The sequence below is a fragment of the Butyrivibrio sp. AE2015 genome (assembly GCF_000420825.1).
GTDB lineage: Bacteria > Bacillota > Clostridia > Lachnospirales > Lachnospiraceae > Butyrivibrio.
This window is the reverse complement of sequence record NZ_ATVR01000013.1, coordinates 1-57671: the sequence shown is the minus strand read 5'-3', so window position 1 is coordinate 57671 and position 57671 is coordinate 1. Positions and strand designations below refer to the sequence as shown.

Below are 57671 nucleotides of genomic sequence, written 5' to 3'. Positions count from 1 at the left end.
TTTTGTATTCTTCATGCTGGGTTACTTTGTTTTTTCAAACGATGAAGTAATGGAGAAGCTTAAGAAATATACCTGGGGATTTATGCTCTTTGGATTTCTTTTGTGCATAAGTTTCTCGGTTTTGTACTTTTTGGTGCAAAAGGGTAAAAATTACGCTGATGTCCCTATAAACAGAGGGCCGCTTTTTGCAGCCTGTGCGTACTTTGGTTCATTGGCAGTGTTATCAGGTATGGCGAGATACTTAGATTTTACAAACAGCTTTTTTACCTGGATGAGTAAAAAGAGTTTTGGCCTCTATGTTTTCCATTATTTGGGAATTTCATCCATGGCATTTATATTTGCCAAGAACAGGTTATTGCCCCCATTAGCATGTTATATGCTTAGCCTTGTCGCTGGTTTTGTATTTGGCTATGGACTATATGAGATCATCTCAAGGATCCCCTTTTTCAGGTGGGCAGTACTTGGAATTAAAAAGAAATAGTGTTTACGATATTTTTTTGTTGACAAGTTTAGTCAATCATAATAATGTATTTATAGTCAATAAAAATACGAAAGGAGGTAAACACAATAATGATTATCAGAGTTAGACTTAATAATTTAGTTAATAGGAATAATGTGGTTACCTCGCTGGAGTTTGCTTGATGTAAGTATACTCGAATGTATTATCAGCGCGGTTTCCGCAAATGGAGATCGCGCTTTTTTTATGCACAAAGATAACGGCGCCAGTCTTTGGTGTAAGAAACGGTAGGATCTCCATGGGATTTCCTATCGTTTTTCTTTTTTGACAACTAGTTTTAGCAACAGCGCGCAGCGCAAAAGGATGTGATATTTATGAAAAAGTACATTTTTAGGAACTGGTGGAGATATTTAATCGGCGGTATATGCCTTGTCTTAAGTACCCTGGTTGATATTCTCGTGCCGTTTATAACGCTTTCCATGGTGGATGATGTGATCGTGGGAAGAAATATGGATATATTCAGGAGAGATATTCTCCTGTACGTGGCAGCAGGCCTTGGAAGGGCAGTTTTCCAGTTTGTCAAAGAGTTTTTGTGTGACATGTCGGGATGCCGCGTGGCTTCAGGCCTTAGAAAGGATATGATGAAGCATATCTTTTCACTTCATAAGGGCTATTTTGACAAAAACAATACCGGCGAACTTATGGCAAGAGTTAAGGATGATGCCGGCTCAGTGTGGGACCTTACAGGCTTTGTTGGAATGCTCATGACAGAGGCGACCATTTATTTCTTTGGAGTCATCATCTGCATGGTATCACTTAACTGGAAGCTCAGTATAGTTCCGCTTGTATTCATGCCGCCGCTTGCTTATATAGCTCTTCATCTGGAAAAACAGCTTAACAAGGACTATGACGATATCAGCGAAAAGAACGCCGCTCTTACCAAGGTAGTGGAAGAGAATATATCGGGAGTAAGGACAGTTAAGGCATTTTCTGCTGAAAGCAGTGAGCTTAAGAAGTTTGATGAAAAGAATCTTGAATATGCAGATTCCAACAAAAAGTTTGCTACAGATCTTGCGGACACGGATCCTCTTCTTGGAATGATTCCAAAGATCATGCAGACCTTCGTGGTAGCAATTGGAGGATATGCGGCTATTAAGGGCAGCATCACATATGGTACCCTTGTGGCTTTTGTATCATATTCGATCAGCATCGTATGGCCAATCGAGAATCTTGGATGGATGTTGTCACTTGTTTCTCAGGGACTTGCAGGATACAAAAAGATTGAAAAGGTTATGTCTACAAAGCCTGAAATAACTGATGCTCCAATGGATGCATGGGGTGAAGAAAAAGAGCTATCTATGGAGAGCGTGGTTAGAAGCGGAGAAATCGCTTTTGACAATGTGAGTTTCGAGATGGAAGGAAAGAAGATCCTTAAAGATATTTCTTTTACCATTGAGAAGGGCAAGACTCTTGGAATCATGGGAGCTACCGGAGCAGGAAAGAGCACGATAGTCAATCTCATTGAGAGGTTTTATGACACTTCAAAAGGAGCCGTCAGGATCAATGGAAAAGACATAAAGGATATGTCAATGGCTGATATAAGAGCATTTTCATCAGTCGTTACGCAGGATGTATTTCTTTTCTCAGATACCATCACTGAAAATGTGAGACTTGGAAGCAAGGCTACAATGGATGACATTACTGTAAGGCGCGCCATAAAAAGCGCCCATGCCAAGGAATTTGTGGAAAAGATCACAGATGGTTATGACGCAGTTATCGGCGAGAGGGGAATTGGCCTTTCAGGCGGACAAAAGCAGAGACTTTCTATTGCGAGAGCTCTTGCTAAAAAAGCTGATCTTCTAATTCTGGATGATTCCACATCAGCCCTTGATATGGAGACTGAGGCAGCTATTCAGCAGGAACTTAAAGATAAGAAAGATATGAGTAAGATCATCATCGGTCACAGAATTTCATCAGTTAAAGATGCCGATGAGATCATTGTTTTGGAAAACGGAATGGTAAAAGAAAGGGGCACACATGCTGAACTTTTAGCGAAAAGAGGCCTCTATTACAGCACATATGAAGCTCAATACGGCGACTATAGAAGAGCTATGGCTTCAGGGCAGTAATTCTTTTACCTGCAACATTGGATAAGGCATAAGGAGGTGTTTACATGGCTATAAACAGCACCAGAGAAGATGAGGAATTAAAGGAGAGCATAAAGGTCGATGTTCTAAAAAGACTTTTTGCCAATCTCCTGGAGTACAGAGGAAAAATCGTAGCAGTTACGCTGCTTATTCTTTTGACAGTAGCGATATCAACGGTTTATCCACTTTTGATAGAAAAAGTAATAGATGATGAGATAGTAAACGGGAATGTGAGAGGCCTGTTTATAATGGCCGGCATCATGATAGGACTTGCAGTAATCAGCTATTTTGCAACCAGGGTATGGAGGCGGATCATGGCAGATATTTCAAATGACATGATCCTGAATATCAGAAGAAAGCTCTATATCCACATACAGGAGCTTGGAGTGGACTTTTTTGATCAGCGGCCCTCAGGTAAGATCCTTGCAAGGGTCACAGGTGATGTAAATGCGCTAAAAGAGGTTCTTTCAAGCACTATAACAACTCTTGCTCCGGAAGCAGTAAGCCTTATAGTGATCCTGGTAATAATGATCGTAAAGAGCCCAGTGCTTTCACTATCAGCGGCAGTTGCAGTGCCAATTATTCTCTTTGGGTTATATTTTTGTGAGATTCTCGCTCATAAGAGATGGCAGATGTGGAAAAAGAAGGACTCTAACATGACAGCCTTTATTCATGAAGGAATTGAGGGAGTGTCAGTTATACAGAGCTTTAACGCTGAAGATGAAGCCAACAGGGAGTTTGGAGATATTGTTGATGAGGTGATACATGCCTTCAGAAGGGCAGTTGTTATTGCAGACCTGTATAGCCCTACAATTGAGATTGCAGGAGGACTGGGAACAGCCACTTTGTATTATCTTGCTGTGACAAGGCTTGGAGTTACTGCAGAGTCCATAGGCACTTTGTCAGCGTACGTTCTGTACCTTGGAATGTTTTTTAACCCTATAAGAAATCTTGCAAACTACTACAATAAGCTAATCACAAATATTGCATCAGCAGAGCGTGTTTACGAGATCATGGATATGGAGCCTCTTGTGAAAAATGGCGAGGGGGCAGAGGATATGCCTGAGATCAAGGGCAATGTGGAATTTGACCATGTTACCTTTGCATATCCCGATGAGCCTGATGTGGACATATTAAAAGATGTAAGCTTTAAGGCTAAAAAAGGTGAGACAATAGCACTTGTTGGTCCTACCGGTGCAGGTAAGACAACGATAGTGAGCCTTATCAGCAGATTCTACAATACCAAGAGCGGGCGCGTTCTGGTTGATGGCAAAGACATCAGCAAGGTTACAATACAGTCCCTTAGAAGTCAGCTTGGTATCATGACTCAGGATAATTACCTGTTTTCAGGTACTATCAGGGATAACATCAAGTACGGAAAAACGGATGCTACTGATGAGGAGATGATCGCTGCAGCAAAGGCTGTACATGCCCATGATTTCATTGAAAAGATGGAGAATGGCTATGATACTGTGATCACAGAAAGAGGCGGAGGATTGTCAAATGGACAGAGGCAGCTTATTGCCTTTGCGAGAACTCTTTTGACTGATCCTAAGATACTCATACTTGACGAAGCAACCTCAAATATCGATACCAAAACGGAAATATTGGTTCAGAGAGGAATAGAGGAGTTGCTTAAAAAGAGAACCTCATTTGTTGTGGCTCACAGGCTTTCGACCATAAAGAATGCAGACAGAATATTCTTTATCGATGATGGTGGAATTCTTGAGTGGGGTGATCATGAGAGCCTTATGGCAAAGAAGGGCGCTTACTACAATCTCTACGCTTCGCAGTTCGTTAGTGCGTCCTAATGAGTCATTACAAAAAGCATTTTAGTCAAAATGCCATCTTGAAATTTGGATTCAAAAAGTGTATGTTTATCTTGTCCATACAACTGGCGGATAAGTGGGTAACCACATGGGAGTATGGATAATAATATTAAGTCGACCGCCTGGGCAATCAAGTTAAGGATTGCTCAGGCTTTTCTTTTGTGTTTTATCCGGATCCGGAGCAATTCCCCCTAGAGAGGAGACAATATGATAGATTTACAGAAAGAGATCGGAAGCACTTCATACCCTGGAAGAGGCATTGTTATTGGTACTTCTGAGGATGGAAAGTATGCGGTATGTGCATATTTCATTATGGGAAGAAGTGAAAACTCAAGAAACCGTGTATTTGTAGAAGATGGAGAAGGCATCAGAACACAGGCTTTTGACCCTTCCAAGATGGAGGATCCAAGCCTTATCATTTACGCACCTGTTCGCGTTCTTGGAAATTCTACAATCGTTACTAACGGTGATCAGACTGATACAGTTTATGACCTTATGAAGGAAGGAAAGACTTTTGAAGAGTCACTCAGAACAAGAGAGTTTGAGCCTGATGCTCCTAACTACACACCTAGAATTTCAGGTCTTATGAATGTTGAAGATGGTAAGTATGATTTTGCTATGTCTATCTTAAAGAGCAACAATGGCGATCCAAGCCAGTGCCTTAGATTCACATACACCTATGACAACCCAAAAGCTGGCGAAGGATACTTCATCCACACATACATGCAGGATGGAAATCCTCTTCCAAGCTTTGAAGGAGAGCCAACAAGAGTAAATATCGCAGGAGACATTGATACATTTACAAATAATGTGTGGAATGCACTTAATGCAGATAACAAGGTATCTCTTTTCACAAGATATATTGAAATTGCGACAGGCAAGTATGAGACACGCATTATCAACAAAAATGCCTGATTTTGTTAGGCAAAACAAAGCCAGGCTTGAATGAGCTGTGGCTGATAAATGAAATTGTAATTAATAAAAAGGAGAATCTCATGAACGAAATTCAGCTTAAATATGGATGTAACCCTAACCAGAAGCCTTCACGCGTATATATGGAGAACGGCAGCGACCTTCCTATAGAAGTATTAAACGGAAGACCTGGATATATCAACCTTCTTGATGCCCTCAACGGATGGCAGCTTGTATCGGAACTTAAGAAAGCAACAGGACTTCCTGCTGCAACTTCATTTAAGCATGTTTCACCTGCAGGTGCTGCAGTAGGAACACCTCTTACAGATATTGAAAAGAAGATCTATTGGGTAGAAGACCTTGGAGAGCTTAGCCCTCTTGCCAATGCATATGCAAGAGCCCGCGGAGCTGACAGAATGTCATCATTTGGAGATTTTATCTCACTTTCTGATGTTTGCGATGCTGATACAGCAAGACTTGTAAAAAGAGAAGTTTCAGATGGAATCATTGCTCCCGGCTACACAGATGAAGCCCTTGAGATCCTTAAGGCAAAAAAGAATGGTAACTATGCTGTTATCAAGATCGATGAGAACTATGTACCTGAAGAAATAGAGAAAAAGCAGGTATTTGGAGTAACTTTTGAACAGGGACACAACTTCATAGAGATTAATGAAGAAATGCTCAAAAATATTGTTACAGATAACAAAGAGCTTCCTGAGTCAGCTAAGATTGATCTTATTATCGCTCTTATTACACTTAAATATACACAGTCAAACTCAGTTTGCTATGTAAAGGGTGGTCAGGCAATCGGTATCGGAGCGGGACAGCAGTCAAGAATCCACTGCACACGTCTTGCAGGTTCCAAGGCAGATAACTGGTTCCTTCGTCAGGCACCACAGGTTCTTAATCTTCCTTTCCTTGATACTATCAAGCGTCCAGACAGAGACAATGCTATTGACCTCTACATCGGTGCTGATTACATGGATGTTCTTGCTGATGGAAAGTGGGAGCACATTTTCAAGGAGAAGCCACCTGTATTTACAGAGGCTGAGAAGAGAGCATGGCTTGATAAGAACACTGATGTTGCTCTTGGATCAGATGCTTTCTTCCCATTCGGTGACAACATCGAGAGAGCATATAAGAGCGGCGTAAAATATGTTGCTCAGCCTGGCGGATCTGTTCGTGATGACAATGTTATCGAAGCAGCAAACAGCCATGACATGGTAATGGCCTTTACAGGACTTCGTCTTTTCCACCATTAATGAAGACATAGGGAAGACCAAATCACATAAGGTTCTCATCATAGATAGCACGCTGGCCGCCGACATATTTAGGGCGGTGGCGTGCACAGATGATGGGAGCTTCACCTATTTTTCTGAGTGATATTCTCATGGGAACTACAACGCTATGCATATGCATTCCGATCATGGTTCCGCCGATATCGATTCCGGCGTCAGCTTTTCCACATATTGATTCTACAAGAACAGGATCCTCAAATCTCTGGTAGCTGACTGTTGCCATGGCGCCACCTGCGTGATTTGGCTGAGGAATTGCATTAACCTGTTCAAATCCGTATTTTTCCATGGCGGCTCTTTCCATTACAAGAGCTCTGTTTAAGTGTTCACAGCACTGCACAGCTGCAAATATGCCATTTTCTTTTAAAACAGGCATAATGCCATCGTACACTGCATTTGCTGAGTCCAGATTTGTGGCTGTTCCTATCTGGTCACCAAGGATCTCACTTGAGGAACATCCTATCACAAAGATATCGCCTGCTTTAAGGCGTGCTTTTTCAAGTATCTCGGTTACGGCCTGACGGCTTTGTGCAGTAATATCTTCAAAATTCATGTTTTTACCCCTGTCATGCTTATATTTGATCCTAATAATTTTCACACAATCTTAAGTGAATTGCAATTATAACTAAATGATAAAAAAAATCTGAAATAACGTTATATATACACTTTGTTTACATTAGCTGTGTTACAATTTGTATATATGCCAATAGGGATTATTGGCTCTTTTTGGTATGATGCGGGGTGCTTTATGAGTTCATTTGAACAGGGAAAGTTAGATGAATATGGCCATATGGATAATCTGACAGGGCTCCATAATCTTACGGGTGTATTGGATCACCTTCAAGGAAATGGAGAGTATTCTGCATCAGATATTACTGTGGTTATTTATCTGAATATAATGAATTTCAAGTCCTTTAACCAAAGATTTGGTTTTCTGGGAGGAAATGAGTTCCTCGAAGGCGTAGCTACAGAGATAGAGAGAATCTTTGATCAGTCGCTTATTGCAAGGACAGGAGATCAGTTCATCATTCTTTCCAAAAAGCTTCAGGAAGATGAAATAATAGAAAAGCTTGATCAATTAAGAAATGCTGCGCGCAAATATGAAAGAAACCTGAATATGCGTATTAAGGCAGGCATTTATAAGGTGCGTGGCGATGAAGCATACCCTGTTTTGTTCATAGACAGAGCAAAGATTGCTTGTGATGACATTATAAGAGTTTATGACAAGGATAATAATTTCTATTCTGACGAGCTAAATAAAAAGAATGAACTAAGGCAGTATGTAATTGATAATTTTGAGAGTGCATTCAAAAAGAGATATTTTACTGTATATTACCAAAAAGAAGTCAGGGCACTTACGGGAAAGGTTTGCGGATATGAAGCGCTTGCAAGGTGGATGGATCCTGTGCATGGCATGATATCACCTGCTATTTTTGTGGAAGTGCTTGAAAGCGTGCATTTGGTACATAAGCTTGATATATACATCATTGATATGGTGTGCGCAGACCTAAGGGATGATATAAACAGTGGTTTTTGTGTGGAGCCGGTTTCAGTTAACCTTTCAAGACTTGATTTTGAACTGTGCGACATAATGGCAGAAATTGATAAGTGCAGAGAAAAGTATGGGATTCCCCAAAAGCTTCTTAACATAGAAGTTACGGAAAGTGCAATAGCCAGCGGTTCAACTTTTCTTGGAGGCGAAATAAAGAAATTCAGAGATGCCGGATATCAGGTTTGGATGGATGATTTTGGGGCAGGATATTCATCATTCGGCAACCTTAAATCCTATGATTTTGATATGCTCAAAATAGACATGAGCTTTATAAGGGAATTTGAGACAAATAAAAAATCAAGAGTTATTCTTGCGACGATTGTAAACATGGCAAAAGAGCTTGGGATTCACACCCTTGCCGAAGGTGTGGAGACTCAGGAACAGTATGAGTTCTTAAGGCGAATAGGTTGTGAAAAGATTCAGGGATATTTTTTTGGAAAACCTAAACCTGCGACAGATATTGACAGGCCAAAGGAGAGCACTTTGGAGATCTGTGAAGATGTTGATTATCATGAGTACTATGACGATATAGGCGGAATAAATTTCCTTGGGAGTACACCACTTCGTCCCAAAACTATGCAGGTTATTAATAACCTTCCTATTGGATTATATGAAATTATTGATGAAAAGCCGATTATTATTTATGCCAACGATGCTTATAGGAATTTTTTGAGCAGCCTTGGCATATCAAGTGTGAATGAGGCAAATAAAAGGAATCAGAATGTTGATCTCACCGAGACAAAAAGACTTTTGGAAATATCAAAAAAGGCCGAGATGTCAAGTGATAAGAGAGCTGAAATGGACTTGGTTGTTAACGGGAGCGTGATTAATACTAAAATCAGGTTCATTTCGAGGCATGGATGTAAGGCTGCTTTTGCAATAGTTTCAAGAAATATCACAATGCACGGCGAAGCCAAGAAATCTGACAATATTCAGGTTGCGATGGCACATGTATTTAGTCAGTACTTTAGAGTGGATCTTTATGATGAAGATGGAACAGTTGAGAATATATTCCTGAATTCAGATCAGCTTGCAGTTGCAGATATAGAGTCAAATGCTGTAAAAGCAGTTCAGATGTATTCAAATATGTATCTGTATGAACAGGATAGAGAGAGATTTAGAAAGTTTTATGACATAACAACTGTTCTTGAAAGAGTAAAGAAGGTTGACAGAGATTATCTTGTGGATTATTACCATTCTGCAATTCCCGGTGATAATGGAAGAATGCAGATGTACATGATACTTCCTTTCTACTATAATGATAGGTGGAAGTATATATCCTGCTGCAGATATGCTGATGATGTCAGCGATGACAGGATATATAACTAAATACACCAATCGAAAGTGGATAGGTATGCTTAGATTTTGTTTTGGGGCATCCGGTTCGGGGAAAAGTACCGGATTATATAACGAGGTAATAAAAAGAAGTATCGAGGAACCGGGGAAATCTTTTTATATAATAGTTCCTGATCAGTTTACGATGCAGACCCAGAAGGATGTAGTAAAAATGCATCCTTCTCACGCTATAATGAATATAGATGTACTGAGCTTTGGAAGGCTTTCGCACAGGATATTTGAAGAACTTTCCATAAGCTCTTTTTCTGTGCTTGATGATCTGGGAAAAAGCCTTGTTCTAAGGCGTGTCGCAGATATTCTTGGCGCCAAACTCCCAATTATAGGAAAAAACATGCATAAGCCCGGCTATATTGATGAGGTAAAATCAACTATCTCTGAGTTTATGCAATATGGCATTTCAGATGAGGCCCTTTCCATGCTTGAGGAAAAGAGCTCTTCTAAGGGTGCACTTAATTCCAAGATCAAGGATTTGAGGCTTCTTTACAGTGAATTTTTAAAATACATTGAGGGTAAGTATATCACTACTGAGGAGACTTTGGACGTTTTGTGCAGAGAGATTCCGAACTCTAAACTGATGAAGGACAGCGTCATAGTCTTTGATGGTTTTACCGGATTTACCCCTATACAGTACAGAGTTATCAAAGCTCTTATGGATGTGGCAAGCGAAGTAGTGGTATCTCTTACTATCAGCCCACTTAGTGATCCCTATGAAGGTACTTTTGAAGAGCAGGATCTTTTTATGCTTACAAAAAAGACTGTTCTTGACCTTGAAAAGCTCGAGTATCCCGGAAATATGAGCTTTGACGCATGGAGAAATGTAAGAAATCAGGAAATGTCTAAAAATGAGCAGGGCGATATTTTCATACAGGAAAGTCCTGTGAAGAGGCTTGAGAATAATAAACCACTGGCCTTTCTGGAACAGAATCTCTTTAGATATAACAAACTCAAATATGAAGAAGAGCAGGATGTCATATCGATCTATCAGGCAAGTTCACCTTTTGAGGAAGTCAGGCAGACACTGATAAAGATATCGGACCTTATAAGAGAAAAAAGCTATGCTTACAGGGATATTGCCCTTGTGTGCGGAGGACTTGATAATTACAGTGATATCCTTGAGGATGAAGCGAAAAAGTTCAATATTCCGATTTACATCGACAAGAATAGCAGCTTGCTTTTGAATCCTTTTATTGAGTATATAACCAGTGCCATAAACATAGTTATTTCAGGGTATAAGTATGAGGATGTATTCCACTACATGCGAAGTGGAATGACCTCTTTTTCTGCTGAAGATACAGATCTTTTGGAAAATTATGTAAGAGCTCTTGGAATCAAGGGAAGAAAGCAGTGGGAGGACAGATTCCTTAGGCATATGCCCAAGAAATTCAAGTCTTCATTCAAGGAAAAAGATTCAGAAAAAGAGCTCCTTTTACTTGAAAAACTTGAGGGAATGCGCGAGCAGATAAGCCTTTGCCTTAAACCTTTGTTTGAGAATAAGAAAGGTAAAGTATCCGATATAACCAGGGCTCTTGTACAGGTAATAGAAACTGAAAATTGTAAGGAAAAGCTTGATGGCTATAAGGAAAAGTTCAGATCTCTTGGAAATGAGAAAAAAGCAAGGGAATATGAGCAGATCTATGACAAGATATTAAATCTTCTAAAGCAGATCGATGAGCTTCTTGGCGATGATGAAATTGATATCTCTGAGTATAGGGATATCTTAAGCGCGGGCTTTTCTGAGATCGAAGTTGGTACCATCCCTCAGGATGTTGACAGGATAATTGTCGGAGACATAGAAAGAACAAGGCTTAGAGAGGTAAAGGTTCTCTTTTTGCTTGGAGTTAATGACGGTTATATTCCCTCAGGAACAGGTACAGGAGGAATTCTCTCTGATATTGACAGGCAATACCTGCTTGAACTTGATACAGGGGTAGAACTTGCGCCAACTCCAAGGCAGCAGATGTATATTCAGAGACTATATCTGTATATGAACCTTACAAAACCGACAGACAGGCTGTTTTTGTCCTACGCAGAGCTGGGAGCGGATGGTAAATCACTTAGACCTGCTTATCTGGTTCCAAAGCTCATTCAGATGTTTCCGGGGATAACTGTGGAAAAGCCTGAGGAGGGAACTTTTGAAGGTCAGCTTGTGACAGCAGAAGACAGCATGGATAAGATCTCTGAGATGCTGAGAAGATATGCACTTGGAATCTTAGAAGGCAGGGAAAAGTCAGACTTTATAACGCTCTATAGGACTCTCTCAAAGATAGACATGGAAAACAGCAGGATTCTTAACAGGATCACAGAGGCTGCCTTTAAACATTATGAGGATAAACCATTATCCAGGATGATCGCCTTGTCTTTATATGGAGCCAATCTGGAGAATTCCGTAAGCCGTCTTGAACAGTTTGCAAGATGTTGCTATTCACATTTCCTTAAGTATGGTCTGAGGCTTGAAGAGAGAAAAGAGTATGAATTTAATGCGGCAGATCTTGGAACTGTTTTCCACGAAGTTTTGGAAAAATACACCCATGAGGTCATGAGCGGGCAAAAGAAATGGACAGACATCACAAAAGAAGAGTCCGATGAATTGTTAAATCGTATTTTAACCGAATGTATCACCGGTTATGGCGAAACAATACTTATGAGCAGTGCCCGTAATCAGTACATGACAGAGCGCATAAAGAGGATCCTTACAAGAACTGTGGACACTCTAAAGTATCAGATCTCTAAAGGGCACTTTGAGCCTGCATATGTGGAGATGGATTTTAGAGATGCGGGTAATATCGATGAGATAAATATAACTCTGTCTGAAGATGAAAAAAATAATATCCTCACCAGCATGAAATTACATGGACGCATTGACCGAATCGATCTATGCGAAGATTCTGACCATGTCTATGTGAAGGTTATAGATTTTAAATCAAGCGGACATAAATTTAATGTGGCAGCGCTTTATTATGGACTGCAATTGCAACTTGTAATGTATATGAACGTTGCAACCGCAGCAGTTAAGAAAAAACACGGTGGAAAAGATACAGTTCCGGCAGCAGTGCTGTATTATCACGTTGATGATCCTCTGGCAGATGGAAAAGCAGATTTGCAACCGGATGATATCAATGAGGCTATAAAGGATAAGCTGAGAACGACTGGCTTGGTCAACGAAAATATGGATGTCATAAACCTTTTAGATGAAGGGCTAAATGGCAAGTCCGATGTTATTCCTGTGGAGCTGAAAAAGGATGGAACAGTGTCAGCCAGATCAACAACTGTTACCCTGGATGATTACGAAGCTATCTCAAAATTTGTGGATTCCAAGATAAAAGACTTTGGAAACAGGATCCTTCAGGGAGAAATAAAGGTTAACCCTTATGAAATGGGTGATATAACCCCTTGTACATACTGTTCCTACAGGTCTATCTGCGGTTATGACGAGAAAATATCGGGTTATTCCATGAGAAAACTGGACATCAAGAGTGACGAAGCAATGGAACTCATACGAAATCAGAATAATTAATTGTGGATTTAATATTTGAAATTAGAAGGTTGGATAAATGGGAGTCACATTTACAGAAGAACAGCAGGCGGTAATAGACGCAAGAAAATCTAATATATTGGTTTCAGCGGCAGCAGGTTCAGGAAAAACAGCTGTGCTGGTAGAGAGGATCATACAGATGATCAGCAGCGATGTTGATATCGATCATCTCCTTGTTGTGACCTTTACAAAGGCCGCTGCTTCTCAGATGAAAGAAAAAATAACACTGGCTATCCAAAAGAAACTTGAAGAAGAGCCGGATAACAAGCATCTCCAAAAGCAGGAGACGCTTATTCATAATGCCCAGATAACAACCATTGACTCTTTTTGCCAGTATGTTATCAGAAACAATTTCAATCATATTGGACTTGATCCATCTTTCAGGGTAGGGGATGAGGGAGAATTAAAACTCCTCATGGAAGATGTAATGCAGGATCTTCTGGAGGAGGAATATGCCCTTGCTAAAGACGGACAGAATGAAGATTTTGTTTACTGCATAAACTATTTCGGTACAGGAAGCAGTGACAAAAAAGTTGAGGAATATATATATAAGCTCTACAAGTTTTCTGAAAGTATGCCCTGGCCAATGGACTGGCTTGATGAGAGAGCAGGAGATTATTTGGTTGAAGGTGAAAACTTTGATGAGCTTTCGTGGGTTAAAGACTGTGTCGCATATATCAAAAGTTCATTGCAGGAATCTGTGGATAAGTTGTCAGCGGCCATAAAGATTTGTGAGGAACCTGATGGCCCGTATATGTATGGTGATCTTTTGGAACAGGAAAAAGACAGTATTTATGCGGTTTTGGGATATAATACCTACAATGAGCTATTTGACAGGGTTCGCGGGATTTCTTTTGGCAGACTCCCAGGAAAAAAGGACGATTCCGTATCCCCCGATAAAAAAGATTATGTTCAGAAGGTAAGAAATGGTGTTAAGGATGAAATAAAGAAGCTGACAGAGGACTATCTGGCTCTGACTGCAGATGTAATAGTCGAGCAGATGAAGCTCTGCGACAGAGCAGTCAGAGAGCTTTGCAGGCTTACGAAAGAGTTTAAAAAGCGCTTTGATGACAAAAAAAGAGAAAAGCAGATGATCGACTTTTCTGATATGGAGCATTTTGCGCTGCAGATATTGGTAGACCATCCTGGTGATACACCTTCTGCTGTGGCGCTTGAATACAGAGATTACTACAAAGAAGTGCTGATCGATGAGTACCAGGATTCCAATAATGTTCAGGAGATGATGCTTAAGGCAATTTCCGGCGAAGATGTTACAAAGTCTGAGAGGTTCATGGTAGGTGATGTTAAGCAGAGTATCTACAAATTCAGACTTGCCAGACCAGAGATCTTTATGGAAAAACTTGGGACATATTCCAAGGATGTCTCATCAAAGGACCGCAGAATAGACCTTCACAAGAACTTTAGAAGTAGAAAAGAAGTTCTTGAGATAACAAACTTTATCTTCAAAAAGATAATGGGCAAAGACCTTGGCGGAGTAGAATATGACAAGGATGCGGAGCTTGTGACCGGAGCAGAGTATGAAAGTCCTGCATTTGACATGTCACCGGAACTCATTATGATAGATGGGGCACCTACAGGAGATGTCTCCAATCCTGATGTGGATATAGACTCATATGATACAAAAGAGAAAGAGGCTCTTGCAATCTCCATCCGCATAAAAGAGCTTATGAAAGCTGATCCAAAGCTTAAGTTTAAGGATATTGTAATCCTTTTAAGAAGTAATGCCGGTTGGGATGATGCCTTTAAGAGCGTTCTTGAGGCTCAGGGCATCCCTGCTTATATTGAATCGAAAAGTGGTTATTTTGAGACCGGTGAGATCAGCACAATGCTTAATATACTGACTATAATTGATAATCCCCTTCAGGACATTCCACTTGTGGGTGTGATGCATTCACCTATTGGAGGTTTTACTGATGAGGAACTGTCTGAATATAGAATAGCAATTGGTTCTGATGACTCTTTTTATCATGGACTTGTTGAACTTGTTAATAATGACAAGGGGAAATATCAAAAATTAGCCGAATTTACGGACTTTTTGCAGGAACTTAGGGAGATGTCCGTTTACACGCCTGTTCATGAGCTTCTTCAGTATATTATCAGAAAGACAGGCTATGATAAGTATATAGCAGCCCTTCCTTCCGGAAGTCAGAGGAAAGCAAACCTTGATCAGCTTCTTTCCAGGGCGCTTAGCTTTGAAAAATCAAGCTTTAAGGGACTGTTCCACTTTATCAGATATATTGAACATCTGAAGATTTCAATGGTGGATTACGGCGAAGCAGGAATCATTGATGAAAATGCGGATGTAGTCAGGATCATGACTATCCATAAGAGTAAGGGACTGGAATTCCCTGTAGTCTTCGTGGCAGGACTTTCCAAAAAGTTTAACAAGATGGATACAAAGGGTGACCTGATTGCTGACATTGATCTTGGAATAGGTGTAAAGTGTATAGATACTGAGCTTAGAGTGCGATATGACACATTAAAGCGCCTGATCATCGCAGATAAAATGGAAAAAGACAGCCTTGGCGAAGAGCTTAGAGTACTGTATGTTGCGCTTACACGTGCGAAAGAAAAGCTTATTATGACGGCTTCCTGCAAGAGTCTGAATGATAAGCTGGAGGGCGTTATAAGGAACATTCCGGTAATAGCAGGAAATAATCTTTTACCATATTCCATGAAGACCTCTGCGGACAGTTATCTTGATATTATCCTGCCATCTGTCATAAGGCATCCAAGTGTAGAAAAACTTCTTGATAAGCTGGGGATTGCAAAAGAGAATTACCTGCCCTTTGTGGATAAAGATGCCGGAAACATAGCTTTTGAGTTTAAGAGTATGAATGATACTGAACTATCAGATGCCCTTGGAAATGAAAATGTAAAAGGTGCAATGAGGCTTGAGAACTTAAAGGGGGATATTGATACCTGTTTTGATGAGCAGTTATCAGAACGACTAAGAGCAAAGTTTGAGGCAAAATATGCCCACGAGGATTTGAGAGGTCTTTTTACTAAGACTACTGTTACAGAATTAAAGAGCAAAAAGCTGCATGAGGAAGGTGAAGTATTTACCAGAGAGATAAGTTATGAAGAGCCTGAAGTGAAAAATGACAGCCCTTCTTCTAAAGATGTGCTCTCAGGTGCAGAGAGGGGAACCGCTTACCATAGAGTAATGGAGCTTTTGGATGAACCAATCTATGGGGAAGAGAGTCTTTTTGCCAAAACTAAAGATGATATTGCGTCGGCAGTAAAAGAGTGGCTGATGCAAAAAGAAAAGCTCCACGTGATCCCGCCTGAGTATACGAAGTCAATCAAAGCCACTGATATTGCTACTTTCCTGGAGACGAGCCTTGGAAAAAGAATGGGAGCGGCTTTTAGAAACGGCGCGCTCATGCGTGAGAAGCCCTTTATGATGGGGATTCCTTCAAAAGAGCTTGATGCAAAATTCCCGGATGAAGAAATGGTGCTTATTCAGGGTATCATCGACGCGTTCTTTATCGAAAATGGAGAGATTGTGCTCCTTGATTATAAGACAGACCATGTAAAGAGTGATTCTGAGCTTGTTTCAAGATATAAAGTACAGCTCGATTATTATAAAAGGGCCATAGAGGCATCTACAGGTATGAAGGTAAAAGAAGTGTATATTTATTCTTTTTGCCTTGGAAAAGAAATAAGGATGAAGTGAGGAAGAGAATGTACGAAAACATAAAAGAAGAAAAGAAAGTAAGAGCAATTCTTGTAGGCCTTGATCAGGGTGGAAATGACCTTGATCTTGAGAGGTCAATGGATGAGTTAAAAGAGCTTACAAGAGCTATAGATATTGAAGTTGCTTGCACTGTTACGCAGTCTCTTCCGAATCCGGACAGAAGTACTTATATTGGCAGCGGAAAAGTTGAAGAAATACGTAATTCCCTGGATGTTTTTGAAGCGGATATCATTATATTCAATGACACATTATCTCCAATGCAGATAAGAAACCTTGAAAAGGCTCTTGATACAGAGGTTATAGACAGAACAGGACTTATTCTGCAGATTTTTGCCAAGCGCGCCAAGACCAAAGAAGCCAGACAGCAGGTAGAATACGCCCAGCTCCAGTATATGCTTCCAAGACTTGCGCATATGAGAACGTCTCTTTCAAGGCAGGGCGGTGGCAGCGGAAGACTCTCCAATAAGGGATCTGGTGAAAAACAGCTAGAGCTGGACAGAAGGCGTATTGAGCACCGAATGGCTGAACTTAGAAGAGATTTAACTGCTATTGAAAAAGAGCGTGACACTCAGAGAGGAAGGCGCCTACGATCGGGACTTCCCAGAATATCTCTGGTTGGATATACCAATGCAGGTAAGTCCACAATAATGAATAACCTTCTAAGGCTCTATGGCGGCGAAGGATTTGATGAGAAGCAGGTTCTGGAAAAAGATATGCTTTTTGCCACACTTGATACATCTGTAAGAAAGATTTCTGCGCCGGGACACAGACCATTTCTTCTTTCGGACACCGTCGGATTTATCAGTGAACTTCCACATGCACTGGTAAAAGCATTCAGGTCAACTCTCGAGGAGGCTAAGTACGCAGATCTGCTCCTTCAGGTAATAGATTTTTCGGATCCTGAATATCGTTATCATATGGATGTGACAAAAGAAACACTGGCTGAGATAGGTGCCGGAGATATACCTGTTATCTATGTTTTTAACAAATCTGATGTGGTGCAGGATGAACAGGAGCAAAGCGGGCAGCTTGTCATGCCGGTGCCAAGATCCATGGATGACAGAATATATATTTCAGCAAGGGAAGATGAAAGCCTGAACACTCTTATTGAACTTATAGAAAAGAAACTTAGTGAGAATGAAAATGACTGTGAACTGCTTATTCCTTATTCTGAAGGAGGGATACTTAGTCTTTTAACAGGAAAAGGTGTTGTAAAGAATTCTGAATACCTTGAAGAGGGCATAAAAATCGTCGCTACCTTAGGCAGCGACGACTATAACAGATATAATGCCTATATTATAGAGTAGCTTCTTTTCTGACGCTGTAGTCTGTGGCTTCATGCTTGAGCCTGTTAAGACCGGTTCTTACTACAGGAATCATGAGAACTGCAAGTGTAAGTAATGCCTCAAGTCCTAAATATGCTGCGTTGTAAAGAAGAGAATAAACTATAGGTGACATTCCTTCCGGAGCATAGTCTGCAAAGAATACGACGCCGGACAGGAAAGAGAAGAAATATCTGCCAAGGACACCTACAATATATCCCTTATACATATCGTATTTTTCGTTATGGAAAAATCCTGCCAGACCAAGTGCTGCAAAAGCAAGGACATAATCGCATATGAGCTGAGGAACACTTACGATATATGGGTTGCTTATCATCTGGAGAAGTCCATATGCAAAGGCTGCTGCGAGACTTACTCGTGGTCCGTACATATATCCGATGTATGTGATGAAGAACATACTGAATACTGTGACAGAGCCTCCCATTGGTGCTCTGAAAAGCTTTATATTAGATAATACGAAAGCAAGTGCAATGCAAAGAGCTGATGTGGTGAGCTGTCTGATACTGATCCTGCCCTTTCCATCTCTGTTTACAAGGTAGCTCACTACAAGAAGTGCTGCAACCATAAGAGCTATAAATAAAATGTAACCGCCGGTTGTGATGCTATAAACGCCTTCACCACTGACATCCTGTAAAAATAAATCCATAAAAAAATCCTCCCTTTGATAAATACCAGATCAAGAGGAGGTTTATTTTTTCATTTAAAGATGATATATCTCTACACGAAAAAAGATACTAAATGCTTCCCTACGCCGGTATTATCCGGTTCAGGTAATAAGGGTCCGACGAAAAAATCGTTCAATCTCAGCATAGCTCCCCTAGCGGTATTATTTTGTTTTGCAATTCATATTAAACGCTTCTGCCCGGGATTTGTCAATAACCACAGCCAATCATGGAAAAAACGTATTTATATGATATTTTTTTCTTGCATAAAAATAAAAAAAGTAATTTAATCTATTTATATACGCTATCAAAATTGGAGGAGAATTATGGAAAATTTAAAGATTCCGAGTGGCTATGTGTCAGCGCTTGATCTGCACGATACACAGGTTGCCATCAAGACAGTTAAAGATTTCTTTCAGGGGATGCTTTCCACAAGGCTCAATCTTCAGAGAGTTACAGCCCCTTTATTTGTTACACCTGAGTCAGGTCTTAATGACAATCTTAATGGTGTAGAGAGACCAGTTTCTTTTGATATCCTTCATCAGGACGGTCGCAATGCAGAGATAGTTCATTCTCTTGCTAAGTGGAAAAGATATGCCCTTAAAAAATACGGTTTTAACGTAGGCGAGGGCTTATATACAGATATGAACGCCGTAAGACGTGATGAGGTACCTGATAATATTCACTCCATTTTTGTAGATCAGTGGGATTGGGAAAAAGTTATTACTAAAGAGGACAGAAATGAAGAATTCCTCAAGGAAACAGTAAGAAACGTATACAAGGTTCTTCGCAAGACTGAGAAGTTCATGTCCATTCAGTATGATTATATTGAAGAAATCCTTCCTGAGGAGATCTTCTTTATCACAACTCAGGAACTTGAGGAAATGTTCCCTGAGTATACTCCAAAGGAACGTGAATACTATATTGCCAAGGCTAAGGGCGCTGTATGTATCATGAAGATTGGTGATCTTTTACCTTCAGGTGACAGACACGACGGTAGAGCTCCTGACTATGATGACTGGGAACTCAATGCTGATATCATCGTATATTATCCGGTTCTTGATATTGCACTTGAGCTTTCAAGTATGGGTATCCGTGTAGATGAGAACTCCCTTAAGTCACAGCTTAAGAAAGCAGGCTGCGAGGAGAGAGCACAGCTTCCATTCCAGAAGGCGATTCTGGATAAAGAGCTTCCTTATACTATCGGCGGGGGAATCGGACAGTCCAGAATCTGCATGTTCTTCTTAAGAAAGGCACACATCGGAGAAGTTCAATGTTCAATCTGGCCAGAAGATATGGTAAAAGAAGCAGTTTCTAACGGAATTCAGATTCTTTAAACGAATTATTCGCAATTTCTTCACAAAATAGTCACACTTTAACGATATAGTTTTTTAAGTCGCATAAAGAAAGGGGTGACTATTTATGTTAAGACAGATGATTAGAAAAAATATAAGCTTGCAGCCTTCACAGGTTAAGAATTTTGTGGACACAGCTTCTAAGTGCAACTTTGACGTGGATATATATTACAACAGGTATGTGGTTGACGCTAAATCAATTTTAGGCGTTCTTGGCCTTGATTTTAATCAGAAGCTTACTGTAGAGTTCAGCGGACATAACGCAGAATTCGAGCAGTACCTTGACACTCTTGCAGTTGCAGGCTGATAAAACAATTTGTTCATTGTAGATTAAAAAAGCTCCATGGTATAAAATATCATGGAGCTTTTTCTTTTTCTAAGAAAAGCCTGATATAAATAAGCATAGATTCCGGAGAAAATATGAGGATTGAGATATCTGTACGCGGACTTGTTGAATTCATACTTCGAAGCGGCGACATAGACAACAGAATACATCAGGCTCCTGCAGATGCAATGCAGGAAGGTGGCCGAATACACAGGATGATACAAAAGAGCATGGGACCTGATTATCATGCGGAGGTTCCCCTTGAGTATGTATATAGTGCAAACGGCTATGAACTTGTAATATCCGGAAGAGCTGACGGAATTTTAGATAAGTTTTTTGGCAAACCCGGAGCATATGATGCCCAGGAGTCTTTTATCGAGAAAAGCGTTGCCATGCCCCTGATAGATGAGATAAAGGGTACCTACAGGGATCTAAATCACCTAAAAGAACCGGTGTTGGTACATCTGGCTCAGGCTAAGTGCTACGCTGCCATATATTCAAGGCAGATAAAATGTCCTGAGATAAAAGTCAGAATGAGCTATTGCAACATAGACTCTGAGGAAATGAAGTATTTTGACTATAAGTTTTCTTATAAAGAAATAACCGGATGGTTTGACGATATCATAAGCAGCTACTTAAAGTGGTCTGATTTTGAATACAATTGGAGTATAGAAAGAACTGCTTCTCTTAAGAAGGTTGCTTTCCCCTTTCCTTACAGAGATGGGCAAAAAGATCTGGCAGCAGGCGTTTACAGAACTATCATACATGGGAAAAAGCTCTTTTTGGAAGCTCCAACCGGCACAGGAAAGACCATAACCACTGTATTTCCTGCCATCAAGGCCATGGGAGAGGGCAAGACCAGCAAGATCTTTTACCTGACAGCAAAGTCTATAACAAGGACGGTTCCGGAGGAGGCCTTTAATACCCTGAGAAAAACTCAGAATATGAGCCTTAAGACGGTTACAATAACTGCCAGGGATAAGATATGTTTTTTGGAAGATACCGAGAGAAACTGCAATCCGGTTGTATGCCCCTACGCAAAAGGGCATTATGACAGGATAAATGACGCCATATTTGACTGCCTGACTCACGAGGACTCTTTTGACAGGGAAGTGATCATAGAATATGCCAGAAAGCATGAGGTCTGTCCCTTTGAGATGTCTCTTGATATGAGCCTTTGGGCCGATGCTGTAATTTGCGATTACAACTATGTCTTTGATCCCTTTGTATATCTTAGGAGATTTTTCGCAGATGGACTAAAGGGCGATTATATCTTCCTTGTTGACGAGACCCATAATCTTCTTGACAGAGGAAGGGACATGTATAGCGCTGTTCTTAGAAAAGAGAATTTTCTTGAGCTTAAGAACACCATAAAAGAGTACCACCCGAGCATTGCGGGGCATTTGGATAAATGCAACAAGGTAATGCTGGAGATGAAAAGAGAATGTGACGGATGTACTAAGCTTACCTCAATAGAAAAGCTGATCAATCCGCTTAACAGGCTGGCAGGGATAATATCCGAGTATTTGGAAAATCATTCTGAAGGTCCATGCAGAGATGATATACTGGAGTTTTACTTTGATATATCGAGATTTTTGACAATTTATGACAGAGTGGATGATCACTATGTGATGTACAGCGAGTTTTCTGAAGATGGAAGCTTTTTAGTAAGGCTCTACTGCGCAGATCCGTCAAGAAATCTCTCGGAGTGCATGGCCAGAGGCAGATCATCAATACTATTTTCTGCAACTCTTTTACCGATTCAGTATTATAAAAAGCTCCTTGGAGGAACAGATGAGGATTTTGAGATGTATGCCAAATCTGTTTTTGATCCGGACAGACTAGGGCTATTTATTGGAAGTGATGTTACCAGCAGGTACTCACAAAGGAGTGAGGCGCAGTACATGAATATTGCGGGATATATCCACAATATAGTCAGCGCCAGAAGTGGAAATTACCTTATTTTCTTCCCGTCACATCAGTTTTTGGATGAGGTTCTTGCATGCTTCGAGGATAACTTTTTGGATGAGGAGACAACAGAGCTTTTAGTTCAGCAGAGCTTTATGAGTGAGGATGCAAGGGAAATGTTCCTGGACAGATTCTCAGCGGGAAATGATCTGGACCTTTCAAAAGTTATCCACATGGATATAGATGTGGTGGAGGATAAAAATATCCTTGGATTCTGCGTTATGGGAGGAATCTTTAGTGAGGGCATTGATCTTAAGTATGACAGTCTTATTGGTGTAATAGTAGTTGGAACAGGTATACCTCTTGTGTGCAACGAAAGAGAGATATTAAGGGGATACTTTGATGAAAAAGGACTTGATGGCTTTGACTATGCATATAGATTTCCAGGCATGAATAAGGTCCTTCAGGCTTCAGGACGAGTGATCAGAACTGAAGAAGATATGGGCGTTGCAGCACTTTTAGATGACAGGTTTATGCAAGGAAGTTACAGAGCTCTTTTCCCAAGAGAGTGGAAAGATTATAAGATTGTAACGACCGGTACGGTCAAAAACGCTGTATCTCAGTTCTGGACTGGGATTTGTGGTGATTGAGCCCCTGTTTTTGGTGGGAAATCATAGAAAGAAATAAGCGAGGTTTACATAATAATAAAATCTATAAAATTATGTAACCCAAACACATGTTTAAATTGTGTCAATTGGATATTCAATTTGACGTTTTTGTAGAAAACTGATACGGAGTTTACCGATAATTGACGTGTGCGTCATGTGGATAACTCTGTGGAAACTGGGGATTAGTCGAAATTTAGTTTTAAAGATACCGCTAAAATAGGCACTTTAAATGGTGTGTAAAAATACAACACTATGGTGTGTAAAAACGAACATATGACTAACATGGTCAATAACTATATGTAAACCATATATTATAGTTGACACGTATGTCATGTTGCTAGCACCCTTACGATGTTGTATACTGACTCTAGTTTTTTTATGGCTCTTATGCTAATTTGAGGTACCACGATGAATATTAAAAACTTTGATTCCGAAATACAGGCTTTATATGATGAAGTTCTTACTACCAGAACAACTATGTCCAATAGTTATATCAATGCCTGTAACAGATTTATCAGAAGAGCCAAAGAGGCGGATGACCAGAATCTTTTGGGCTGCGCCTACTACTATTTTGCAGATGCGTATTATCTTTTGACGACGGATTACAGGAAATTCAATCTGAATCTGTTGAAGGCAATTGAGATACTTCAGTCCTGTGGAGAAAACGAGTTATTGGCAAGGTGCTTTAATCTATTGGGCATCGATGCACTAAATCATGGCAATCACGAACTTGCTCTGGATTTCTTTTTATCAGGAAAAAGAAATTGTGAAGGGCTCGACAGCAGTGTTCCCGGATTCATAGATTTTAATATAGGTCAGATCTATTATGTGGCTGGGGATCCCAAACAGGCTTTGACTTATATCCGTTCAGCCTACAAACAGATCAGAAAGAATAAAAAAGACAGTTTATACTATAGAAATATACTGTTTTGTTATTGCTTTGAGGCAGACTGTTATATGGAACTGGACAAGCCGGATTCAGTAAGAAAGTGCCTTCTGGGGATTGATAAGCTGGAAGCAGAGGGTAAAGCCGGCAGAGAATTTGCAAACGGTATTACCGCTGCAGACATAAGGACCAGGGGATATCATTACATAGGGGATATGGTTAAGTTCCAGAGATATGCTTCAAGGCTTCTTACTCTTATCCAGAACGACAAGCATCCCCTTGATAATATGGAAGACATATTTATAATGTGTCGTTTCTTTATTAAGATTGGTTGGATTGACGAAGCCGTCCGTATAGTTGATAATACTGAAAGGTCTCTTGCGGATTTTAATATAGCACATCTGAAAAAAGATTTTGCCAAGCTGAAATGTGAGTTATATGTATGCCTTGGCGATAAAAAGAAAAAGAACGAAGCGCTGAATGAATTCTTCCAGGCTTCTAATGATGAAGAAAAAGAAAGACTTGCCAATTATAAGTTTTTCACAGACATCAGAAACAGACTTTATGCTATTGAAAAAGAAAATGTCATTTTGCAGAAACAGGCATCTACTGATCCTCTGACAGGGCTGGGCAACAGATATGGCCTTAATAAGTTTGCAGATGCAGCATTTGAGAAGGCATTTGACCTTAAGAGATCACTGGCGGTAGAGATTCTTGACATAGATAATTTCAAGCAGTATAACGATACCTATGGTCATCAGGCAGGTGATGAGTGTCTCACTCAGGTTGCCTCTATAATAAATGAAATGGCCAGAGAAAATGAACTCATTCACGCCTTTAGATATGGCGGCGATGAATTTGTTATTATATATGAAAGCATGACTGATAAAGAAGTCATGGAATATGCTACAATGCTTAGACAGGCTGTGATAAATCTTGATCTTTCCAGCCAATACTCCGATAAGGGAATCGTGACGATTTCCCAGGGAATCAGAAATTCTGTTCCTCAGGAGACTACTAAACTCTGGGACTATATGTATGCTGCGGACAATGCTCTCTATCAGGTAAAAGAGCATACCAAAGGCGAGATCATAATGCTTCATAAGGCAGTAATCTCACAGAAGTCACTGGATGATGCAACACACCTTTAAGTAAATTAGAGAACTTTTTATAAGGAGATAATTATGAAAAAAGAACTTGCTAAGACCTATGATCCAAAGGGAATCGAAGCTCGTCTTTATTCAAAGTGGGAAGAGAAAAAGTATTTCCACGCAGAAGTAGATGAGACCAAAAAACCTTTTACTATTGTAATCCCACCGCCAAATATTACCGGTAAGCTTCACATGGGACATGCTCTTGATAACACAATGCAGGACATCCTCATCAGATACAAGAGAATGCAGGGATATAATGCACTTTGGCAGCCTGGAACAGACCATGCTTCAATTGCTACAGAGGTTAAGATCATCGATACTCTCAAAAAAGAAGGAATCGATAAGAGAGACCTTGGAAGAGAAAAATTCCTTGAGAGAGCATGGGAGTGGAAAAAAGAATACGGCGGAACAATCATTCAGCAGCTTAAAAAGCTCGGTTCATCCTGCGATTGGGACAGAGAGCGCTTTACAATGGATGAAGGCTGTAATGAAGCTGTTACTGAGGTCTTTTGCAAGATGCACGAGAAAGGCTATATCTATAAGGGGAGCCGTATCGTTAACTGGTGTCCTGTTTGTAAGACTTCTATTTCTGATGCAGAAGTTGAATACGAGGAGCAGGCAGGCCACTTATGGCACATTAAATATCCTGTGATCGATGAGAATGGCAAGGTTTCAGATACAGAGTTTATCGAGTTTGCTACAACTCGTCCTGAGACTATGCTCGGTGATACAGCGGTTGCTGTAAACCCTGATGATGACAGATACAAGAGCTTCAAGGGCAAGAAAGTTCTTTTACCTATAGTAAACAGAGAGCTTCCTATCGTTGAGGACTCTTATGTTGATATGGAATTTGGTACAGGTGTTGTTAAGATCACTCCAGGTCATGACCCTAACGACTTCGAAGTTGGAAAGCGTCATGGTCTTGAGGAGATAAACATCCTCAATGATGATGCAACTATCAATTCAAACGGTGGCAAGTTTGCAGGCATGGACAGATATGCTGCAAGAGAAGCTATTGTAAAAGAACTTGATGAGATGGGACTTCTTGTTAAGATCGAGGACTATTCTCACAACGTTGGAACTCACGATCGTTGCCATACAACTGTTGAGCCTATGATCAAGGCACAGTGGTTTGTAAAGATGGATGAGCTCATCAAACCTGCAGTTAAGGCTGTAAAGGATGGAGATATCAAGCTCATTCCTTCAAGAATGGATAAGACATATTTCAACTGGACAGATAATATCCGTGACTGGTGTATTTCAAGACAGCTTTGGTGGGGACACAGAATTCCTGCTTACTACTGTGATGATTGCGGTGAAGTAGTTGTTGCCAAGCAGGCACCTACTGTATGTCCTAAGTGTGGAAAGACTCACTTTACTCAGGATCCAGATACACTTGATACATGGTTCTCTTCAGCTCTTTGGCCATTTGAGACACTTGGCTGGCCTCATGAGACTAAGGAACTTAAGTACTTCTTCCCTACAGATGTGCTTGTAACAGGTTATGACATTATCTTCTTCTGGGTAATCAGAATGATCTTCTCAAGCTACGAGCAGATGGGAACATATCCTTTCAAGACAGTTCTTTTCCACGGACTTGTAAGGGATTCTCAGGGAAGAAAGATGAGTAAGTCACTTGGAAATGGTATCGATCCTTTGGATATTATTGAGAATTACGGTGCTGATGCGCTGAGACTTACACTTATCACAGGTAATGCACCTGGTAATGACATGCGTTTCTACAATGAGAGAGTAGAAAACAGCCGAAACTTTGCAAACAAGGTTTGGAATGCTTCCAGATTTATCATGATGAACATGGGCGAAGATGCAAAGAGCGCTATCCATCAGCCTGCTCCTGCAGGACTTGAGCCTGTAGATCACTGGATCCTTTCCAAGTTTAATAAGACTGTAAAAGAAGTAACAGATAACATGGATCATTTTGAACTTGGAATCGCAGTTCAGAAGGTTTATGACTTCATCTGGGATGAGTTCTGTGACTGGTACATTGAGATGGTTAAGCCTCGTCTTTACAACTCAGACAACAAAAAGTCACATGAAGCAGCTCTTTGGACACTTCAGACAGTACTTATCGGAGCCCTTAAGCTCCTTCACCCATATATGCCATTTATCACAGAAGAAATCTTCTGCACTATGCAGGATGAAGAGGAATCAATCATGATCTCTGACTGGCCTGTATATAAGGATGAGTGGAATTTTGCTGATGACGAGAAGGCTATTGAGACAATCAAGGAAGCTGTTCGTGGAATCCGTAACGTAAGAACTCAGATGAACGTTGCTCCATCACGTAAGGCCAAGGTGTTTGTTGTAAGTGAGAATAGTGAAGTTCTTGATATCTTTACAACAGGTAAGCTTTTCTTTGAGTCACTTGCATATGCTTCAGAGTCAGTATGCCAGAAAGACAAGACAGGCATTGCTGATGATGCTGTATCAGTAGTACTTGCTGATGCAACTGTATATATTCCTTTCTCAGATCTTGTAGATATTTCAGCTGAGATTGAAAGACTTACAAAGGAACAGAAAAAGCTTGAGGGAGAACTTAAGAGATCTCAGAATATGCTCAGCAATGAGAAGTTCCTTTCAAAGGCTCCTGCAGAGAAGATTGCTGAAGAAAAAGAAAAACAGCAGAAATATCAGCAGACTTACGACCAGATCACAGAGCGTCTTAAGCAGCTTAGCAAGTAATTTAGGACAACTGTTTGTGCAGCTTGGATAAGTTATGACAAAAGAGATAAATGATAGCATAAATCGAATATTGGAATCTGCATCAAGTGGAATAGGAGTTTCGGTTAGGGAATGCGAAGACTTCCTTAACCGGATTCCGGGTTTCACAGATAAACATACGATCGAAGACACAAGGGATTTTCTGGGATTTCTGGGGAATCCTGATGAGAACATGAAGATCATCCATGTTGCCGGGACTAACGGAAAAGGCTCGGTGTGCAGTTACCTTACATCTATACTGATGAGAGCTGGATACAAGGTGGGGACGTTTGTTTCGCCTCACCTTGTTAAAGTTAATGAGAGATTTTTGGTTGATGGCAGGATGATATCAGATTCTTTGTTTGTGGAAGTATTTGTGGAAACACTTCAAAGAGTCATGGAATATGGCAAGGATGGCTATTTCCCGACCTATTTTGAATATTTGTTCTTTATGTCAATGCTCCTTTATGACGTATATCCTGTGGATTACCTCATACTTGAAACGGGACTTGGTGGAAGACTTGATGCTACTAATTCAATTGGAAGACCTGAGATCAACATTATCACCGAGATAGGTTTTGACCATATGCAGTACCTTGGTAATACTATTGAAGAGATAGCAGGGGAAAAGGCCGGCATCATAAGACAAGGAGTTCCTACAGTCTTTTTTGACAAACAGCAAGAGAGCACGGAAGTAATAAAGAAAAAGGCGCTGGAATTGGATTCCAGGGCAGTTATAATACAGGAAAAAGACATTGAGAATGTAAGAGGAATATGCGATGAAAACGGAAACAAATTCATTGCTTTTTCGTATAATTCCCTTTATGATAAATATGTTGACCTGAAACTGTCGACCCAAGCCAGGTATCAGGCGGAGAATGCAGCGATAGCTGTAACTGCCGCAGAAATACTCAAGGATAATGGTGCTGCTATATCCAGTCAGGATATACAGGAGGGGCTTATTACAGCCAAATGGGAAGGCAGAATGGAAGAGATCCGTCCGGGAATTTATGTGGATGGAGCTCATAATATTGACGGAATAGAGGCATTTCTTGATTCTGTAAAAGGAATAGATGCAGACGGCAGGAAAATACTGCTTTTTGGCGTGGTTTCTGATAAACAGTATCTTAGCATTGTGGATAAGATACTTCTCAGTGGCCAGTTTGATGCTATATACGTTGCGACTCTTGAGACTTCCAGATCAGTTTCTGTTTCAGAACTTAAGGGAGCTTTTGAACATGGCAAGGAAGAGTTTGGAATTTTCGGACTGCCTATAAAGTACTATTCAAATGTCAGGGATGCAGTGACGGATATAATAACTATCAGAAAATCAGGAGACATAGTTTTTGCCGCCGGATCTTTGTATCTTACAGGCGAGATAAAAACTATGATGTGAAATAACTCATATCTATAATACGAGGATAATTATGCTGAATTTTGAAGAAGAACTTAAAAAATTCAAACCAAGCCTAGAAATAGAGGATACAGAAGACATTATCTACAATCAGGATCTTGATGATATGTCCGATGTACTTGTTAAGCTTTTAAAAGAGGCAAGAAGCGAAACTGATAATCAGAGAAGGACAAGATAACAGATGAGGTGCGCTAATTGCAACACTGAATTGAACAATACCGACATTTGTCCGGGATGCGGAAGAAATGTCAGAACATACAAGAAAATGGTCAGCCTTTCCAATAGACTTTATAACGAGGGACTTGAAAAAGCCAGTGTCAGAGACCTCTCAGGTGCTGTTGCTTCCCTTCGCCAGAGTCTTAAGCTGGACAAGAATAACATTGATGCCAGAAACCTTCTTGGACTTATTTATTATGAGACCGGGGAGGTTGTTGCTGCGCTTTCAGAATGGGTAATCAGTAAGAACCTTGAAACAGGTGAGAATACCGCTGATTATTTTATGGATACAGTCAGAAACAGTCCGGCCAAGCTGGATGAGATCAATCAGACAATAAAGAAATTCAATATTGCTCTTAATTATTGCAAACAGGACAGCCTTGACCTTGCTGTAATACAGCTTAAAAAGGTGCTTTCACTTAACAGCAATTTTGTTAAAGCACATCTTTTGTTATGTCTTTTGTATCTAAAGAGCGGTAACTGGGATAGAGCCAAGGCAGAGGCTGGCAAGGCGCTTAAGCTTGATACTGGCAATATTATGGCCAAGAGATATCTCAAGGAAGCTGATGATATGCTCCTTCCAGGTGAGAGCGGCAAGCTTGTTTCTGATATAGCTGCAGATGCTGATGACGTTATAAGATACAACAGCGGCAATGAGATGATCATTCAGCCGGTTAAAAAGACTGCAATTACAAGAACAGGATCCATATGGGGAATTGTTCTTGGAATCATTTTGGGAATCGCTGCTTCATGCTTTTTGATCCTTCCACAGAGGATTGCGGGAATCAATTCCAATAATCAGGAAAAGATAACTCAGATCAGTGAAGAGTCTGATGCAAAGTCAGCGCAGATAAATGATTATGAACAGCAGATCAAGACTCTTAAGAGCCAGGTAGAGGAACTTGAGGGTCAGGTTTCAGGCTATGAGGGTGCAACTTCCACATCAGCAGCCATGAATTCTCTTATGCAGGCTGCGTCAATTTACCTCAAGGATTCAAGCGACGTGGATGGAATAGCGAAAGCCCTTGCTGACGTTGATCTTACTGTGATAGGTGATGATGTTTCAACTGAATTCACAGCGCTTTATGATAATCTTATGGTGCTTGTAGGCCCACAGCTTGCAACATCATATTACAATACCGGATACAGTGCCTATAAGGAAAGTGATTATGAAACAGCTATCAGCAATCTTTCCAAGGCATATCAGTATGACAATACCAATGTGAATACATTGTATTATCTTGGTAATTCTTATTACAACAGTGGTGATATTGCAAAGGCCAAAGAGGTCTATGATGAGGTCATCACAAGGTTCCCTGAGACAAAGAGCGCTCAGGAGGCTAAGACCAAGCTTGCAGAAATTAATAATTCTGATGGTTGATTAAGCAGATTGAGGCGATAGAAATATCGCCTTATTTTGAAGGAACATAGTGGGGAAATGATAAATTTTTCGGATTTAGGTTTTATATTCAGGTTTTTGCCTGTATTTCTAGTAGCATTTTATCTGACTCCCGTTTCATATAGAAGCGTTACGCTGCTTATCGGGAGTCTGACGTTTTATGCCACGGGAGATTTAAAGGGGCTTGCAGTACTATGTATAGCCGTGATTGTTAACTACTTATTTGGGAGAGCTCATAAGGGGGAGAAGAATAAGTTTCTTCTTGCGTTTATTGTATGTCTTGATGCTTTAATGCTCGTAGAGTTTAAGCTTCTTTCACAATTTGTGGATAATTCTTTTATGCCAATTGGAATCAGCTTTTTTACCTTTAAGATGATTTCCTATCAGGCAGATCTCTACATGGGAAAAATTGATGAAGAGCCGCGCTTTGTCGATGCTGCGGCTTATTTTTGCATGTTTCCACAGGTGGTTTCGGGACCTATCATGCGCTTTTCTGATTATCAGAAAAAGTCATATTTTCAGGAAAAAGAGGATATTTTCTCAGCAATAGAAGATGGCCTGAGGTTCTTTGTCGTGGGGCTTGGAATGAAAGTTCTTTTGGCAGATCATCTGTCTATGCTGTGGAATGATATAGGAACTATAGGCTATGAGAGTATCTCAACTCCTCTAGCGTGGATTGGTGCAGTTACTTATACTCTTGAACTTTACTATGATTTCTGGGGATATTCACTTATGGCTGCAGGAATCGGCGTAATGTTGGGATTTCCGTTTATTGTAAACTTTGATCAGCCCTACAGTTCAGTAAGTGTGTCTGAGTTTTACAGAAGATGGCATGCTTCTCTCGGGTCCTGGTTTAGGGATTACATCTATATTCCTCTTGGCGGAAGCAGAGTAGGAGATATGAGGATTGTTTTAAACCTTTTTGTGGTTTGGCTTATCACAGGTTTTTGGCATGGAGTGACACTAAACTTTATTATTTGGGGACTCATCCTCTTTGTGATAATTGTGTTTGAGCGATTTGTAATGCTTGCAAAGATGCCTGAAATTGCCAGGAAGGTACTTGGCAGATTCAATGTGCTGGTACTTATTCCACTGACCTGGGTAATATTTGCAATTTCTGATCTTAAGGGGCTTACAGATTATTTTAAAAGACTGTTTCCTTTTTTTGGACAGGGAATATCTGTAAATGGAAACGATTATATAAAGAATCTTGGTATTTATGGCGGATTCCTGGCAGTGTCAATTGTTCTTTTGCTTCCGGGATTATATAAATATTTTGAGGTAAAGAGGAAACATCCGGTATTTACTGTGTTATTATTTGTGCTTTTCTGGGTTTGCGTTTATAGCTTATCCAATGCTGCCGGTAATCCATTTATGTATTTTAGATTTTAAGGAATAAAAATGAAACTATTAAAGACGTGCCCTCTCTTAATGGGGGTAGTGATCACAGCAATCATAATATCGATATTGTCTTTTGCACTGAAGGACACTGTATACAGTGAGTACGTAAGTCCTGAAGATATTGATACGCCTATCCTTGCCAGCTTTTTTAAAGCTGCTGCGGATGGAGTTTTTCCGTGGACAAAAACAAATGTGGATTCCTCTGATTCTTTGGCAGAATATGTGGAAAACCTTGGAGATGATCAGATGGCAGAAGGTAACCAAAGTCCTGATGATGACCTGCTGGTAAACGAAGACATATCAGGAAATGGCGCTGATGCAGATGATTTTGATGTATCAGAAAATGATGTTTCCGGCAATGATATTTCAGGCAATTCTGAGGAAGTGTATGAATTTACTCAGGTTGATGATGACTATTTTACGGATGCTCTTTTTATCGGAGACTCCAGAACAGTTGGACTTTCTGAGTACTGCGAAGAATTGGACACAAGGGCTACATTCTATTCAAAGATTTCTTTGACTATTTACAATGCCATGAACACTGAGTTCATCAAGACTGAGAACGGCAAAATTACTGTTGATCAGGCTCTTTCTGAGAATCAGTTTTCCAAGATATATATCATGCTTGGACTTAATGAGATTGGAACAGGAACACCTGAGACGTTTGCCGAGGCCTACAAGGCTGTGATAGACAGAATTCGTGAACTTCAGCCAGATGCGATCATATATATTCAGGGCATCATGCACGTGACAGAGAAAAAGAGCAGTTCAGATAAATACTTTAATAACGACAATATAAATACCAGAAATATGGCGCTTTCAGAGCTTGCAGATAACAAAACTATCTTTTACATAGATATGAATGAAGCTGTTGATGATGAAAACGGAAACCTTTTAGCAGAGCTTTCTTTTGATGATGTTCACCTCAAAGCTTCTTCATATGAGAGATGGCATCAGTATTTGCTTGCAAATGCTATTGTTAAGGAATAAGGGTAGGTGTTAAAATGGCTAGAGAAATGACTTTTAAAATGGAAAGACCCGGACTCCTTAAAGAGGGAGATCATGTGACGGTTACAGAAGGTGTTCTTCCGAGTAACTATTACTATACGATAGATCCATCCCTTGCAATGTCAGGCAATTTCCCCTTTAGAGAGCGAATGCTTGAGAGGGAAGGCGTAGTGACAAAGGTTGAGGAGAACGACAGGGGTTTCTATGTGACTGCCGTCTTTGAGCAGAGCACTTAATGAGGTAGTTTCGAATTTAGTGCGAGCCATGGGTGAACACTTGGCGAGGAATTTTCGAGCCTAGTGAGAATCCCAAGAGCAGAGCACTTAAGCGTTTAAAGAGGAGGATATGAAATGGATTACATCAGTACAGAAAAAGCACCAGCAGCTATAGGACCATATTCACAGGCAATCAAGGCAGGGGATTTTCTTTATGCTTCAGGACAGATTCCGATCAACCCTGCAAGTGGGGAAATAGACACAACTACAATCGCTGATCAGGCAGACAGAGTTTGCCGCAACATTGGCGAGATCTTAAAGGCAGCAGGAACTGACTTTGAGCACGTAGTTAAGACAACATGCTTTTTAGCTGAAATGAGCGATTTTGCAGCATTCAATGCTGTTTACGAGAAGTATTTTACAGGAAAGCCTGCAAGAAGTTGCGTGGCAGTTAAACAGTTACCTAGAAATGTGCTTTGTGAAGTAGAGGTAATTGCTTATCTTGGGGAGTAATAAGAGCTTATGAAGCGCGGAATTGTTGCGGGAGCGTTATCCCTGACTATTTTGCTTTCAGGTTGCGGGAGCCTGGCCGGAAGACACAGCATTGATTCCGGTTTTGCTTATATTGAGAGCCACGAATATACCAGTGCTCTTGAGAGCTTTGAGGAAGCAGAAAAAAATGGCGAGGATGCGTGCCTTATCCATAGAGGTAAGGGAATAGCATATCTATATAGCGGCGAGTATGAGCAGGCAGCTGAGGAGCTGCTTTCTTCGCTTGCATCGGATGAGGGAATAGTTGATGATATGGACTTTGACACCAACTACTACCTTGCTGAGAGCTATATGAAGCTTGGAGAATATAGCAAGGCAAAAGAGGTCTATGATGCGATAATCGGTCTTCGAAGCGGAGACATCAATGCGTATTATCTGCGAGGCACTTGTGAACTATCCTCAGGTAATCATGACTCGGGATATGCTGATTTTACCAAGGCTATATCTCTTAATCCCAAGGATTATTCTATGATCATCATGATATATAAGTCCCTTGCTGAGAATGGTTATGAAGAGGAAGGAATTTCCATCATTACCAGGGCTTTGGAAAATGGCAGTGAGTACATGACCAACTATGAGAAGGGACAGATTTCTTTTTATCTTGGGAACAATGCTGATGCGCAGAGTTACCTCGAAGCAGCCAGAAGTGAAAGAGACCAGGAAAAAGAGCCGGTAGTTCTTTTGCTGGGACAGACTGGAGAAGTTCAGGGTGATTATAACTATGCCATAAGCGTTTATAAGACCTATCTTTCTGAAAACCCTAGCAGTGCAAAGGTCTACAACCAGCTTGGAATGTGTCAGATAAAGCAGGGCGACTATGAGGGCGCAGTTTCTTCTTTTCAGTCAGGAATAGAGATAAACGATAAGTCCCTGAATCAGGCGCTTATGCTCAATGAGATAACGGCCTATGAATATATGGGAGAGTTTGGGCTGGCATCTTCTTTGATGACAACATATCTCCAGGAATATCCACAGGATGAGGCAGCAGTTAGAGAAAACGTATTTTTATCAACAAGATAAATGTTTTTATCAAAAAATATTAGAGTAAGATTAAAAAATCCGCAGTTTGTGCGGATTTTTTGACTATAAAGTTAAATGAAGAGGATTTGGAGGAGTAGGTATGAAAATAACTGTATTTAATGATTGGGATCATGTGCCTAAGGCAGAGTATGAAGGTGAGAAAAATGTAGTACTTGCCTGGGACGGTGAGTATAGAAAGGGAGATGTTATTGAGTTTTCAGGACTTGTTCCCGGAAAGTTTTATGTCGTAAAGGTAGATGCAGCAGTTGATACTTCTTTGGTGCTTGTAGACCAGGAAACTGTTGATTTTGTAGTTCCTTTTTATGAGAAGAAGACAAGCTATAATCCCCTTGCTTTCTTTGGCAACAGACATGTTGTTACAATAAGAGAAGCTGAGGATTATGAAGTTAAAGGCTATAGGAATATTGCTCTTAATCCTTTTGATCAGCATGAAGTGTCAGGAGTTTATCCACATGCAAGTGCCAATGTTGAAACAAGAGGAGAAGCTGTTTTTGCCGCAAGGAATGCGATAGACGGCTGCATAGCAACCCTCTCACACGGTGAGTGGCCATATGAATCCTGGGGAATCAATAGGCAGGATGATGCTGAGTTTACTTTGGATTTTGGAAGAGAGGTTGACTTTGACAAGATAGTTCTTTATACAAGAGCTGATTTCCCACATGATAACTGGTGGGTAGAAGCTACTTTCACTTTTTCTGATGGAAGCAGCGAAGTTGTCAAAATGGATAAAAAGGTCGCAGAACCACATGTTTTCAACATTGAGAAGAAAAACATCAGGTGGATAAAACTTGGAAAACTGATAAAAGCTGATGATCCAAGCCCATTCCCTGCACTTACACAGATAGAAGTGTATGGAACTGAGGCAGGAGTGAATTGATTAAAAGTATCTGAACAGAATAAAGATAAATTCACCCTAAATGAGGAAAGCAGATGAGTAATCGAACTTTAATACAGAATTTTTTTAGGAAAAGTGAAGGATGCAGCATATATACAAAGTATCCTGATATTTCAGACAGAAACAAATGGGAAGGACTTTCTGACTCCCTGAAAAAGAGACTTGTGCAGGCTGGCGAAGAGGTTATGAAAGAACCATGGACACAGCTTCTTATCTCAGATTTCATGGAATTTAAGAAATCAGGAAACAGAGTAAGGTTTGAGGATAAGTATTTTCCAAGGAGAAGGAAATTAAATAAGCTTGTTCTTGCCGAGTGCGTTGAAAATAAAGGGAGATTTCTAGGGGATATCCTTGATGGACTATACCTCATCCTGGAGGAAACTACATGGTGCCTGCCACCACACACCAGCTATGTGCGTGATGGAGTGCAGGAGAATATGCCTGATGTGACAAGGCCGATCATAGATCTCTTCGATGCAGAGTCAGGTGCAGAAGTTGCTTTTGCAGAGTATGCTTTAAGACCTGTATTAAATGAGATAAGTCCTTTTATCAGTACTTATGTCAATGAAAGACTTAAGGAGAGAATATTTACCCCATATTTAGAACAGCATTTTTGGTGGATGGGAAATGGCAAGGAATCAATGTGTAACTGGACACCATGGTGTACACAAAATGTTCTGATATGTGCGCTTACCAGGCCGGAGGGCTTTTTTACAGAAGAGGAAAGACGGGCATTTGTTGAAAAAGCTGCCAAATCCTGTGACTACTTCCTTGACGAGTATGGCGAAGACGGAGGATGTGATGAGGGAGCTCAGTATTATTCCCATGCGGCCCTTTGTCTTTTTGGATGTCTCGAGCTTATGAGCGCTGTTCTTGGAAATGGGAAGGAAGGCAATAGTTCTTTTGCTGACGTATTCAAGGAAAAGCTTATTAGAAATGTTGCCAATTACATAGTTAAGATGTATGTAGGTAACGGGTACTATGTGAATTTTGCTGATTGCAGCGCTCTTGCCGGAGGAAGAACTGCAAGAGAGTATCTGTTTGGAAAGGCAACAGGTGATAAGGTCCTTTCTACTTTTGCAGCTCTTGATTTTCAAAAAGAATCTGAAGAGGAAAAGCTTGTCAGCAGTGAGATAAATCTCTTTTACCATTTTATCCAGGCTTTCGCCTTTGACGAGATGATGAGTGTTACGGGTGAAGCTGGAATACCTGAAGATGCCTTTTTTGAGAGTGTTGGGCTGATGGTGGCTCGAGACGGCGTTTATACACTTGCTGCCAAAGCTGGAGACAACGCAGATAGTCATAATCATAATGATGTTGGCTCTTTTACCATATATAAAAATGGAAAGCCTATGCTCATTGACCTTGGAGTTGGAACTTATACACAGAAGACTTTTTCTGATAGAAGATATGAATTATGGACAATGCAGTCTCAGTTCCACAATTTGCCTACTTTTATTGATGAAGGATACCTGACTGGAGATGAGAGCGGCGCGTTTGAGGGAAAAACTGAAGCATGCGGAAAACAGTATTTGGAAGAACTTGGAAAAGATGCTGCTGCAGATGTGTATAATTCAGCATTTATAATGCAGCACGCAGGTGAACAGTTCGGCGCAAGGGATGTAAACTGTATTCTGTGCATGAATTCAGAAGATAATTTTGCTGATGAAGTATGCTCCGGAAAGCATATATCCTCTTTAGCTATGGATATCGCAGGTGCTTACGGTGATGAGCGCATCAGAAGCTATAAAAGAATTGTAAGTCTGTATAAAGGTGAGGGTGTTTGTGTTGAGGATACCTATGATGGCGATCTTAATGCAGTTATAAGTCTTATGACTTATGAAAAGCCGGAGATTGAGGTGCTTTCTGAAGATGGAAATTGTGAGGATAGCCCAAGTGATGGCCCCGCATCATGCAAGAAGAAATTTTTGGTGCGCATAGGCAATCTGGGATGCGCAGAGATAAGTGGCGTAGTATCAGCCACTGTTAAAGCATATCCAATAACTGATGAGAGGCTTTCTATCGCCTGGAAGCACGATGTATACAGAGTGCTTTTAGAGATGGGGCCTTCAAATAGGCTTGAAATGAAGTTTAGATGATGAAACAGGGTGCAGTTGCAGATTTTAAAGCAACTGCACCCTGTTTTTGTAATTGGAATTTCTTAAGATTAACATATTCAGACAACTGCACCCCAGTTTTCTGTTTTTGTTTTCCTGTGATACCGATATTGATTTAACTGCACCCTATTACATATTGGAGACATTGGCTATACAACATGTTTTAAATCAAGTGCACCCTTTTTAGAGGGTGCACTTGAACAAGAAATCTAATCACAGGAAAGAGTTAGTTGAAAAAAAGGGTGCAGTTAAATAAAAATAAGCTGTATAGGAAATGGTTTTAGAAAAAATAGGGTGTAGATAAACTATTTCTACAATAATAGGAAATAAGCTTGACTTTAGAAGTTGAAATGTGTTATTTTCATCAAGTTGTTTATTTATTTAAATCTTGATGCCTAATCTGGCATGAACAACGTTATTCGCAAATCGCGAGACTATTCATATTAACAAACAGAGTGCATGTGATGATAACTGCACGAAAAGTGACAGCAATACTAGGTATATAAGTAGGGACTAAGAAAAGAGAAGGAGAGAAACCGCACATAATAAAGAAGAAAACAAATAAAGAAAACAAATAAAGAAAACAAATAAAGAAAGCAAATAAAGAAAGCAAAATTCTAAGAGAGTAGGAGTGAATGTGGATATTGAAGATGCTATGATGGCAGAAAAAAGAGTGCTGCTTAAAAAATTAAACATTTATCAAGATAAATTTGAAAGGGGAAATTTTCCTGAAGGAAGAATACAGATAAATAAAAATGGCAGGGGTTATAAGTATTATCAGGTAATTCAAAAAGACCGGAAAATCACAAGGAAATACTTAAAGAAGGATAAAATAGAAATCGCAAAAAGTCTTGCCATAAAGAACTTGCTGCAAAAGCAGATAAGTTCGACAAAGATGGAAATAGCAGCCATTGATGCATACATAAAAAGACATCCTAGAGAGACACCAGCGAGGACTATTAAAAATCAACCTGCATATAGGAAATTGATAGATATACCATCTTATTTTGGCGCAGAATGCGATGATAATTGGGATAAGGCAGAGTATGAAAAATCAAATAAAAATCCAGAAAAATTGAAAATTGCCACTTTAAAAGGTGACCTGGTAAGGTCCAAAGCAGAGGCAATGATTGCTGATGCGCTATTTCGAAATGGAATTCAGTATAGATATGAATGCAGATTAAAAGTTGGTAATGAATATTTTTATCCGGATTTTATTGTGAAGAATAAGAGAACCGGAAAAATATATATTTGGGAGCATTATGGAATGATGGATGATCAAAAATATATAAGCAAATATATATATAAGTCAAAAGCATATGTAGAGAACGGCTACGTGATGTCTTTAAACATGCTTGCTACATTTGAAACAGAAAAGATACCTTTAGATTCAGTAGGCATTGACAGGGTTATAGAAAATTACTTGCTATAACCAAAAGTCATGCATTTAGTGACAAAATCCTGTTTAGCTAAAAAATCGCAAGATTTAATATAAAATATACATTATTTTTTGCTCCAAAAGACGGTACTATATAATTTGGTGAATTGGGTAAGAAAAAACTAAAGCAATTCAACTATGCAATCATGTTTTGGAGGAAGATTATGGGATTTATCAGTAGCGAAGACTTACAGTGGGTCAATGACACATTGAAAAAAATAGAAGAAAAGATGGTTCCTGTTACAGAGAGAAACAGGAATAAGATACCATATACTACAGATGAAAGCGGCAGATTTGATGACAGATCAGATAAAAAAGAAATCTGCTGGTGGACTAATGGCTTCTGGGGCGGAGAAATGTGGCAGCTCTATAAGCTTACAGGTAATGATATGTTTAAAGAAGAGGCGCTTCAGGTAGAAGAAAAGCTTGATGCAGCGTTTCTTAATTATAACGGAATGGACCACGATGCCGGCTTTAGATGGCTTCCAACAGCTGTCATCAATTACAAGTTAAATAAAGGCGAGGAAGCAAAGAATAGAGGATTACTGGCAGCAGCAAGCCTTGCAGGAAGATTTAACTTAAACGGTAATTTCATCAGGGCATGGAATGACTGGGGTGATGGCAGAGATACTACAGGCTGGGCTATTATCGACTGTATGATGAATCTTCCGCTTTTGTACTGGGCTTCTGATGTGCTTGCAGATCCCAGATTTAAAAAGATTGCCATGGCACATGCAGATACAGCAATGAAGAACTTTATCAGAGAAGACGGCTCAGTAAGACATATCGTTGGCTTTGATCCATTTACCGGAAAGTTCGACAGAGAGTATGGCGGACAGGGATATGGCGAAGGCTCAAGCTGGACAAGAGGACAGAGCTGGGCAGTTTATGGATTTGCCCTTAGTTATATTCATACAGGTGAAAAGAAATATCTGGAAACTGCCATAAAAGTTGCAGATTATGTACTCTCTGAGATGCCTGAGACATTCCTTGTTCCAATTGACTACAGACAGCCAAAGACGGATAATCTTGAGGATTCTACAGCAGCTGCAATAACAGCAGGTGGATTAATTGAGATTGCAAAGAGCCTTATGGGAGTATATTCCGTTAAAGAGTCTGATGCTCAGAACGATAATGAATTAAATATTGAAGATGACAAAGAACGTGCCCAAAAGTACCTTGCAGCAGCCGTAAAACTCTTAAAAGCGCTTGATAGCCATAGCTGCGACTACACTTTAGACAGAGATAACCTCCTTACCAGAGGCTCAGTTGATTATCATGGAAATGGTCACCATATGGCCATTATCTATGGTGATTATTATTACATTGAGGCACTTATGAAGCTTAACGAGAGCGCCCTTAATGTATTCTGAACGAATACTATGACAGCTTAACTTGAAAATGTCATAAGCAGTTTATTTCTAAAAAGAATAATATATATTGTCAGAGTATAAGGAGCAGCACCATGAAGTTTACACCTACAAAAACAGACTATGAACTTAGTCCTTACACAGGTCTTACAAGAGATAGCTGGATAGAGGCAGCAGAATATCTTTTATCAGGAATATTTGGAAATATCAAAAGCATAGAGGATCCGGTAGTAATGCCAAGGTATGAGACTGAAGTTACTTACCCCTCAAAGGATGCACCCATGTGGCGCTACAAGGCTGAGATATTTGAGGGACTTTGCAGATCCTTCTTTATTTCAGCACCTTTAATCCACATCAATCCTGATCTTGTATTAAATGGCATAAACGTAAGAGATTATTATAAGAAGCAGGTTTTATACGCAGTTACAAAGGGTGAAAAGAACTACGTATTAAACTATTCGGATATGAAAGAGCTGGATAAGAGTGGCAACCCATGTGCATGTTTTCAGCAGACTGTAGAGACAGCAGCCCTTGTTATTTGTCTCTGGCTTTCAAAAGATGAAATATGGGAGACCTACACAAAGGAAGAAAAAGACAGAATTGCTGCCTTTTTAAGCGACTTTGCCCATTCTAATACAGTGCCTCAGAACTGGCGTCTTTTTAACATGCTTGATCTGGCGTTTCTTAATATGTACGGTTATGAGATTGATGAGGACATCATGCGTGATCACGCCCAGAACATTTTAAATTACTATGTTGGTCAGGGCTGGTACAGAGACGGACAGTCCTTTGACTATTATTCATGTTGGGCTTTCAATATGTATACTGCAATCTGGAATCAGTGGTATGGATATGAAAAAGAGCCATATATCGCCAAAAAGTTTGAAGAAAACTCCAATGAACTCATGAAGACATATCCACTCTTTTTTGACAGAGATGGATTTACAAATATGTGGGGAAGAAGCGGCATCTACAGAAATGCAGCTACAAGTTCATTTGACGGTAATCTCCTTATGAACAATCCCGCTATAGATCCAGGACTTGCAAGACGGATCTGCTCAGGATCACTTCTGCAGTTCCTTTCAAGAGATGACTTTTTGTGGGAAGGCGTACCAACACTTGGTTTCTATGGTCCCTTTGTTCCACTTGTGCAGCCCTATTCCTGCGCTGAGTCTCCTATGTGGCTTGCTAAGGCTCTTTTGTGCCTGCATCTGCCTGCTGACCATCCATTCTGGACAAGCAAAGAAAACATTGGCCCATGGGAAGATTTAAAAGAAAATGAGACACTTGTCACAACCCTGGACGGACCAGGACTTTGCATGGCTAACCATGAGGCAAATGGTATTACAGAGCTTAGAACTGGTAAGATGGTAAAAGATAAAACGGACCTTCATGGAATCTGGAACTATGGAAAGCTTGTTTATAACACAAAATTCCCTTGGGACAGTGTCAATAAGGATGGAGTTCAGTCCCAGCAGTATGTTGTGACTTACCTTGACGAAGAACATCCTGTGGGTATTACTCCCAATGCATGCTTCTGGCATGGGGAGAAGGATGGCGTGCTCTATAGAAGGCATTTCTTTGAATATGAGACACAGACAGAAACTCATTGGAGAACAGCCATAAATATCGCTGATTTTGCAGTTGCTTATGGAATCATGCGTGCAGACAAGATCCGCATGTTCAGAAGGCCGATTCGTATAACACTTGGCGCTTTTGGATTCCCTGATAATGGAACTGAGGTTATCAAAAAAGAGAAAGACGGATTTAAGGCTGTTATTCTAAAGGGCCATGATCATACAGGAAAAGAAAAGCAGTTAGCCTTTACGATTATGGATGGTTGGGATAATATAGACCTGATACACAGTAAGAATACCAACCCTGACAGTGAGAATTCCATTATCCTTTATGCAGATACCAAGAGGGAAAAGCAGTATGGATATGAGCCATATTTCCTTATTTCTCAGGTGATCACAAAAGAGAGTCTTGAAGACTTTGCAGATGATGATATTTTCCCTGTAAAGGCCATAGAGTACACAGATCCTCAGAAATGCGGAGGCTATGGGCCGGTTACGATCCTTCTTAAAAACGGAGACAGCAAGGTCATTGATTTTGAAGGAATAGAAGGTAATCTTCAGCTGTAATCCAAGTAACATCACCTGGAGGACAAAGTGAGTAATAACGGCAGCTATAACATAAGGCTTGCAACCGCTGATGATGCAGAGGCACTTCTTGATATTTACAGGTATTATGTTGAAAAAACAGCTATAACCTATGAGTACGAAGTGCCGACTGTAAGCGAGTTTAAGAGCCGTATAGAAAAAGTTCTTGAGGATTTTCCGTATCTTGTTGTTGAGGAAGTCTCAAGCGGAAATGACACTGAGAATACAGGTAATACCAGGATTGTTGGCTATGCTTATGCCAGCAAATTCCATGAAAGGGCAGCTTATCAGTGGTGTGTTGAAATGTCCATTTATCTCGACAAAGACTGCAAGAGGAACGGACTTGGAAGAGCCCTTTATGAGGAACTTGAAAAACGTCTTAAAGACATGGGAATCCTTAATCTTTACTCATGCATCGGATATCCTGAAAAAGAGGATGAGTATCTGACCTATGATAGTGTCAGATTCCACGAAAAAATGGGTTATAAACTTATTGGCCATTTCCATAAATGTGGATTCAAGTTTGGTAAATGGTACGATATGGTCTGGATGGAAAAAATCATCGGCGAACATGGGGATGCTCCATGCATCATAAACTATCAACATTCTTAAAAAATACATATGGTGAAAAGATATATCGCCTGTCTCTGACTTCGGGTTGCAGTTGCCCAAACAGGGACGGCTCTATTATCATGCCAAATGGCGAGAGGTCTTTTCATGGATGCACATTTTGCTCTGAGGGCGGTTCTGGAGATTTCGCGGTTCCTGTGACCGGCATTGGGGTAAGGCAGTTGAATGAGCAGTTTGAACGAGCCAAAGATAAGGTGCGCCAAAAAACCGATGCAAACAAGTTTATCGCCTATTTTCAATCCTTTACCAATACCTATGGAGACGTAGACAGATTAAAAGAGCTCTATAGCGCTGTCATAAAAAGAGAAGACGTGGTGGCACTATCCATCGGAACAAGGCCTGACTGCATAGGAAGAGACGTCCTTGATATGCTAAAAGAACTGAATCAGATAAAGCCTGTATGGGTAGAACTGGGACTTCAGACAATCCATGAAAAAACCGCCATAAGCATCAACAGAGGCTATGAGCTAAAGGTTTTTGAAGATGCCTATAAGAGGCTTAAAGGAGCCGGGATAGTTGTAATAGTTCATGTAATCTTAGGACTTTTTGGCGAAACAAAAGAAGATATGCTTGAGACGGTCAGATACCTTTCCGGGCTTACACCTGTGCTCGATGGCATAAAGCTTCAAAATCTGCAACTTCTTAAGGGAACACAGCTTTACAGACAGTACCTTGAGATGAGTGAAGCTGAGAGGCCTTCCTTTATGGATATGGAGGAATACACAGACCTTGTGGCAGAGTGCATAGCTCTTTTACCTGAGGAAACTGTGATACATCGAATGACTGGTGATGGCCCCAGAAAGCTCCTTGTGGAGCCTCTTTGGAGCCTTGATAAAAAGCGTGTCTTAAACACCCTCACCAGGAAATGTAAGGGAATCCTTGAGTGATCAGCTTTCAGGTTCCACATATATAAATAAATATTTGAAGTAAGTATGTTCTTTTTCCTTGTCATAAAGGTTAATGAGACTTATTACGTACAGATCAGAGCAGGCTTTTAGCCTGTTCTTTTTTATGTAAGAAAGCATCTTCTGGTAGGTCTTTTCAATGTCTTTTGACAGATTATCCTGGTGACAGCACAGAGCGATGCGGCCCTCAGCTGGGAATGTATCGATGTTATCTGCAGGCAGGAAAGATAAGCTTATTATGTTGTTATAAACGTAGTGCTTCTTGACGAGGTCTTCATAAGAGATGGTAACTCCTGTCGGAAAGATAGACAGAGAATCCTTGTCCACAGCTTTTTTCAGGTGAACTGAGATGTCCTCGGCGATATCAGCGGTGTGATGAGCAAAGTCTTTATTCTGAATGGGAGTTTTGCTGATACTGATTTCCGGCATTGTCTGCAAAAACAAAGAGCCCTTTTTGTGCCCTCCGAATTCCCCAAGTATCCACATTCCAAGGTGTAGCGCACTTATCTTTTTATTTATTCTGTAAAGCTCCCTCTGCATTTCAAGAATCTTGGAGTTAGTCAGTCTCTCGATTGCTTCCCTGGAGGAGTTGTGGATAAGGTCTCTGATCTCGGGAATGCTGCAGCCCGCTTGTCGCATGGTGCTTATAAAAAAGAAAGAGCTTATCTGAGATGCGGAATAGTAGTGATAGCCGTTGCTCTCATCTACTCTGGGCATGAGAATGTCCTGTTCATAGTAGTGTCTTAAAGTATCCCTTGTCGTACCACATAGTTTTGCAAACTGGCTGACAGTGAGTGAATATTCCTGTTGGTCGTTTTTGTAATTGTAAAAAGTTGTCATAAGAACCCTCGAAAAAACTTAAAAAAATCTATTGACTTGGGGGCAACACCCAAGATTATTGTAACAAAGAATTGATAATAAATAAACATGGAACATTCAAAAGGAGACAAAAATGAAAGACGTTAAAGGAACAATCATTCGTATAATCGCAGAGTATCTTGATAAGGATGAGAATGAAATCTCATCATCTGAAAGCTTTACAGAAATCGGACTTGATTCTCTGGACATCATGGAGCTTGTTATGCAGATGCAGGAAGAGCTTGATTGCAAGATTGAGCTTTCACAGGAGATCACAACTATTGATAAGCTGGTTGAGCTCATTGAGAAGCAGTAATGATCTGGAGAGGAACGATAAATGAGTGCAAATCCGATTTGTGAAATGCTTGGGATCAAATATCCGGTTTTTCAGGGAGGAATGGCCTGGATCGCTGATGCAGACCTTGCAGCTGCAGTATCAAACGCAGGAGGACTTGGAATAATCGCGGCTATGAATTCCAATGGTGAGCAGCTTAGGGAGCAGATAAGGAAGGCAAAAGAGCTGACGGATAAGCCCTTTGGCGTGAACCTGATGCTCATGAGCCCATATATTGACGAGGCTGTGGAAGTTGTCTGCCAGGAAAAAATTGCAGTTGTGACAACCGGTGCAGGAAACCCGGCAAAGTATATGGAACAGCTTAAAAACGCAGGGGTAAAGGTAATCTGCGTGGTTGCAAGCGTCGCTCTTGCAGTAATGGCCCAGAGAATGGGCGCTAGCGCAGTTGTGGCTGAGGGCTGTGAATCAGGTGGACATGTGGGAGATACCACAACAATGGCACTTGTGCCACAGGTTGTTGATGCGGTGAATATCCCTGTTATCGCAGCCGGAGGAATTGCGGATGGAAGAGGCATGGCAGCAGCTTTTATGCTGGGGGCCAAGGCCATTCAGATGGGAACAAGATTCCTTACAGCAAAAGAGTGTAACGTTCATGCAAATTATAAGGAAAAGGTTCTGAAAGCAAAAGACAGAGACACCATAGTCACCGGAAAAAGCCTGGGACACCCAGTAAGAGCACTGAAAAACAGGATGACAAGGGATTTTCAGGCAAAAGAAAATGATCCACTATCTACACCGGATGAACTGGAAAAAATGGGAGCAGGGGCACTTAGACGCGCTGCCATAGATGGAGACGTTAAGACGGGATCCTGTATGTGCGGACAGATTGCGGGGCTCGTTAACTCTGAAGGGACATGTGAAGAGATCATTACAGGTATCTGTAGAGATGCTAAGGCTCTCTTGGAAAAGAAATGTGAGGAACTTTGATGGGAAAGATAGCTTTTTTATTTGCTGGTCAGGGAAGTCAGTATCCCGGAATGACAAAGGATTTATTCGAGAATGTACCTGAAGTCCATAACTTCTTTGGAATTGCCGAGGCAATCCGCCCGGGGACACTTACTCAGATGTTTACAGGGGATGCTGAAACGTTAAAAAGAACAGAAAATGCCCAGCCATGCCTTTTTTTAGCTGACATGGCGGGGGCTATAGCTCTTTTGCAGAATGGAGTAAGTCCGGATGCTGTTGCAGGCTTTTCTCTTGGGGAAGTGGCAGCTCTTGCAGCTTCTGATGTACTAAGTTTCCAGGAAGCCTTTAAGCTTGTGTGCCAGAGAGGGAAATACATGCAGAAGTCCGCTGAAGCTGTGGAAGGTGGCATGGTAGCTGTGCTTAGGATGGACAAAGCTCTTTTGCAAAAAATGTGCAAAGAGTATGAGGTTTATCCTGTAAATTACAATTGTCCGGGGCAGGTAGTGGTATCGGGCGAAAAAGAGAAAATAGATGCCTTCAGGAAAGGGCTCAGTGAGCAAAAAGTAAGGTTTATAGAGCTTCCAGTCGGCGGACCTTTTCACACACCTTATATGGAAAGTGCGGCTAAAAAGCTTAAAAATGAGCTCAAGGAAGGAAAGGTTTATAAACTTAAAAAGCCTCATATTCCTCTTTATGCCAATAAGACAGCAAAGCCCTACCCGGAGGAAGAAAAAGAGATGATAGACACCATATCAGATCAGGTCTGCAGCAGTGTTAAGTGGGAAGAAACTCTCACAAACATGGCAGAGAGCGGAGTTGACACATTTATAGAGTGCGGCCCAGGCAAGACACTTTCAGGATTTGTGAAAAGAACTGTTGAGGGAGCCAGGGTTTATTCAGTAAATGATATGGATTCACTAGAGGAAGTATTAAGGGAGCTTGAAAAAGATGCTTAAAGGAAAGAAAGCTGTAGTAACAGGGGGGAGCAGAGGAATTGGCAGGGCAATCGCTTTGAGATTCGCACAAAATGGGGCAGATCTTGCAATCATTGCAACAAGAGAGAGCGAAGCGGCCTTTGAAACGATAAAAGAGCTTACTTCTTATGGAATTACAGCAAGGCTCTATGTTTGTGACATAAAGGATGCAGACCAGGTTGATAGCGTTGCAAAGGAGATAATAGCTGACTTTGGAGTTATCGATATTCTTGTAAATAACGCAGGAATAACAAGGGATAACCTTCTTGCAAACTTTAAGACAATGGACATTGACAGTGTTATAGATGTGAATCTAAAGGGATGTATATATGTCACTAAAGCCTTTATCAGAAACTTTGTGATGCATAAAAAAGGAAGCATTATAAATATTAGTTCAGTTGTGGGACTTATGGGGAATAAAGGCCAGACCAACTATGCTGCTTCTAAGGCGGGAATTGTTGGCTTTACCAAGGCCGTTGCCAGAGAGTACGGCAGAAAAAATATAAGGTGCAATGCAATCGCACCAGGTTTTATAACCACTGAGATGACTGCGATGCTAAGCGATGCGCAGACAGAGGAAATGAAGAAGATGATCCCACTTGGGAAGCTTGGAAATTCCGAGGATGTGGCTGACCTTGCGCTTTTTTTGGGAAGCGAAGGGTCAAAGTACATAACCGGAGAAGTCATCAAAGTGGATGGAGGAATGTATGTGTAGAGTAGTTGTAACGGGAATGGGAGTAATTAGTCCTGTAGGAAATGATCTGGACACTTTTTGGGATAACCTCAAAAACGGTGTATGCGGAATAGGAAAGATAAAAAGATTTGATGCATCAGGCCTAAAGGTAAGCCTTGATGCGGAGGTCAAGGATTTTAACCCAAAAGAATATTATGACAGCATGCAGGAGATCAGAAAGTCAGATCTTTTCATGCAGTATGCAATGGCGGCAGCAAAACAGGCTGTAACCCAGAGCAGAATACTTGAGGACGGGATTGATAGTGAGCGTTTTGGAGTGTATATAGGATCGGGAATTGGGGGGATCAATTCTACGATCAGAGAGCAGGATAAGTTAAGAGAAAAAGGCCCTGACATGGTATCACCTTTCTTTGTGCCAATGATGATCAGCAACATGGCAGCAGGAGCTATATCAATAAAATTCGGCGCAAAGGGACCTACACTTCCTGTTGTTACTGCCTGTGCTACTTCAACTAACACCATAGGAGAGGCCTACAGGGCAATCAAGCACGGATATGCAGATGCCATAATCACAGGAGGTAGCGAGGCTTCCATAAATGAGCTTGCAATGGCAGGCTTTATCAACTGTCAGGCCCTGAATCTTGCAGAAAATCCTGATGAGGGAAGTCTTCCTTTTGACAAGCGAAGAGGCGGTTTTGTTATGGGAGAAGGGGCAGGAATCCTTATCCTTGAGGAGTACAAGCACGCCAAAGCAAGAGGAGCCAATATTCTTGCTGAGGTTATCGGCTATGGAAATACTGCGGATGCCTACCACATCACAGCGCCGGACCCGGAGGGGAACGGAGCCATTAGGGCCATCAAGAGCGTTGTTGACGAGGGGAAAATTGATGAAAGTAGCGAGATCTACATCAATGCCCACGGCACAGGTACTCATTTAAACGATGCCATGGAAACCAAGGCCATCAAGGCTGTTTTTGGCAAAAGAGCTTACGACATCCATGTAAGTTCCACCAAATCCATGACCGGGCATATGATGGGAGCCACAGGTGCGGTTGAAGCCATTGCTTCTGTTCTTGCGCTTAAGGATGGCATAATTCCGCCGACCATAAACTACAAGGAAAAAGATGAGGAATGTGACCTTGACTATACAGCAAATAAGGCCGTTTGCGCTGAGATTGAATACGCGATCAGCACGTCCCTTGGATTTGGCGGACATAATGCATGTATAGCATTTAAACGTTACGAGGCGTGAGTATGACTAATTCTTTAAAAGATTATGAGGATATGTTTGCAAGGCTGTCTTTATCAGAGCTTGAGGTTCATGAGAAAGATTTTTTTCTAAAGTTGAAAAGAGATTTAAAGTCATCTGAAATTGTGGAAAAAGAGCCTGTGGCAAATAAAAATGAAGTAAAGAATGAACCTGAAGCAGGTGAAGCAAAAGCTGTCAGCGGCTTTGAGGTTAAGGCCCCTCTCCTCGGCGTTTTTAACGGAAGTGTTGGAGATAAAGGGGCACTTAAAAAGGGAGACAGGGTTTCAAAGGGCGATGTTCTGTGCACTTTGGAGGCTATGAAAATGCTCAATGAGGTTAAGTCTCCGGTTGACGGAATTGTGGCTAAGGTTTTGGCAAATGAAGGTGACCTTGTTGAGTATGATCAGGTCCTGTTTGTCATAGAGTAAGGTGGTTTTATGAACAGAGAAGAAATAAAAAAGATACTTCCCCACAGGGAGCCGATGCTGCTTGTGGATGAGGCGTATCTTAATGAAGATGGCACGGCAACAGGATTTTATAAGGTAAGGGGAGATGAGTTTTTTTTACAGGGGCATTTCCCGGGGAATCCAATAGTGCCGGGAGTTATTCAGTGCGAGATGATGGCCCAGTCCGCCTGCATCATGTTCGAAGAAAAGATGAAGGGGAAAGATGCAACTCCTGTGTACACAGGCCTTGATAAGGTGCGGTTCAGGGGAATGATAAAGCCGGGAGATACCATAAGGATCGATACAAAGCTTATAAGAGATGCACATCCTATGTATCTGCTCCATGGAGAGCTCACAGTGGATGGAAAAAAGTGTATGAGCGGTGATTTTTCTTTTGCCATATTGGAGGAAAAGGGAGGTAACTGACATGTTTTCTAAGATTCTTATTGCCAACAGGGGCGAGGTGGCAGTTCGGGTCATCAGAGCCTGCAAAGAAATGGGAATAGAGACGGTTGCTGTTTATTCCAAGGCAGACCGGGATGCACTGCATGTGGAAATGGCAGATGAAGCCTACTGCATTGGCGGAGCGCTGGTGAAAGACAGCTATCTTAACATGGACGTTATCCTGACTGTGGCAGAAAAAACCGGTGCAGAGGCCATTCACCCGGGTTATGGAATGTTATCAGAAAACCCTGAATTTGCAAAAAAGTGCAGGGAAAGCGAAATTGTTTTAATTAGCCCTGGGGAAGAAGTTATGCGTAATATGGGGCAAAAGGAGATCGCAAGGAAAATTGCAAAGAGTGCAGATGTTCCTGTGACTCCGGGGAGCGATATCCTCACTGACAGTAGTGACGTCCTTTACTGGGCAAAAGAAATAGGATATCCGGTTATCCTTAAGGCAAGAGCCGGTGGCGGTGGCAAGGGCATAAGAGTTGTCAGGGAGGAAAAAGACATTCTTTCTGCTTTTGAGCAGGTGAAAAAAGAAGCCCAGAGCTCTTTTGCCGATGACGGCGTGTTCATGGAAAAGTATCTTGAAAATGTAAAACATGTTGAGGTTCAGATAATTGCAGATAAAAATGGGAAAGTTCTGATCCTTGGGGACAGGGACTGCTCAGTTCAGAGGAAGAATCAGAAACTTATTGAGGAGTGCCCGGCTCCGGTTCTTTCAGAGGAGCTGCGTATTAAGATGTACGAGGCTGCAAGAAGGCTTGCTGTGAAGGTGGGCTATGTAACTGTGGGGACAGTGGAATTTCTGGTAAAAGACGATAAGTTCTACTTCATGGAGATGAACACAAGGCTCCAGGTAGAACACTCTGTGACAGAGATGGTGTGCGGTATTGACATTGTTGAGTGGCAGATAAGAACGGCAGCAGGAGTTGAGCTTCCCTTTAAGCAGGAGGAGATAGGAAGTAACAGGCATGCGATCGAGTGCAGGATATGCGCAGAAAGCTCAAAGGATTTTAAGCCTTCCACCGGAAAGGTAGAGCTTTTGCATATTCCGGGAGGAGTGGACGTAAGGTTTGATTCAGCTCTTTATCAGAGCTGCACTGTAAGCCCCTTTTACGATTCCATGCTGGGAAAGCTTATTGTCTGCTCAGATACCAGGGATGGGGCTATCAGAAAGATGAAGAGTGCTCTGTCAGAATTTGTGCTTCTTGGAGTTGATAATAACAGGGATATGCACATGAAATTCATGGAAAACGGCAGGTTTGTGGTTGGGAACTATGATACAGGAATCTGTCAGAAAGTGTTATAAGATATGGAGCTTAAAAGCTTATTTTTGAAAGTTAATAATGAGCTTGAAAATACAGATAACAGGCCAAGGAGCAGGAAAATTACCTGCAAGAAATGTCAAAAGCAGGTGTCTGTTTCAAAGATCAGGAAAAATTTTTTTATCTGCCCTGAGTGTGGACACTATTTTCCTGTGAGAGCCCGCAGAAGGATCCTTATGCTCACAGATAAAAGAAGCTTTGTTGAGATGGACAGGGATATGGAATCAAAGAATATCCTGTCATTCCCGGAGTATGAGGATAAGCTCATTGCGGCAAAGGAAAAGAGCCGTGAAAAAGAGGCTGTGATCTGTGGAGAGGCGGCTATTGGCGGCAGCAGGGTCTGCATCTTTGCCATGGATGGCAATTTTATGATGGGGTCCATGGGAGCAGTTGTGGGTGAAAAGATCACAAGGCTCTTTGAATATGCTACGAGGCGAGGGCTTCCGGTTATTGGAGTCACTGTTTCCGGAGGAGCAAGAATGCAGGAGGGTATGGTTTCTCTTATGCAGATGTCTAAGGTTTCTGCCGCAGTAAAAAGACATGACAAAGCCGGGAATCTTTATATAGTTCTTTTGACTAATCCCACGACAGGGGGCGTAGATGCCTCTTTTGCCATGCTTGGAGACATAACACTTGCGGAACCGGGAGCCAGAGTTGGATTTGCAGGGCCGAGGGTTATAGAAAAAACTCTTAACCAAAAGCTGCCGGAAGGCTTTCAAAAGGCAGAAAGGGTCCTTGAGTGCGGCTTTATTGACGAAATAGTGCCAAGACAGGAGCAGAAGGAATATCTTGAGAGAATCTTAAAGCTTCACGGATTTTAAGGCATAGAGGGAACAAATAAATGGAAGATTACGAGATTGTTAAGGGTGCCAGATCTGAGGGACGCCTGACTGCAAGCGACTACATAAAAGCGTTGGTAAAAGACTTTGTGGAATTTCACGGAGACAGGCTTTTTGGAGACGACAGGGCGATAATAGCAGGGATTGGCAGGATTGATGGAATTCCGGTCACAGTAGTAGGAATTGAAAAGGGTAAAGATACCAAAGAGCGTATTGAACATAACTTCGGCAGCGCGATGCCTGAAGGGTACAGGAAAGCTCTAAGGCTGATGAAGCAGGCAGAGAAGTTTAAAAGGCCCGTTGTCTGTTTTGTCGATACTGCCGGTGCCTATTGCGGCATTGATGCGGAGGAAAGGGGCCAGGGAAGGGCAATCGCCCAAAGTCTTTTTGAAATGTCTGATCTTAAAACCCCCATATTATCAATTGTCATAGGAGAAGGCGGAAGCGGCGGAGCACTTGCTCTTAGCCATGCTGACAGAATCTGGATAATGGAGGATGCCTATTTTAGTGTGGTTTCTCCTGAAAGCTGCGCCAACATATTGTGGAAAACTACGGAAAAAGCAGATGTAGCGGCCAAAGCCCTTGGACTTACAGCTGGGAGGCTCTATGAACTGGGACTTGTGGACAAGGTGTGCAGCAGTGAAAGGGTAGGTGATCTTTTAAAAGAAATTGCAAAGGAGCTGAGGAATTTAAAGGAAATACCTGCAGAAGACCTTGTTGATAAGCGCTATGAAAAGTTTAGGAAAGTGGGTTACTAGGGGAAATACCATGATCTATGAGGATTACTATAAAGAAATAAAAGATGACAGTGGAAAAATCACTGATATTGAGCTTACATATGGCGATGATTTTAATTTTGCTTATGATGTTATGGACAGGTTTGCCAAAGAAGTGCCAGACCAGCTGGCTCTTTTACACAAGACTGCTGATGGCAGGAAAACGCGGTTTTCGTTTAGAGATATGCAGGTGCTCTCAAATAAGGCTGCAAATGGGCTGAGAAGTCTCGGCATCGGGAGAGGTGACAGCGTTTTGCTGCTTCTTAAAAGACGATACGAGTTCTGGATAAGTATTCTGGCTCTTCACAAGCTTGGGGCGGTTGCTGTGCCTACATCACACATGGTTTCTGCAAAAGACATAAGGGAAAGAGTAAGTTTGTCTAAAGCAAAGGCTGTAATATGTGTAAATGCTGATGATATCTGCAGCAAGGTGGAAAGTGCAATATCAGGTCTTTTGACATGTCAGATCGTTGTAGGGGATGTTTATAAGGATAAAAAGAGCTTTGATCAGATGCTTGAAAGTGGAGAAAGCTCTTTTGACAGGGTGACAACGAAAGTTACTGATCCTATGCTTTACTATTTTACTTCCGGAACAAATGGGGCGCCAAAGGCTGTTATTCATGACTTTTCTTATCCGCTGGCCCATATTTTTACTGCTAAAAACTGGCATGGTGTCAGAGAAAATGGACTTCATCTTACTGTGGCGGACTCTGGCTGGGCCAAAACTGCCTGGGGGAAACTCTACGGGCAGTGGTTCATGGGAGCGGCCATTATGGTCTATGACTATGAGCAGTTCTATGCAGGGGATATGCTAAGGCTTCTGGTAGAAGAGAAGGTTAACACGTTTTGTGCACCGCCTACCATTTATAAATACCTGGTCCTGGAGGATTTAAAAAAGTATAATCTTGAGAATCTGCATTATGTCACAACTGCAGGTGAATCCATGCCCAAGGAGGTATCAAAGAAGTTTACGGATATGACGGGACTTACAGTTAGAGAGGGATTTGGGCAGACAGAGACTGTGCTTCAGACCTGTACTACCGTTGATGGGCAGCAGGTTCCAGGCAGCATAGGGCTTGCATCACCTCTTTATCGTATTGAGCTTGTGGATGAAAACAACAATCCTGTCCCTGACGGCACAGAGGGTGAGATCGTAATAGTTCCGAAGGATGGAAAACGGCCTGCTGGTGTGTTTGTAGGGTACCTATGCGCAGAGGATGAATACAAAGAGGTATGGGACGGCGGAATCTATCACACCAAAGATATGGCTATTAGGGACAAGGAAGGGCACTTTTTCTTTGTGGGAAGAAATGATGATGTAATAAAATCAAGCGGCTACAGGATAGGCCCTTCAGAAGTAGAGGATATACTGATGCATCATCCGGCAGTATTTGAGTGCGCAGTCACAGGGTATCCTTCCAAAACAAGAGGGGCACTTGTAAAGGCCAGCATTGTTCTTAATAAAGGCTATGAACCGGACAACGGGCTTGCCGTGGAGCTTCAGGACTTCGTAAAGAAGAATACCGCAATCTACAAATACCCACGACTTATAAAGTTTGAAGAGAGCCTTCCACATAATGCCAACGGAAAGATATTAAGGTCAGTGATACGAAAAAGAGATTATAATAAATAGATTATTAGCACTCTGATTAGATGAGTGCTAATTTTTTATTGACTTTTGTATTGGGCGGACTTAAACTAGTTTTTGGTGGGATTTTTACCTGCTAAAAATATATAAAAGGAGTGAGAATTATGGCTTCAAAAAAAGGTAATCTTTCAATCAACAGCGAAAACATGTTTCCGATAATCAAGAAATGGCTTTATTCGGATCATGATATTTTTTACAGAGAAGTAATTTCAAATGCGTGTGATGCGATCACTAAGATCCGCAAGATGGATATGATGGGAGAGTACACACTTCCTGATGGATTTAAGCCTCGTGTAGATGTTGTACTTAACGATAAGGAAAAGACTATCAAGATCACTGATAATGGTATTGGTATGACTGCTGAAGAGGTTGAGGAATACATCAACCAGGTAGCTTTTTCAGGTGCTACTGACTTCCTTAACAAGTACAAGGATAAGGCTAACGCAGACCAGATCATCGGTCACTTCGGACTTGGTTTCTATTCAACATTCATGGTATCTGATTCTGTAGATATCGATACACTTTCTTATAAGTCTGATGCAGCTTCCGTTCACTGGACATGTGATGGCGGTTCAGATTTTGAGATGTCAGATGGTGACAAAAAAGAAGTGGGAACAACAATCACTCTTCACCTTTCTGAGGACTGTCTTGAGTTCTGCAATGAGTACAAGGCCAGAGAAGTAATCGAGAAATACTGCTCATTCATGCCTTATGAGATTTATCTTTCAAAGGAAAATGAAGAGGGAACTGAGACAATCAAGGCTTCAGAGAAGCTTGACTCAGATACAGTTATCGAAGAAGTTCATCCTGAGAAAAAAGAGGGCGAAGATAAAGAGCCTGAACTTGAGTATAAGATAAAGAGAAGACCACAGCTTCTTAATGATACACATCCTCTTTGGGCTAAGACACCTAAGGATTGTACAGATGAGGAGTACAAGGAATTCTATAGAAAGGTATTCCGCGATTATAAGGAGCCTTTATTCTGGATCCACCTTAACATGGATTATCCATTTAACTTAAAGGGTATCCTATACTTCCCTAAGATCAATATGGAGTTTGAGTCAATAGAGGGAACAATAAAGCTCTACAACAACCAGGTATTCATTGCTGATAACATCAAGGAAGTTATTCCTGAGTACTTAATGCTCCTTAAGGGTGTTATTGACTGTCCTGACCTTCCTCTTAACGTTTCAAGAAGTGCTCTTCAGAATGATGGATTTGTTAAGAAGATTTCTGAGTACATTTCAAAGAAGGTTGCAGAGAAGCTTGCAGGTCTTTGCAAGACTGATAAAGAGAATTATGACAAGTACTGGGATGACATCAGCCCATTCATCAAATATGGATGCCTTCGTGATGACAAGTTCTGCGAGAAGATGACAGATTACATCCTCTTTAAGAACCTTGATGGCAAGTATCTCACAACACCTGAAGCACTTCAGATCAACAAAGAGGCTGAAGAGGCAGCAGCCAAGGAAGATGCTGTCGATGAGAACGGCAATAAGGTTGAGGCAGAGGTAGTTGATGAGGCAAAAGACTCTGCTACTGAGGAAAAGAAGGAAGAAGAGTCAAAAGAACCTCGTACAATCTACTATGTAACTGATGAACAGCAGCAGAGTCAGTACATCAAGATGTTCAAGGCTCAGAAGATGGAAGCTTTCATCATGAACCACAACATTGATGTTCCTTTCATGCAGCAGCTTGAGGCTAAGAATGAAGGTATCAAGTTTGCAAGAATCGATGCAGACCTTACAGATACATTTAAGTCCAAGACTTCCAAGAAGGCAGCAGCTGAACTTGAAGAGAAAGAAAAAGAGCTTTCAGAGAAGATCAAAAAGGCTCTTAAGAATGATAAGCTCACAATCAAGCTTGAAAAGCTTAAAGATAAGAAGATGTCTTCTATGCTTACAGTATCAGAAGAATCAAGACGTATGGCAGAGATGATGAAGATGTATGCCATGAATGGAATGAGCATGGGTGACTTTGGTAACGAAGGCCAGACACTTATCCTCAACGCAAATCATCCTCTTGTTCAGTATGTAATGGAACACGAAGATGGTGAGAACACAAACATGATCTGTGAGCAGCTTTATGACCTTGCACGTATCCAGAATGCACCTCTTGAAGGCGAAGCAATGACCAAGTTCATCGCCCGCAGCAATGAGATCATGATGGTTCTTGCAAAATAATATACTTTCTTGCGAGTGGCATTAAATCCGAAAGTGCCCATACCTTTGGATGGATCTCGGAGTATTCGCAAAGACACAGTAAATATAAAATAATGCGCCCTGTTTTCTTTCATGCTTATTCAGAACAGAAAACAGGGCTTTTATTTTATCTTAACTGTCTCTATTGCTCATACTAAATCGCTCTATCCAAAGGTATGGGCACTTTCGGATTTATGGTTTACTATACATATAAAGACTAGTATTTTTGCAAGAACAGCAGACGAACTGGAAGACACAGGGCCGGTTCTAATGACTTATTAAAAGCAAGTCACTCAACCATCCATTTAACTTCTTAGAAAAGTATAGGTTGTAGCTGCGTACGCCACCATTGACTGAACCTGAG

44 protein-coding genes and 2 riboswitches (1 of these 46 running past the window's edge) are annotated in these 57671 nt (G+C 41.0%); of the genes, 41 read left to right on the top strand and 3 right to left on the bottom strand.

Going from position 1 to position 57671, the window contains the following annotated elements:
• The 5 genes from G585_RS0108380 to G585_RS0108360 all read left to right on the top strand — a co-directional run.
• On the top strand, positions 1-481 hold the 3' portion of the coding sequence (locus tag G585_RS0108380; protein WP_026663878.1) for an acyltransferase family protein. 608 nt of this gene lie to the left of the window's left edge; 481 of the gene's 1089 nt are visible here — the last part of the coding sequence; the start codon falls outside the window, past its left edge; its stop codon occupies positions 479-481.
• Positions 482-831: 350 nt separating this feature from the next.
• Positions 832-2586: an ABC transporter ATP-binding protein gene (locus G585_RS0108375; protein ID WP_022774313.1), complete on the top strand. Its 1755-nt coding sequence runs from the start codon at positions 832-834 to the stop codon at positions 2584-2586.
• Positions 2587-2630: 44 nt separating this feature from the next.
• Entirely contained in the window at positions 2631-4415 is a 1785-nt protein-coding gene (locus G585_RS0108370) for an ABC transporter ATP-binding protein (RefSeq protein ID WP_022774312.1), read from the top strand.
• 69 nt (positions 4416-4484) lie between these two features.
• A riboswitch (ZMP/ZTP riboswitch) is annotated at positions 4485-4568 on the top strand.
• A gap of 72 nt (positions 4569-4640) precedes the next feature.
• Positions 4641-5348 (top strand): IMP cyclohydrolase, encoded by a 708-nt coding sequence (locus G585_RS0108365; protein ID WP_022774311.1) that lies wholly within the window; start codon positions 4641-4643, stop codon positions 5346-5348.
• 80 nt (positions 5349-5428) lie between these two features.
• Complete coding sequence (locus tag G585_RS0108360) at positions 5429-6607, top strand: phosphoribosylaminoimidazolecarboxamide formyltransferase (RefSeq protein ID WP_026663877.1); 1179 nt, start codon at positions 5429-5431, stop codon at positions 6605-6607.
• 22 nt (positions 6608-6629) lie between these two features.
• On the opposite strand, the gene G585_RS0108355 is transcribed toward G585_RS0108360, so the two are convergent.
• Positions 6630-7193, bottom strand: coding sequence for a TIGR01440 family protein (locus G585_RS0108355; RefSeq protein ID WP_022774308.1), 564 nt, complete (start codon positions 7191-7193; stop codon positions 6630-6632).
• A 195-nt stretch (positions 7194-7388) separates the two neighbouring features.
• On the opposite strand from G585_RS0108355, the gene G585_RS0108350 reads away from it, so the two are divergent.
• From G585_RS0108350 to hflX, 4 genes are read left to right on the top strand one after another with little or no spacing between them, the layout of a single operon-like run.
• The gene (locus tag G585_RS0108350; protein WP_022774306.1) at positions 7389-9521 is read left to right on the top strand and encodes a GGDEF domain-containing phosphodiesterase; all 2133 of its coding nucleotides are present in this window, start codon (positions 7389-7391) and stop codon (positions 9519-9521) included.
• 25 nt (positions 9522-9546) lie between these two features.
• Positions 9547-13062, top strand: a complete 3516-nt coding sequence (locus G585_RS0108345) for a PD-(D/E)XK nuclease family protein (RefSeq protein WP_034481768.1) — start codon at positions 9547-9549, stop codon at positions 13060-13062.
• A 37-nt stretch (positions 13063-13099) separates the two neighbouring features.
• Positions 13100-16780, top strand: coding sequence for a helicase-exonuclease AddAB subunit AddA (gene addA, locus G585_RS0108340; RefSeq protein ID WP_022774304.1), 3681 nt, complete (start codon positions 13100-13102; stop codon positions 16778-16780).
• A gap of 8 nt (positions 16781-16788) precedes the next feature.
• Positions 16789-18108: a GTPase HflX gene (hflX, locus tag G585_RS0108335; protein ID WP_081644796.1), complete on the top strand. Its 1320-nt coding sequence runs from the start codon at positions 16789-16791 to the stop codon at positions 18106-18108.
• Here the strand turns inward: hflX and thiT are convergent.
• The gene (thiT, locus tag G585_RS0108330) at positions 18098-18790 is read right to left on the bottom strand and encodes an energy-coupled thiamine transporter ThiT (protein WP_022774301.1); all 693 of its coding nucleotides are present in this window, start codon (positions 18788-18790) and stop codon (positions 18098-18100) included. The genes hflX and thiT overlap by 11 nt on opposite strands.
• Before the next feature lie 80 nt (positions 18791-18870).
• A riboswitch (TPP riboswitch) is annotated at positions 18871-18973 on the bottom strand.
• Between the two features lie 159 nt (positions 18974-19132).
• Between thiT and asnA the strand changes: the two genes are divergently transcribed.
• From asnA to G585_RS0108230, 20 genes are all read left to right on the top strand, one after another.
• Positions 19133-20143, top strand: a complete 1011-nt coding sequence (gene asnA / locus G585_RS0108325; protein WP_022774300.1) for an aspartate--ammonia ligase — start codon at positions 19133-19135, stop codon at positions 20141-20143.
• An 85-nt stretch (positions 20144-20228) separates the two neighbouring features.
• A complete protein-coding gene (locus G585_RS0108320; RefSeq protein WP_022774298.1) occupies positions 20229-20468 on the top strand; it encodes an HPr family phosphocarrier protein in 240 nt (79 codons plus the stop codon).
• Positions 20469-20581: 113 nt separating this feature from the next.
• On the top strand, positions 20582-23044 hold the full coding sequence (locus G585_RS0108315; RefSeq protein ID WP_022774297.1) for an ATP-dependent DNA helicase: 2463 nt from the start codon (positions 20582-20584) through the stop codon (positions 23042-23044).
• Positions 23045-23470: 426 nt separating this feature from the next.
• The gene (locus G585_RS0108310; RefSeq protein ID WP_022774296.1) at positions 23471-25099 is read left to right on the top strand and encodes a GGDEF domain-containing protein; all 1629 of its coding nucleotides are present in this window, start codon (positions 23471-23473) and stop codon (positions 25097-25099) included.
• Positions 25100-25132: 33 nt separating this feature from the next.
• The gene (locus G585_RS0108305) at positions 25133-27805 is read left to right on the top strand and encodes a valine--tRNA ligase (protein ID WP_022774295.1); all 2673 of its coding nucleotides are present in this window, start codon (positions 25133-25135) and stop codon (positions 27803-27805) included.
• 34 nt (positions 27806-27839) lie between these two features.
• Positions 27840-29219, top strand: a complete 1380-nt coding sequence (locus tag G585_RS0108300; RefSeq protein ID WP_081644795.1) for a bifunctional folylpolyglutamate synthase/dihydrofolate synthase — start codon at positions 27840-27842, stop codon at positions 29217-29219.
• Positions 29220-29250: 31 nt separating this feature from the next.
• The gene (locus G585_RS19685) at positions 29251-29415 is read left to right on the top strand and encodes a hypothetical protein (RefSeq protein WP_022774293.1); all 165 of its coding nucleotides are present in this window, start codon (positions 29251-29253) and stop codon (positions 29413-29415) included.
• Positions 29416-29418: 3 nt separating this feature from the next.
• On the top strand, positions 29419-30834 hold the full coding sequence (locus tag G585_RS0108290) for a tetratricopeptide repeat protein (protein ID WP_022774292.1): 1416 nt from the start codon (positions 29419-29421) through the stop codon (positions 30832-30834).
• Positions 30835-30891: 57 nt separating this feature from the next.
• Positions 30892-32244 carry an MBOAT family O-acyltransferase gene (locus tag G585_RS0108285; protein ID WP_022774291.1) on the top strand — a complete coding sequence of 451 codons (1353 nt, stop codon included), beginning with the start codon at positions 30892-30894 and terminating at the stop codon, positions 32242-32244.
• A 9-nt stretch (positions 32245-32253) separates the two neighbouring features.
• Positions 32254-33243, top strand: a complete 990-nt coding sequence (locus G585_RS17610) for a GDSL-type esterase/lipase family protein (protein ID WP_022774289.1) — start codon at positions 32254-32256, stop codon at positions 33241-33243.
• A gap of 14 nt (positions 33244-33257) precedes the next feature.
• A complete protein-coding gene (locus tag G585_RS0108275) occupies positions 33258-33497 on the top strand; it encodes a hypothetical protein (protein ID WP_022774288.1) in 240 nt (79 codons plus the stop codon).
• Between the two features lie 114 nt (positions 33498-33611).
• On the top strand, positions 33612-33989 hold the full coding sequence (locus G585_RS0108270; protein ID WP_022774287.1) for a RidA family protein: 378 nt from the start codon (positions 33612-33614) through the stop codon (positions 33987-33989).
• Between the two features lie 9 nt (positions 33990-33998).
• Positions 33999-35048, top strand: a complete 1050-nt coding sequence (locus G585_RS0108265; RefSeq protein ID WP_022774286.1) for a tetratricopeptide repeat protein — start codon at positions 33999-34001, stop codon at positions 35046-35048.
• A 100-nt stretch (positions 35049-35148) separates the two neighbouring features.
• Positions 35149-35946 (top strand): DUF7402 domain-containing protein, encoded by a 798-nt coding sequence (locus tag G585_RS0108260; protein WP_022774285.1) that lies wholly within the window; start codon positions 35149-35151, stop codon positions 35944-35946.
• A 53-nt stretch (positions 35947-35999) separates the two neighbouring features.
• Positions 36000-38063: a heparinase II/III domain-containing protein gene (locus tag G585_RS0108255; protein ID WP_022774283.1), complete on the top strand. Its 2064-nt coding sequence runs from the start codon at positions 36000-36002 to the stop codon at positions 38061-38063.
• 655 nt (positions 38064-38718) lie between these two features.
• Positions 38719-39513 carry a hypothetical protein gene (locus G585_RS18910; RefSeq protein ID WP_155827777.1) on the top strand — a complete coding sequence of 265 codons (795 nt, stop codon included), beginning with the start codon at positions 38719-38721 and terminating at the stop codon, positions 39511-39513.
• A 170-nt stretch (positions 39514-39683) separates the two neighbouring features.
• Positions 39684-40892 (top strand): glycoside hydrolase family 88 protein, encoded by a 1209-nt coding sequence (locus G585_RS0108245; RefSeq protein WP_022774281.1) that lies wholly within the window; start codon positions 39684-39686, stop codon positions 40890-40892.
• Positions 40893-40984: 92 nt separating this feature from the next.
• Entirely contained in the window at positions 40985-43033 is a 2049-nt protein-coding gene (locus G585_RS0108240) for a DUF2264 domain-containing protein (protein ID WP_022774280.1), read from the top strand.
• 27 nt (positions 43034-43060) lie between these two features.
• On the top strand, positions 43061-43663 hold the full coding sequence (locus G585_RS0108235) for a GNAT family N-acetyltransferase (protein WP_022774278.1): 603 nt from the start codon (positions 43061-43063) through the stop codon (positions 43661-43663).
• Positions 43636-44568, top strand: a complete 933-nt coding sequence (locus tag G585_RS0108230; RefSeq protein ID WP_022774277.1) for a TIGR01212 family radical SAM protein — start codon at positions 43636-43638, stop codon at positions 44566-44568. Before G585_RS0108235 ends, G585_RS0108230 begins: the two co-directional genes overlap by 28 nt.
• Here G585_RS0108230 and G585_RS0108225 read toward each other — a convergent pair whose 3' ends face one another.
• Positions 44569-45426 carry a MerR family transcriptional regulator gene (locus G585_RS0108225; RefSeq protein WP_022774275.1) on the bottom strand — a complete coding sequence of 286 codons (858 nt, stop codon included), beginning with the start codon at positions 45424-45426 and terminating at the stop codon, positions 44569-44571. It lies immediately after the preceding gene.
• 112 nt (positions 45427-45538) lie between these two features.
• Here G585_RS0108225 and G585_RS0108220 point away from each other — a divergent pair, with 112 nt between their 5' ends.
• From G585_RS0108220 to htpG, 12 genes are all read left to right on the top strand, one after another.
• Positions 45539-45760 carry an acyl carrier protein gene (locus tag G585_RS0108220; RefSeq protein WP_022774274.1) on the top strand — a complete coding sequence of 74 codons (222 nt, stop codon included), beginning with the start codon at positions 45539-45541 and terminating at the stop codon, positions 45758-45760.
• A gap of 21 nt (positions 45761-45781) precedes the next feature.
• On the top strand, positions 45782-46726 hold the full coding sequence (gene fabK / locus G585_RS0108215) for an enoyl-[acyl-carrier-protein] reductase FabK (RefSeq protein WP_022774273.1): 945 nt from the start codon (positions 45782-45784) through the stop codon (positions 46724-46726).
• A complete protein-coding gene (gene fabD / locus G585_RS0108210; RefSeq protein WP_022774271.1) occupies positions 46726-47661 on the top strand; it encodes an ACP S-malonyltransferase in 936 nt (311 codons plus the stop codon). The genes fabK and fabD overlap by 1 nt, the downstream gene beginning before the upstream one ends.
• Positions 47654-48394 carry a 3-oxoacyl-[acyl-carrier-protein] reductase gene (gene fabG / locus G585_RS0108205; RefSeq protein WP_022774270.1) on the top strand — a complete coding sequence of 247 codons (741 nt, stop codon included), beginning with the start codon at positions 47654-47656 and terminating at the stop codon, positions 48392-48394. The genes fabD and fabG overlap by 8 nt, the downstream gene beginning before the upstream one ends.
• On the top strand, positions 48387-49625 hold the full coding sequence (gene fabF / locus G585_RS0108200; RefSeq protein ID WP_022774268.1) for a beta-ketoacyl-ACP synthase II: 1239 nt from the start codon (positions 48387-48389) through the stop codon (positions 49623-49625). The genes fabG and fabF overlap by 8 nt, the downstream gene beginning before the upstream one ends.
• 2 nt (positions 49626-49627) lie before the next feature.
• Complete coding sequence (locus G585_RS0108195; RefSeq protein WP_022774267.1) at positions 49628-50050, top strand: acetyl-CoA carboxylase biotin carboxyl carrier protein; 423 nt, start codon at positions 49628-49630, stop codon at positions 50048-50050.
• A gap of 9 nt (positions 50051-50059) precedes the next feature.
• The gene (gene fabZ, locus G585_RS0108190; RefSeq protein WP_022774266.1) at positions 50060-50494 is read left to right on the top strand and encodes a 3-hydroxyacyl-ACP dehydratase FabZ; all 435 of its coding nucleotides are present in this window, start codon (positions 50060-50062) and stop codon (positions 50492-50494) included.
• A 1-nt stretch (position 50495) separates the two neighbouring features.
• Positions 50496-51824: an acetyl-CoA carboxylase biotin carboxylase subunit gene (locus G585_RS0108185; RefSeq protein ID WP_022774264.1), complete on the top strand. Its 1329-nt coding sequence runs from the start codon at positions 50496-50498 to the stop codon at positions 51822-51824.
• A 24-nt stretch (positions 51825-51848) separates the two neighbouring features.
• Positions 51849-52661: an acetyl-CoA carboxylase, carboxyltransferase subunit beta gene (gene accD, locus G585_RS0108180; protein WP_242829989.1), complete on the top strand. Its 813-nt coding sequence runs from the start codon at positions 51849-51851 to the stop codon at positions 52659-52661.
• A 20-nt stretch (positions 52662-52681) separates the two neighbouring features.
• The gene (gene accA / locus G585_RS0108175; RefSeq protein ID WP_026663866.1) at positions 52682-53437 is read left to right on the top strand and encodes an acetyl-CoA carboxylase carboxyl transferase subunit alpha; all 756 of its coding nucleotides are present in this window, start codon (positions 52682-52684) and stop codon (positions 53435-53437) included.
• The gene (locus tag G585_RS0108170; RefSeq protein ID WP_026663865.1) at positions 53409-55088 is read left to right on the top strand and encodes an AMP-binding protein; all 1680 of its coding nucleotides are present in this window, start codon (positions 53409-53411) and stop codon (positions 55086-55088) included. The genes accA and G585_RS0108170 overlap by 29 nt, the downstream gene beginning before the upstream one ends.
• Positions 55089-55207: 119 nt before the next feature.
• A complete protein-coding gene (gene htpG / locus G585_RS0108165; RefSeq protein WP_022774260.1) occupies positions 55208-57289 on the top strand; it encodes a molecular chaperone HtpG in 2082 nt (693 codons plus the stop codon).
• Positions 57290-57671: the final 382 nt, after the last annotated feature.

What these genes read in the sequence shown, in the direction of transcription:
- G585_RS0108375 (WP_022774313.1), top strand. Translation starts at nt 832, where the DNA reads ATGAAAAAGTACATTTTTAGGAACTGGTGGAGATATTTAATCGGCGGT.
- G585_RS0108370 (WP_022774312.1), top strand. Translation starts at nt 2,631, where the DNA reads ATGGCTATAAACAGCACCAGAGAAGATGAGGAATTAAAGGAGAGCATA.
- G585_RS0108365 (WP_022774311.1), top strand. Translation starts at nt 4,641, where the DNA reads ATGATAGATTTACAGAAAGAGATCGGAAGCACTTCATACCCTGGAAGA.
- G585_RS0108360 (WP_026663877.1), top strand. Translation starts at nt 5,429, where the DNA reads ATGAACGAAATTCAGCTTAAATATGGATGTAACCCTAACCAGAAGCCT.
- G585_RS0108355 (WP_022774308.1), bottom strand. Translation starts at nt 7,193, where the DNA reads ATGAATTTTGAAGATATTACTGCACAAAGCCGTCAGGCCGTAACCGAG.
- G585_RS0108350 (WP_022774306.1), top strand. Translation starts at nt 7,389, where the DNA reads ATGAGTTCATTTGAACAGGGAAAGTTAGATGAATATGGCCATATGGAT.
- G585_RS0108345 (WP_034481768.1), top strand. Translation starts at nt 9,547, where the DNA reads ATGCTTAGATTTTGTTTTGGGGCATCCGGTTCGGGGAAAAGTACCGGA.
- addA (WP_022774304.1), top strand. Translation starts at nt 13,100, where the DNA reads ATGGGAGTCACATTTACAGAAGAACAGCAGGCGGTAATAGACGCAAGA.
- hflX (WP_081644796.1), top strand. Translation starts at nt 16,789, where the DNA reads ATGTACGAAAACATAAAAGAAGAAAAGAAAGTAAGAGCAATTCTTGTA.
- thiT (WP_022774301.1), bottom strand. Translation starts at nt 18,790, where the DNA reads ATGGATTTATTTTTACAGGATGTCAGTGGTGAAGGCGTTTATAGCATC.
- asnA (WP_022774300.1), top strand. Translation starts at nt 19,133, where the DNA reads ATGGAAAATTTAAAGATTCCGAGTGGCTATGTGTCAGCGCTTGATCTG.
- G585_RS0108320 (WP_022774298.1), top strand. Translation starts at nt 20,229, where the DNA reads ATGTTAAGACAGATGATTAGAAAAAATATAAGCTTGCAGCCTTCACAG.
- G585_RS0108315 (WP_022774297.1), top strand. Translation starts at nt 20,582, where the DNA reads ATGAGGATTGAGATATCTGTACGCGGACTTGTTGAATTCATACTTCGA.
- G585_RS0108310 (WP_022774296.1), top strand. Translation starts at nt 23,471, where the DNA reads ATGAATATTAAAAACTTTGATTCCGAAATACAGGCTTTATATGATGAA.
- G585_RS0108305 (WP_022774295.1), top strand. Translation starts at nt 25,133, where the DNA reads ATGAAAAAAGAACTTGCTAAGACCTATGATCCAAAGGGAATCGAAGCT.
- G585_RS0108300 (WP_081644795.1), top strand. Translation starts at nt 27,840, where the DNA reads ATGACAAAAGAGATAAATGATAGCATAAATCGAATATTGGAATCTGCA.
- G585_RS19685 (WP_022774293.1), top strand. Translation starts at nt 29,251, where the DNA reads ATGCTGAATTTTGAAGAAGAACTTAAAAAATTCAAACCAAGCCTAGAA.
- G585_RS0108290 (WP_022774292.1), top strand. Translation starts at nt 29,419, where the DNA reads ATGAGGTGCGCTAATTGCAACACTGAATTGAACAATACCGACATTTGT.
- G585_RS0108285 (WP_022774291.1), top strand. Translation starts at nt 30,892, where the DNA reads ATGATAAATTTTTCGGATTTAGGTTTTATATTCAGGTTTTTGCCTGTA.
- G585_RS17610 (WP_022774289.1), top strand. Translation starts at nt 32,254, where the DNA reads ATGAAACTATTAAAGACGTGCCCTCTCTTAATGGGGGTAGTGATCACA.
- G585_RS0108275 (WP_022774288.1), top strand. Translation starts at nt 33,258, where the DNA reads ATGGCTAGAGAAATGACTTTTAAAATGGAAAGACCCGGACTCCTTAAA.
- G585_RS0108270 (WP_022774287.1), top strand. Translation starts at nt 33,612, where the DNA reads ATGGATTACATCAGTACAGAAAAAGCACCAGCAGCTATAGGACCATAT.
- G585_RS0108265 (WP_022774286.1), top strand. Translation starts at nt 33,999, where the DNA reads ATGAAGCGCGGAATTGTTGCGGGAGCGTTATCCCTGACTATTTTGCTT.
- G585_RS0108260 (WP_022774285.1), top strand. Translation starts at nt 35,149, where the DNA reads ATGAAAATAACTGTATTTAATGATTGGGATCATGTGCCTAAGGCAGAG.
- G585_RS0108255 (WP_022774283.1), top strand. Translation starts at nt 36,000, where the DNA reads ATGAGTAATCGAACTTTAATACAGAATTTTTTTAGGAAAAGTGAAGGA.
- G585_RS0108245 (WP_022774281.1), top strand. Translation starts at nt 39,684, where the DNA reads ATGGGATTTATCAGTAGCGAAGACTTACAGTGGGTCAATGACACATTG.
- G585_RS0108240 (WP_022774280.1), top strand. Translation starts at nt 40,985, where the DNA reads ATGAAGTTTACACCTACAAAAACAGACTATGAACTTAGTCCTTACACA.
- G585_RS0108230 (WP_022774277.1), top strand. Translation starts at nt 43,636, where the DNA reads ATGCATCATAAACTATCAACATTCTTAAAAAATACATATGGTGAAAAG.
- G585_RS0108225 (WP_022774275.1), bottom strand. Translation starts at nt 45,426, where the DNA reads ATGACAACTTTTTACAATTACAAAAACGACCAACAGGAATATTCACTC.
- G585_RS0108220 (WP_022774274.1), top strand. Translation starts at nt 45,539, where the DNA reads ATGAAAGACGTTAAAGGAACAATCATTCGTATAATCGCAGAGTATCTT.
- fabK (WP_022774273.1), top strand. Translation starts at nt 45,782, where the DNA reads ATGAGTGCAAATCCGATTTGTGAAATGCTTGGGATCAAATATCCGGTT.
- fabD (WP_022774271.1), top strand. Translation starts at nt 46,726, where the DNA reads ATGGGAAAGATAGCTTTTTTATTTGCTGGTCAGGGAAGTCAGTATCCC.
- fabG (WP_022774270.1), top strand. Translation starts at nt 47,654, where the DNA reads ATGCTTAAAGGAAAGAAAGCTGTAGTAACAGGGGGGAGCAGAGGAATT.
- fabF (WP_022774268.1), top strand. Translation starts at nt 48,387, where the DNA reads ATGTGTAGAGTAGTTGTAACGGGAATGGGAGTAATTAGTCCTGTAGGA.
- G585_RS0108195 (WP_022774267.1), top strand. Translation starts at nt 49,628, where the DNA reads ATGACTAATTCTTTAAAAGATTATGAGGATATGTTTGCAAGGCTGTCT.
- fabZ (WP_022774266.1), top strand. Translation starts at nt 50,060, where the DNA reads ATGAACAGAGAAGAAATAAAAAAGATACTTCCCCACAGGGAGCCGATG.
- G585_RS0108185 (WP_022774264.1), top strand. Translation starts at nt 50,496, where the DNA reads ATGTTTTCTAAGATTCTTATTGCCAACAGGGGCGAGGTGGCAGTTCGG.
- accA (WP_026663866.1), top strand. Translation starts at nt 52,682, where the DNA reads ATGGAAGATTACGAGATTGTTAAGGGTGCCAGATCTGAGGGACGCCTG.
- G585_RS0108170 (WP_026663865.1), top strand. Translation starts at nt 53,409, where the DNA reads ATGAAAAGTTTAGGAAAGTGGGTTACTAGGGGAAATACCATGATCTAT.
- htpG (WP_022774260.1), top strand. Translation starts at nt 55,208, where the DNA reads ATGGCTTCAAAAAAAGGTAATCTTTCAATCAACAGCGAAAACATGTTT.